36 protein-coding genes, 1 pseudogene and 1 CRISPR repeat array are annotated in these 41,229 nt (G+C 65.8%); of the genes and pseudogenes, 15 read left to right on the top strand and 22 right to left on the bottom strand.

From position 1 onward, the window contains the following. From ACE5C1_RS09305 to ACE5C1_RS09260, 10 genes are all read right to left on the bottom strand, one after another. Positions 1 to 542 (bottom strand): CHASE3 domain-containing protein (locus tag ACE5C1_RS09305; RefSeq protein ID WP_374943791.1); only part of this gene is annotated, 542 nt, incomplete at its 3' end. Between the two features lie 157 nt (positions 543 to 699). After that, positions 700 to 3,357, bottom strand: a complete 2,658-nt coding sequence (locus ACE5C1_RS09300) for a molybdopterin-dependent oxidoreductase (protein WP_374943790.1) — start codon at positions 3,355 to 3,357, stop codon at positions 700 to 702. Position 3,358: 1 nt separating this feature from the next. Continuing rightward, on the bottom strand, positions 3,359 to 3,697 hold the full coding sequence (nirD, locus tag ACE5C1_RS09295; RefSeq protein ID WP_374943789.1) for a nitrite reductase small subunit NirD: 339 nt from the start codon (positions 3,695 to 3,697) through the stop codon (positions 3,359 to 3,361). After that, positions 3,694 to 6,177: a nitrite reductase large subunit NirB gene (gene nirB, locus ACE5C1_RS09290; RefSeq protein WP_374943788.1), complete on the bottom strand. Its 2,484-nt coding sequence runs from the start codon at positions 6,175 to 6,177 to the stop codon at positions 3,694 to 3,696. Before nirB ends, nirD begins: the two co-directional genes overlap by 4 nt. Further along, positions 6,177 to 7,376 (bottom strand): hypothetical protein, encoded by a 1,200-nt coding sequence (locus ACE5C1_RS09285; RefSeq protein ID WP_374943787.1) that lies wholly within the window; start codon positions 7,374 to 7,376, stop codon positions 6,177 to 6,179. Before ACE5C1_RS09285 ends, nirB begins: the two co-directional genes overlap by 1 nt. A 4-nt stretch (positions 7,377 to 7,380) precedes the next feature. Beyond that, positions 7,381 to 8,619: a nitrate/nitrite transporter gene (locus tag ACE5C1_RS09280; protein WP_374943786.1), complete on the bottom strand. Its 1,239-nt coding sequence runs from the start codon at positions 8,617 to 8,619 to the stop codon at positions 7,381 to 7,383. A 247-nt stretch (positions 8,620 to 8,866) separates the two neighbouring features. After that, entirely contained in the window at positions 8,867 to 10,078 is a 1,212-nt protein-coding gene (locus ACE5C1_RS09275) for an ABC transporter substrate-binding protein (protein ID WP_374943785.1), read from the bottom strand. Beyond that, positions 10,075 to 10,656 (bottom strand): ANTAR domain-containing response regulator, encoded by a 582-nt coding sequence (locus ACE5C1_RS09270; RefSeq protein ID WP_374943784.1) that lies wholly within the window; start codon positions 10,654 to 10,656, stop codon positions 10,075 to 10,077. The genes ACE5C1_RS09275 and ACE5C1_RS09270 overlap by 4 nt, the downstream gene beginning before the upstream one ends. A gap of 87 nt (positions 10,657 to 10,743) precedes the next feature. Further along, positions 10,744 to 11,871 (bottom strand): 3,4-dihydroxy-2-butanone-4-phosphate synthase, encoded by a 1,128-nt coding sequence (gene ribB, locus ACE5C1_RS09265; protein WP_374943783.1) that lies wholly within the window; start codon positions 11,869 to 11,871, stop codon positions 10,744 to 10,746. Then, positions 11,868 to 13,601: a CocE/NonD family hydrolase gene (locus tag ACE5C1_RS09260; RefSeq protein ID WP_374943782.1), complete on the bottom strand. Its 1,734-nt coding sequence runs from the start codon at positions 13,599 to 13,601 to the stop codon at positions 11,868 to 11,870. Before ACE5C1_RS09260 ends, ribB begins: the two co-directional genes overlap by 4 nt. Before the next feature lie 190 nt (positions 13,602 to 13,791). Between ACE5C1_RS09260 and ACE5C1_RS09255 the strand changes: the two genes are divergently transcribed. Genes ACE5C1_RS09255 through ACE5C1_RS09235 form a run of 5 tightly spaced genes read left to right on the top strand, consistent with a single transcriptional unit; the run spans position 13,792 to position 19,251 of the window. Further along, positions 13,792 to 15,054, top strand: coding sequence for an acyl-CoA dehydrogenase family protein (locus ACE5C1_RS09255; RefSeq protein ID WP_374943781.1), 1,263 nt, complete (start codon positions 13,792 to 13,794; stop codon positions 15,052 to 15,054). A gap of 6 nt (positions 15,055 to 15,060) precedes the next feature. After that, the gene (locus tag ACE5C1_RS09250; RefSeq protein WP_374943780.1) at positions 15,061 to 15,945 is read left to right on the top strand and encodes an SDR family oxidoreductase; all 885 of its coding nucleotides are present in this window, start codon (positions 15,061 to 15,063) and stop codon (positions 15,943 to 15,945) included. 53 nt (positions 15,946 to 15,998) lie between these two features. Continuing rightward, positions 15,999 to 16,550 carry a nuclear transport factor 2 family protein gene (locus tag ACE5C1_RS09245; RefSeq protein WP_374943779.1) on the top strand — a complete coding sequence of 184 codons (552 nt, stop codon included), beginning with the start codon at positions 15,999 to 16,001 and terminating at the stop codon, positions 16,548 to 16,550. 32 nt (positions 16,551 to 16,582) lie between these two features. Then, on the top strand, positions 16,583 to 16,978 hold the full coding sequence (locus ACE5C1_RS09240; RefSeq protein ID WP_374943778.1) for a nuclear transport factor 2 family protein: 396 nt from the start codon (positions 16,583 to 16,585) through the stop codon (positions 16,976 to 16,978). 8 nt (positions 16,979 to 16,986) lie between these two features. Beyond that, entirely contained in the window at positions 16,987 to 19,251 is a 2,265-nt protein-coding gene (locus tag ACE5C1_RS09235; RefSeq protein ID WP_374943777.1) for a CocE/NonD family hydrolase, read from the top strand. Here the strand turns inward: ACE5C1_RS09235 and ACE5C1_RS09230 are convergent. Then, a complete protein-coding gene (locus ACE5C1_RS09230; RefSeq protein WP_374943776.1) occupies positions 19,248 to 19,925 on the bottom strand; it encodes a TetR/AcrR family transcriptional regulator in 678 nt (225 codons plus the stop codon). The two genes, ACE5C1_RS09235 and ACE5C1_RS09230, sit on opposite strands and share 4 nt — an antisense overlap. A gap of 149 nt (positions 19,926 to 20,074) precedes the next feature. Between ACE5C1_RS09230 and ACE5C1_RS09225 the strand changes: the two genes are divergently transcribed. The 6 genes from ACE5C1_RS09225 to ACE5C1_RS09200 all read left to right on the top strand — a co-directional run bounded on the left by ACE5C1_RS09225 (position 20,075) and on the right by ACE5C1_RS09200 (position 25,482). Next, the gene (locus tag ACE5C1_RS09225; protein ID WP_374943775.1) at positions 20,075 to 20,362 is read left to right on the top strand and encodes a Dabb family protein; all 288 of its coding nucleotides are present in this window, start codon (positions 20,075 to 20,077) and stop codon (positions 20,360 to 20,362) included. A gap of 16 nt (positions 20,363 to 20,378) precedes the next feature. Continuing rightward, positions 20,379 to 21,914, top strand: coding sequence for an AMP-binding protein (locus ACE5C1_RS09220; RefSeq protein WP_374943774.1), 1,536 nt, complete (start codon positions 20,379 to 20,381; stop codon positions 21,912 to 21,914). A gap of 24 nt (positions 21,915 to 21,938) precedes the next feature. Continuing rightward, a complete protein-coding gene (locus tag ACE5C1_RS09215; protein ID WP_374943773.1) occupies positions 21,939 to 22,928 on the top strand; it encodes a VOC family protein in 990 nt (329 codons plus the stop codon). Positions 22,929 to 22,930: 2 nt separating this feature from the next. After that, complete coding sequence (locus tag ACE5C1_RS09210) at positions 22,931 to 23,755, top strand: fumarylacetoacetate hydrolase family protein (RefSeq protein ID WP_374943772.1); 825 nt, start codon at positions 22,931 to 22,933, stop codon at positions 23,753 to 23,755. Beyond that, the gene (locus tag ACE5C1_RS09205) at positions 23,752 to 24,342 is read left to right on the top strand and encodes an NADPH-dependent FMN reductase (protein WP_374943771.1); all 591 of its coding nucleotides are present in this window, start codon (positions 23,752 to 23,754) and stop codon (positions 24,340 to 24,342) included. Before ACE5C1_RS09210 ends, ACE5C1_RS09205 begins: the two co-directional genes overlap by 4 nt. Positions 24,343 to 24,720: 378 nt before the next feature. Next, complete coding sequence (locus tag ACE5C1_RS09200; protein WP_374943770.1) at positions 24,721 to 25,482, top strand: FadR/GntR family transcriptional regulator; 762 nt, start codon at positions 24,721 to 24,723, stop codon at positions 25,480 to 25,482. Between the two features lie 60 nt (positions 25,483 to 25,542). Here ACE5C1_RS09200 and ACE5C1_RS09195 read toward each other — a convergent pair whose 3' ends face one another. Further along, on the bottom strand, positions 25,543 to 27,108 hold the full coding sequence (locus ACE5C1_RS09195) for a bifunctional 3-(3-hydroxy-phenyl)propionate/3-hydroxycinnamic acid hydroxylase (protein WP_374943769.1): 1,566 nt from the start codon (positions 27,106 to 27,108) through the stop codon (positions 25,543 to 25,545). Positions 27,109 to 27,199: 91 nt separating this feature from the next. Between ACE5C1_RS09195 and ACE5C1_RS09190 the strand changes: the two genes are divergently transcribed. The 3 genes from ACE5C1_RS09190 to ACE5C1_RS09180 all read left to right on the top strand — a co-directional run bounded on the left by ACE5C1_RS09190 (position 27,200) and on the right by ACE5C1_RS09180 (position 31,351). Then, on the top strand, positions 27,200 to 27,595 hold the full coding sequence (locus ACE5C1_RS09190) for a cupin domain-containing protein (RefSeq protein WP_374943768.1): 396 nt from the start codon (positions 27,200 to 27,202) through the stop codon (positions 27,593 to 27,595). A 305-nt stretch (positions 27,596 to 27,900) separates the two neighbouring features. Next, positions 27,901 to 30,327 carry a TonB-dependent receptor gene (locus ACE5C1_RS09185; protein WP_374943767.1) on the top strand — a complete coding sequence of 809 codons (2,427 nt, stop codon included), beginning with the start codon at positions 27,901 to 27,903 and terminating at the stop codon, positions 30,325 to 30,327. 64 nt (positions 30,328 to 30,391) lie between these two features. Beyond that, the gene (locus ACE5C1_RS09180; protein ID WP_374943766.1) at positions 30,392 to 31,351 is read left to right on the top strand and encodes an alpha/beta hydrolase; all 960 of its coding nucleotides are present in this window, start codon (positions 30,392 to 30,394) and stop codon (positions 31,349 to 31,351) included. A gap of 16 nt (positions 31,352 to 31,367) precedes the next feature. Here the strand turns inward: ACE5C1_RS09180 and ACE5C1_RS09175 are convergent, their stop codons facing one another. Beyond that, positions 31,368 to 32,582 carry an MFS transporter gene (locus ACE5C1_RS09175; RefSeq protein ID WP_374943765.1) on the bottom strand — a complete coding sequence of 405 codons (1,215 nt, stop codon included), beginning with the start codon at positions 32,580 to 32,582 and terminating at the stop codon, positions 31,368 to 31,370. A gap of 129 nt (positions 32,583 to 32,711) precedes the next feature. Between ACE5C1_RS09175 and ACE5C1_RS09170 the strand changes: the two genes are divergently transcribed. Beyond that, positions 32,712 to 33,233 carry a nuclear transport factor 2 family protein gene (locus ACE5C1_RS09170; protein ID WP_374943764.1) on the top strand — a complete coding sequence of 174 codons (522 nt, stop codon included), beginning with the start codon at positions 32,712 to 32,714 and terminating at the stop codon, positions 33,231 to 33,233. 53 nt (positions 33,234 to 33,286) lie between these two features. On the opposite strand, the gene ACE5C1_RS09165 is transcribed toward ACE5C1_RS09170, so the two are convergent. The 9 genes and pseudogenes from ACE5C1_RS09165 to ACE5C1_RS09125 all read right to left on the bottom strand — a co-directional run. Then, positions 33,287 to 33,415 (bottom strand): hypothetical protein, encoded by a 129-nt coding sequence (locus ACE5C1_RS09165; protein ID WP_374943763.1) that lies wholly within the window; start codon positions 33,413 to 33,415, stop codon positions 33,287 to 33,289. Between the two features lie 46 nt (positions 33,416 to 33,461). Then, positions 33,462 to 33,755 carry a hypothetical protein gene (locus ACE5C1_RS09160; protein ID WP_374943762.1) on the bottom strand — a complete coding sequence of 98 codons (294 nt, stop codon included), beginning with the start codon at positions 33,753 to 33,755 and terminating at the stop codon, positions 33,462 to 33,464. 42 nt (positions 33,756 to 33,797) lie between these two features. Continuing rightward, on the bottom strand, positions 33,798 to 34,673 hold the full coding sequence (locus ACE5C1_RS09155; RefSeq protein ID WP_374943761.1) for an IS1 family transposase: 876 nt from the start codon (positions 34,671 to 34,673) through the stop codon (positions 33,798 to 33,800). A gap of 39 nt (positions 34,674 to 34,712) precedes the next feature. Further along, complete coding sequence (locus ACE5C1_RS09150; RefSeq protein ID WP_374943760.1) at positions 34,713 to 35,258, bottom strand: hypothetical protein; 546 nt, start codon at positions 35,256 to 35,258, stop codon at positions 34,713 to 34,715. Between the two features lie 69 nt (positions 35,259 to 35,327). Continuing rightward, positions 35,328 to 35,663 carry a hypothetical protein gene (locus tag ACE5C1_RS09145; RefSeq protein ID WP_374943759.1) on the bottom strand — a complete coding sequence of 112 codons (336 nt, stop codon included), beginning with the start codon at positions 35,661 to 35,663 and terminating at the stop codon, positions 35,328 to 35,330. A gap of 419 nt (positions 35,664 to 36,082) precedes the next feature. Further along, the gene (locus ACE5C1_RS09140) at positions 36,083 to 36,595 is read right to left on the bottom strand and encodes a hypothetical protein (protein WP_374943758.1); all 513 of its coding nucleotides are present in this window, start codon (positions 36,593 to 36,595) and stop codon (positions 36,083 to 36,085) included. 11 nt (positions 36,596 to 36,606) lie between these two features. Beyond that, the gene (locus tag ACE5C1_RS09135) at positions 36,607 to 37,878 is read right to left on the bottom strand and encodes an acyl-CoA dehydrogenase family protein (RefSeq protein ID WP_374943757.1); all 1,272 of its coding nucleotides are present in this window, start codon (positions 37,876 to 37,878) and stop codon (positions 36,607 to 36,609) included. Positions 37,879 to 37,902: 24 nt separating this feature from the next. Next, positions 37,903 to 40,200: a CocE/NonD family hydrolase gene (locus ACE5C1_RS09130; RefSeq protein ID WP_374943756.1), complete on the bottom strand. Its 2,298-nt coding sequence runs from the start codon at positions 40,198 to 40,200 to the stop codon at positions 37,903 to 37,905. Positions 40,201 to 40,569: 369 nt separating this feature from the next. Next, positions 40,570 to 41,066: direct repeats of the CRISPR family, unit length 36 nt; unit sequence GTTGCCGTTGGACCGCGATCTCTGAGCGGCTATGGT. Between the two features lie 39 nt (positions 41,067 to 41,105). Further along, a pseudogene (locus ACE5C1_RS09125) lies at positions 41,106 to 41,229 on the bottom strand (IS5/IS1182 family transposase); the annotation flags it as partial.

The following is a 41,229-nucleotide window of genomic DNA, read 5'->3' as shown; positions in this document are numbered from 1 at the left end:
CGCAGGTCGGTCTGGCGACGGTCGACCACGGCGTCTTCGCGGGCGTCCATGACGGCGATGATCTCGCGGATCTGGTCCATGACCTGCTTGCCGGTTCCGCCGCGGACGAGCGCCAAGGCCTCGTTCACCTGGCCCGACCGGTAGAGGGTGATCGATTGCGCCAGCTCGGCCTGTTTCGCTGAGGTGAGCGCGCGCAGCGTCGCGAACGGGGCGGCAAGGTCCTCGATGCCGGCGATGAGGCCGCCGAGCTCGGTCATGTGCCGGGCGAGCCGCTCGCCGCCCCGGTTGTAGGGTTGCAGGAAGGCATCGTCGCCCGTCAGCAGATAGCCGCGCTGTCCGATCTCGGCATCCTGCAGCCCGGAAAACACATCCGCGAATGCGATCTCGATCTGCAGGGCGCGGCGCACGACCGCATCGCCTGCCTGCTGCTGGACGTAAAGGATCACCGATGCGGCGATGAAGACGCTCAGGGTGGCGAAACCCGCCGCCAGCACCCTGCCGGCGCGCATCCACCTGACCCAGCCTCGCTTGAAGGGTTGCACGCTTTGCCTCTGACCTGACCGGACAGCCGATGCGCCCCCACCCGCCGCGGTTGGGACTGACGGGCCGACCGTTACGGTGTCACGCGCAGTCGAGGCGGCGCAAGCCGTCATCGCGGCCACGGCCGTCAGCCGGAGCAACGTTCGACCGCTTGTCGCGTCAGCTTTCGGTTGAGGCCTTGCAGGCCTCGATGATCCGCTGGATCTCCGGGCGGCATGAGCCGCAATTGGTGCCTGCCTTGAGAACGGCGCCGACAGCCGCGACCGACCCGCCACCCCCCTGCGTCACGAGGCTTCGGATCTGGTTGCATCCCACCTGGAAGCAGGCGCAGACCGTCTCGCCCTTGTCGGGGCGGCCCGCGCCGGGACGGCCGGCGAGGAGCCGGTAGCCGTCGGCCCCTTCAACCGCGCCATCGAGAGCGGCGGTCACGAAGGCGCGTGAGATGTCGAGGGGAGCCGGAGCGATGAAGAGCGCAGCCTTGAGGGTTCCATCCCGCACGATGGCCAGGCGGTGCCGCCCGGCTGCCGCATCGTCATAGGCGATGAGCCGATCGGTCGGCTCGCTGCCGCCCAGGAGGTCGAGCGCGAAGTCGCGCCAGATCGCGGGGACATGCCGGCCTGCGAGCTCGATCCTCCATCCGCCTTCCACCCGGGCAAGGGCCCAGTAGTCGGCCCCGACCGGCCGCGGCCGCTGCCGTGCGACCGCGAACCCGTACCACCGCGCCGGAAAGCGCTTGAGCCGGACGGCCGTCATCTTCGAGGCGGGCTGGCCCGAGACGGGATCGGTGCGGCCGGCCACGAGGGCATCGACGCGGCCGGCGCTCGCGAAGCGGTCGGTCCAGTGCATCGGGGCGAAGACCGTGCCGCGCGCCTGCCCGGGGCCGAGCTGGGCGCGGGCGACCATGCCGCCGTGCGGGCTATCGCAATGGACGAGGTCGCCGGCCCCGATGCCGGCCACAGCCGCGTCCTCGGGATGAAGCGCGACGAACGGCTCGGGACTGTGCGCCGACAACCGCGCCGACTTCCCCGTGCGGGTCATCGTGTGCCAGTGGTCGCGGACGCGGCCCGTATTGAGCGTGAACGGATAGGCTGGATCGACGGGCCGGGATGGCGGCGCGGCAGTCGCGATGAACTGGCCGCGGCCATCCGGCGTGAAGAACCGTCCATCGCCGAAGAAGCGGCGCGGACCCGAGGGCTCGCCGGCCCGCACGGGCCATTGCACCGGGGCCAGGGCGTCGAAGGCCTCGTCGTCGAGAGCGGCCAGGCCGCCGAGGTCGAAGTCGCGCGTCCCTGCGTTACCGAGGCTCGACAGCCGTGCATGCTCGCGGAAGATGGCAGCGGGCAACGGATAGCCGAAGCCTGCCCCGAACCCCATGCGCTGTGCCACTTGGTCGACCATCCACCAATCGGGCCGCGCCTCGCCGGGCAGCGGCAGGAAGGCGCGCTGCCGCGTGATGCGGCGCTCGGAATTGGTGACGGTGCCGTCCTTCTCGCCCCAGGCGGCCGCGGGCAGCAGCACGTGGGCGAGCCGCGTCGTGTCCGTGTCGCGGATCACGTCGGAGCAGACGACGAGCGGGCAGCGGGCGAGCGCCTCCTTGACGCGATCGGCCTCGGGCAGGCTGTCGACCGGGTTGGTGGCCATGATCCACAGCGCCTTGACGCGCCCGTCCTCCACCGCGCGGAACAGGTCGACGGCCTTGAAGCCAGGCCGCGCCGCCACGCGCGGCGCGCCCCAGAAGCCGGCCACGAGATCGCGGTGCGCGGGATCGTCGAGGTCGAGGTGGGCGGCGAGCTGGTTCGCGAGGCCGCCGACCTCGCGGCCCCCCATGGCGTTGGGCTGGCCCGTGATCGAGAACGGCCCCATGCCGGGGCGGCCGATGCGCCCCGTCGCCAGGTGGCAGTTGATGATCGCATTCACCTTGTCGGTGCCGCAGACGGACTGGTTCACGCCCTGCGAATAGACTGTGACGACGCGCTCGGTCGCGGCGAAGAGGGCGTAGAAGCGGGCGAGGTCGGCCGGGGAGAGACCGGTGGCCTCCGCGATCGCGGACGGATCGGAGGGCGAGGCCGCGGCGAGCGCCTCCGTGAAGCCCGCGGTGTGCCTCTCGACGAAGCCGTGATCCATGGCCGGCGATCCGGCGAGGTGGCGCAAGAGGCCGTTGAAGAGCGCGACGTCACCGTCGGCCCGGACCGCGAGATGCAGGTCGGCCTGCTCGGCGGTCGGCGTGCGGCGCGGGTCGATCACTACCAGGGTCGTACCGCGCCGTTCCCGCGCGGCCATCATGCGCTGGAACAGCACCGGGTGGCACCAGGCGAGGTTGGAGCCCACCAGCACCACGAGGTCGGCTTCCTCGAGGTCGTCGTAGGTGCCCGGCACCGTGTCCGAGCCGAAAGCGCGCTTATGGCCCGCCACCGAGGACGACATGCAGAGCCGCGAATTGGTGTCGATGTTGGCCGAGCCGATGAAGCCCTTCATCAGCTTGTTGGCGACGTAATAATCCTCGGTGAGCAATTGCCCCGAGACGTAGAAAGCGACGCTGTTCGGCCCGTGTTCGGCGATCGTATCGCGGAAGCGTTTGGCGACGAGATCGAGCGCCTTGTCCCAAGTCGCGCGGCGCTTGTCGATCATCGGGTGCAGCAGCCGCCCCTCGAGCCCGACCGTCTCGCCGAGGTGCGTGCCCTTCGAGCAGAGCTTGCCCCGATTGGCGGGATGATCGGCGTCGCCAGCGATCGTCACCGCGCGCTCGCCGGTGCGGGTCGCGAGAATGCCGCAGCCGACACCGCAATAGGCGCAGGTGGTGCGGACCGCGTCCGCCATCTTACGCCGCCGCCTTCAGCGTCGAAGCGCGGCAGATCAGCACCCGGCCGCCGCTGATCTTCACCGGCACGACGGGGGTGCAGCCCTTGTCCTCGCCCAACGCCTCGCCGGTGGTCAGCGAGATGCGCCAATTGTGGAGCGGGCAGGCGACCGCGCCGCCGTGAACGATGCCCTGGCTGAGCCGTCCGTGCTTGTGCGGGCAGCGATCGCGCAGTGCGAACACCCGTCCGTCGCCGGTGCGGAACACCGCAATGTCGTCGCCGCCCGCGACCTGGACGGTGCGGCTGCCGCGGACCGGGATTTCGTCGGCCCAGCCGATATCGAGCCAATCGCCGGTCATGCCATCTCCTCTTGCGGCTGGAAGCGCGCCATCGGCGCATGCAGTTCGCGGTCCGCCCCCGCGGCGCGCGCCGCCCAGGGATCGTCCTGCGTAAAGCGCTGCGAAAAGCGGAATCGGGCGGCATAGGCGGCGACCGCGTCGGGATCGTCGAACAACCGCGCCTTGATGTGATCGAGCCCGACCCGCTCGATCCACGGCGCGGTGCGTTCCAGATAGCGTGCCTCCTCGCGGTAGAGCTGGATAAAGGCGGCACACATCTCCATCGCTTCGGTCTCGGTGCCGACCTTGCAGAGCAGGTCGGTCGCACGGACCTTGATGCCGCCGTTGCCGCCGACGTGGAGTTCGTAGCCGCTGTCGACGCACACCACGCCGAAGTCCTTGATCGTCGCCTCGGCGCAATTGCGCGGGCAGCCCGACACCGCGATCTTGAACTTGTGCGGCATCCAGCTGCCCCAGGTCGCCTGCTCGATCCTGACGCCCAATCCGGTCGAATCCTGCGTGCCGAAGCGGCACCAGTCGCTGCCGACGCAGGTCTTCACGGTACGCAGCGACTTGCCGTACGCATGGCCGCTCACCATCCCGGCGGCGTTCAGATCCGCCCAGACCGCGGGCAGGTCCTCTTTCCTGATGCCGAAGATATCGAGCCGCTGCCCGCCGGTCACCTTGACCAGTGGCGCGTTGAACTTTTCCACCACGTCGGCGATCGCGCGCAGCTCGCGCGGGTTGGTGAGGCCACCCCACATCCGCGGGACGACCGAATAGGTGCCGTCCTTCTGGATGTTGGCGTGCATCCGCTCGTTGACGAAGCGGCTCTGCTGGTCGTCGACATACTCGCCCGGCAGTGCGCACAGCAGGTAGTAATTGAGCGCGGGGCGGCACGACGGGCAGCCGTCCGGGGTCGACCAGTGCAGCTTGTGCATGACCTCCGGGATCGACCGCATGGCTTGCGCGACGATCTCGCGGCGGACGTCGTCGTGGCCGAAGCTGGTGCACTTGCACAGCGTCTTCACCGTCCGCTCGCCGCCGTAATCCGCGCCCAGCGTCAGCGATAGCAATTGCTCGACCACGCCGGTGCACGATCCGCAACTTGCCGACGCCTTGCACGTGGAGCGGACCGCATCGAGGCTGACCGCGCCGTCGACGATCGCCTGGCACACCTTTGCCTTGGATACGCCGTTGCAGCCGCAGATCTCCGCATCGTCGGAGAGCGCCGCAACGGCTGCCTTAGGGTCCGCCACGCCTCCTCCCGAGGCGAAGGCCTGGCCGAAGATCAGCATGTCGCGGAGCGGCGATATGTCCTCGCCGCGCTTGATCAGGTCGAAATACCAGCCGCCGTCGGCGGTATCGCCATAGAGCACCGCGCCGACGACGCGGTCCTGGCGGAGAACGACGCGCTTGTAGACGCCGCGGCTGGCGTCGCGCAGCACGATGTCCTCGGCGCCGTCCCCGCCCGAGAAATCGCCCGCCGAGAAGACGTCGAGCCCGGCCACCTTGAGCTTGGTCGAGGTCGCCGAAGCGCAATAGCCGGCGGGCCGCCCGACCAGGCCGTCGGCAAGTGCGCGGCACATGTCCCAGAGCGGCGCGACCAGGCCGTAGACCTGTCCGTCGTGCTCGACGCACTCGCCGACCGCCAGGATCCGCGGGTCGCTGGTGACCATATGGTCGTCGACCCGGATGCCGCGCCCGACGCCAAGCCCCGCTGCGCGTGCGAGCGCCACCGAAGGGCGGATGCCGACCGCCATGACGACGAGACTGGCGGGGATCAGCGTGTCGTCCTTCAGCCGGACGCCCCCGACGTGCGCGTCGCCGACGATCTCCGCGGTATCGGCGCCGGTCAGGATCGTCTGCCCGCGCGCTTCCAGCGCGGTCTTGAGCAACCAGCCTGCGGCTTCGTCGAGCTGCCGCTCCATCAGTGTCGGCATGATGTGGAGGACGGTGACCTTCATGCCGCGCAGCGTCAGCCCGTGCGCCGCCTCCAGTCCCAGCAGCCCGCCGCCGATCACTACCGCGTCGCCACCCAGTTCCGCGGCGGCGAGCATGTGGTCGACATCCTTCATGTCGCGAAAGCTGATGACCCCGGGCAGATCCTTGCCGGGGACCGGGATGATGAACGGGTCCGAACCCGTCGCGATCAGCAGCCGGTCGTACGTGACGACCCTGCCGCCGCGCGACGTGACGGTCCGCGCTTCGCGGTCGATCGCGACCACCGGATCCCCGCTGACCAGCGTGATGCCGTGACCGTCATACCAGTCGTGACCGTTGATGACGATCTCGTCGAACGTCTTCTCGCCCGCGAGGACCGGCGACAGCATGATGCGGTTGTAGTTGACCAGCGGTTCCGCGCCGAAGATCGTCACGCGGTAGCGCGCGGGGTCGCGCGCGATCAGTTCCTCGATCGCGCGGCAACCGGCCATGCCGTTGCCGATGAGGACGAGGTGTTCCCGGGCGTCCTCACCCGCGACGATGCGTCCATGTTCCATCAGATGGTCCAGTCCAGTTGGAGCCAGAATTTGTGGGTATCGGTGGCGAAGCGATCGGCATCGTATTCGGCGTAGCGGACGCTTGCGGTGGTGCGCCCGACCTTCGCGCTGGCGAGCAGGTCGATCTCGTTGCCGTAGTGCCGGACCGCGCGGTCGCTCTCGAACCGATGGTAGACCGCCTGCAGCGACACCCCCTTGAGCGGCCCCAGCGTCTTCCAGCCGTAGCCCCCGCTGGCGTAAAGGTCGCGGACGCCGTCGGGCGGCGTCGTCAGGAACGCGTCGGCCCAGCCCTGGAATTTGGAATTGGTGCCGAGCGGCGTCTGGAAGCTGGTCAGCGCCACGCCGCGATCGGCGCCGAGCACTTCGTATCCGGCGCCGAGCCGGGGGCCGTTCAGGTCGATCGCGGCGTCTGCGAGGTAATAATCCGCGGCGTAGGAATTGGGGTTGCGGTGATAGTCCGACTGGCGGGCGTAGCTCAGCTGGTACGTCAGCTTGGCCACGCCGACGCCGCGCGCACCCGCGAGGCGCACGCCGTACGTCTGGCTAGACAGGCGATAGCCCTGCACCGGTGCCTCGTTTTCGTCGACGAGGTACGCAAAGCCAGTCAGCGCGCCGATCGGCGTCGCAAGGGACGCGTTGCCGAGCAGGAAGTCGCCCGAGACCGCCTGCTGGCGCGCACCCCTGCCGTCGATCCCCCAGATCGTCCGCACGCTCCAGGCATAGGTCGCGTCGAGCTTGAGCCCTTTGAGCGGCATCACCTCGGTGCGCACCGCATCGAAGGTCTGGCCGTTCTGGCGAAAGTTGACCGCGCCGACGAAGCGCTCGTCGTCGAGCGCGATCCGCTGCCGCCCGGCGGTGATCGCCAAGGCTTGCGTGCGGTATTGCAGCTGCGCGCGGTACAGTGCGATGTTCTGCGGGTCGGCGACCAGCGGTCGGGTCGCGGCGCCGTGCAGGCCGTCGTAGACGTCGTCGACGACGGCCAGATTGCCTTGTGCCTCGGCCAGCGCCGACCAGGGCCCCGCCTTCGCCTCCACCCCGCTGCGGATGCGCAGGGTGAGGGCATCCGCCTTGCGGGCGAGACCATCCTGTTCGACACATTCGTAGCGGGCGCGGGCGTCGAGGAGCGGCTTGACCGTGATCGTCTGGGCGGTGGCGGGTGCGCCCGCCGTCAGCCCTGCGAGGAGGAGTGCGCGACGCACCGGCTCAGATCCGCACGCCGGCGACGGCGCCCCAATTTCTGCGCCACCGGCCCTTGACCAGCATCAGCCCGGCAAGCGCGACCAGCGCGAGGCCTGCGAAGATCAGGAAGCCCGGCGCAAAGCTGCCGGTCCATTGCCTGGCGAGCCCCAGCGAGGAAGCGAGATAGAAGCCGCCGATCCCGCCCGCCATGCCGACGAGCCCGGTCATCACCCCGATCTCCGCGGCGAAACGCTGCGGCACCAGATGAAACACCGCGCCGTTGCCCGCGCCCAGCGCCAGCATCGCGACGACGAACAGCGCCAGCGCCGCGGCGATCGTCCCCGCCATCGACACGCCCGCCAACGCCATCGCGCCGAGAACGAACACGCCGGTCAGCGTCTTCACCCCGCCGACCGCGTCGGCCAGCGCGCCGCCCATCGGCCGCACCAGCGAGCCTGCGAAGACGCACGCCGCGGTGCAATAGCCTGCCTGAATGGTGGTCAGTCCGAAGCGATCGGTGAAATAGATCGGCAGGCTCGCCGCAAGCCCGACGAAGCCGCCGAAGGTGACCGCGTAGAAACCCATCAACCACCACGCGTCCGCCGACTTGAGCGGGCTGAGATATTGCGCGAAACTCTTGGGCGCGGGCGCGTTCGGCGCGTCCTTGGCCATCACCATGTAGGCGACGAAAACGAGCGCGAGCGGGATGCACGCGAGGCCCAGCACCGCGTTCCAGCCGAACAGCTTGGCGAGCGCTGGCGCGAACAGCGCGGCGAGCACCGTGCCCGAATTGCCCATGCCGGCGAGCCCCATCGCCTTGCCCTGATGCTCGGGCGGATACCAGCGGCTGGCAAGCGGCAGCGCGATCGCGAAACTGGCGCCGGCAAAGCCGAGCACGACGCCGAGCGCCAGCGTTCCCGCAAAGCTCGACACGCCCAGCGCCCAGGCGGTGAACAGCCCGGCGATCACGACGATCTGGCTGATCGCGCCGGAACGCTTGGGGCCGATGCGATCGACCAGCAGCCCGTTGACGACGCGCAGCACCGCGCCCGCGAGCGTCGGGACCGCAACCATGAGGCCCTTTTCGGCCGGGGTCAGTGCCAGCGTCCGGGCGATCTCGGGCGCGAGCGGCCCGAGCAGCACCCAGACCATGAACGCGAGGTCGAAATAGAGAAAGGCGGCGAGCAGGGTCGGGCGGTGCCCGCTGTTCCAGAAGCCGTTCGGCTCCGCCCTGGTCTCGTCGGTCCAATATGCCGTGGCCATGTCATATCCCCCATCTGCGATGGACAAAGAAAAAGCCGCCAGGACGGCGACCATTGCTGGCGGCATCCTGGCGGCTTCGTTGCCGTTCGGCGGATCGGCTCGCGCCGGGGTCCGCCCGTCGCGAGGAAACCCCGTCGTTGGAGCAACACCCGCGTCTATCTCGTGCCCGACGCCATTGCCGGGACGATGCGAAGCTGCCCGATTCGCAGGTGCCGCGCAAGTTCTTTTCGCAGCCGCAGCATGGATGTCAGGGGAGGCTGGCCAGATACCCCGCGATGTCGTCGGGATCGAAGGCGCGACCGTCGAAGAAATGGTCGCCTTCGAGCAGCAGCCGCCCTTGGGTCGACCCGGCCGCGGTCGGGGCGGACACCGCGCCCTCCAGCTTGGAACTGGCGCCGGGCAATGTCGCCGCCGATCCGGCCAGTGCCGCGCGGTACACGTCGGGCCGGAACACATCCTGCGCGGCTTGCGCGTCGTGCGGAGTGACCGGCAGGTCGTCCCACCGCGCCATCTGCGAATACAGCCATGCTGCCTGGCTGCGCCACGGAAAGTTCGCGGCTTCCCGGTACTGGAACATGAAATCGGGCACGTGAAGCGTGTCGCCGCCCTGCGCGAGGCGAATGCGATCGGTGATCGCGCGCAGCACGGTATCGACCCGTCCGCCGAGGTATTCGGGCCGCGCGAGGATCGCCGCGCTCTCTTCGGCGGCATCGAGCCGGACGAAATGCTCGGCGGCGGCGTGGAGCGCGCGGAGCAGCGCATGGACTTCGTCCCGCCGCTCGGCGAGCATTTCGCTGCGCATCGCCAGCACCTTTTCGACGCCGCGGCGCCAGATCTGCGCGGTGACGAGCGCGATCCGGCCGACCCCGCGATCGACCGCGATGCTGTTCCACGGCTCGCCGACGCAAATGCCGTCGACCTCGCCCGCCGCCAGCGCGTCGGCGGCGAACGGCGGACTCGTGACGACGATCTCGACGTCGCGGTCCGGCCGGATGCCGACCGCGGCGAGCCAGTAGCGCAGCATGTAATTGTGGCTGGAATAGCGATGCACGACGCCGAACCTGAGCGGCTTGGCAGCAGCTACGCGAGCAAGCGCCACATCGCGCAGGCGGCTGCCGAGCGCCGCCGGATCGCCGAGCGCCGTCCCCAACCCGATCGCCTCGGCGAGCGCGGCGGACACGGTGACGGCGTTGCCGTTCAGTCCCAGCACGAAGGGCACCGACAAGGCGACCGGCGGACGTCCGCGCCCCAACGTCGTGGCGATCGCGAGCGGGGCGATCATGTGCGCAGCGTCGGTGTGACCGTAGAGCAGCCGGTCCCGGACGGTCGCCCAGGTCATGTCGCGGACGAGCGCGATCTCGATGCCCTCGCGTGCGGCGAACCCCTGTTCGCGCGCCAGGATCGGCAGCGCGGCGTCGACCAGCGGCAGGAAGCCGATGCGAAAGAGGGGGGTTGTCATGGCAGGTCCCCGATCAGCGCGTCGCTGGTGACGATCGCCTCGGCGATCTCGGCGATGCGGCGATTGCTCTGCATCGCGTGGCTCCGCAGCAGTGCGTAGGCGGCGGGCTCGTCGAGGTGACGGCGCTTCATCAGGATCGCCTTCGCCTTGTCGATCGTGGTGCGGTCTGCGAGCGCACTCCGGGCCTCCGCAAGCTCGTCCTGAAGGCGCGCGAACGCCTGGAAACGGCGGACCGCCAGGTCGAGGACGGGCTTGATCCGCTGCTTGGCGAGGCCGTCGACGATATAGGCCGACACCCCCGCGTCGACCGCGGCTGCGGTGGATTCGGTATCGCTCTGATCGACGAACATCGCGATCGGCCGCGCCAACGCGCGCGTCATCGTGAAGAAATCCTCGAGCACGTCGCGACTGGGGTTCTCCAGATTGACGAGCACCACCTCGGGGCGCGCGCTCTCCAATTGTGCGAGCAGCGGACCGGCAGGATCGACCACGATGAGATCGTCGAGCCCCGCTTCGCGCAGCCCATCGGAGATGATCGCGGCGCGGGTGGTGCTGGTATCGATGATGGCGATCCGCATGCCGCCATTATGCTGCTTTGCAACACGATGCCAACAGGTCGTGACGAGAGGAGCTTACGATATCGGCACGTCCGAACCGTTACGCTGTCAGTCTTCCAGCCCCGCCAATCGTCTCTGCGCAACGATGGACAAGCCGTAGCCTGCCAAGGCGACCGGTGTGCTGGGATTGTTGCCGATGAGGATCATGTCTTGGACGCCGAGTTCCGCCAGGATCTGTGCGCCGATCCCGTAATCGCGCAATCCCGCGTGTTCTGCGTCGTCCAGGCTCGATGCCGATCCGCGCATTTCCACCGTCCGGGTCAAGGCATCGGGCCGCGACGGGTTGATGAGCACGATCACGCCGTTTCCCGCTTCGCCGATCGTTCGCATCGCGCTCTGGAGCAGGCCGGTGTCCGCGCCGACTTCGCCCAACGTATCGCGGAACAGGTCGAGTTGATGCATTCGCACCAGCATCGGCTCGCCCGACGTGACCTCCCCTTTGACCAGGGCGACAGTTTTGCTGCCCACCGCCTTGTTGAGATAGCTGACCGCGCGCCAGCCGCCGCCGTAAAGGCTGGCAAAGCGTGTCTCCGCCACCTTGACGATGTCGTTGTCGTGGCGGCGGCGATACGCGATCAGGTCGCGGATGGCGCCGATCTTGAGCGCGTGGGTTCTAGCAAGCGCGACCAGATCGTCCAGCCGCGCCATCGATCCGTCCTCGTTCATGATCTCGCAGATCACGCCCGAAGGATTAAGGCCGGCCAGCCGCGCTATGTCGACCGCCGCCTCGGTGTGGCCGGCGCGGACCAGCGCGCCGCCGGGACGGGCGATCAGCGGGAAGACGTGGCCGGGCGTGACGATCTCGTCGGCGCTTTTGGAGGCGTCGATCGCGACCGAGATCGTCCGGGCGCGATCCGCGGCGGAGATGCCCGTGGTGACGCCCTCGCGCGCCTCGATCGACGTGGTGAAGGCGGTCTCGTGCCGCGAACGGTTGTTCGACGACATCAGTTCGAGGCCGAGCTGGTCCACCCGCTCCTTGGTCAGCGCCAGGCAGATCAGCCCTCGGCCGTGGCGGGCCATGAAGTTGATCTTCTCCGGGGTCGCCATCTGCGCGGGGATGACCAGGTCGCCCTCGTTCTCCCGGTCCTCGTCGTCGACGAGGATGAACATGCGCCCGTTGCGCCCTTCCTCGATGATCTCCTCGGTGCTCGACAATGCCGAGGCGCGGCCAGTCACGCCTTGACCGGCAGCTGGAGAAAGGAAGGGTAGCGGCCGCCGGTGTGGATCACGTGCCGTCCGCGATTGTCGGGCTCGACGTTCGCCATCCCAGGCATCGCGCCGCCCCAGGGGTGATGGCCGCTGACGACCAGCCGCAGCTGCTCTCCCGCAGCGAGCGACAGTCCGACGGGGAACATGGGAATGTCGACCCGGACGATCTCGCCGGCGCCGAGCTTTTCGACGCGGTCGAAGCTGTGGACCGGCACCGCGTCGGTCGATGTCTCGGAATCGAGATGCCGCATCGACACGCGCAAGCGACCGTTCGAGCCCTTGTACTTGAGGATCGACGCGCCGTCGCGAGTCAGCGCCTGCATCTGAGGGCCGTGATTGGGGATGTTGAACTGCTCGAGCGGCTCGCCATCGGCGTCAAGCTTCTGGAGAATGACGAACAGGTCCATGTCGTCCGCGCCGTCCGCCTCGACCCAGAGGCTGAGCTTGGGATAGCCGACGAACTCGGTCGGCCGGTCGACACGCAGGGTGAAGGCGACGCGGCCGCCTTGCGCTTGCGCGTCATAGCTGGCGGTTCCGGCCGGCCCCGATGAATCTGGGCTCAAGCGGCCGCCGGCGTCCAGGTGATAGCGGGTCTCGGCGAAATCCTCTGGCGGGAACGCGTCCGCCGGCCGGTCGACCATGTCACCGCCTTGCAGGTCGAGCACCGAATAGCGCACGCGCGGCGTCGTCTGCCAGCCGTTGTCGACGCCCTTTAGATAGCGATCGAAGAACCGTAGCAGGTCATTGGAATAGACCTCTTCGTAATAGTCCGGCCATTCCATGTTGTTGTGGATGCGCAGCCACTTTTCGTCCGAGGCGATGTTGCGCCAGCCGCGGAAGGTGCCGGGCGTGTGAATGGTGTTCGAATAGCTGGCCACGACGTACGCCGGCACCGAGATGTTCCCGAACTCAGGGGTCTTGGTTTTCCAGAACCCGTCCATCAGCGGATGGCGCTCAAGCTCGGCTACAAGGTCCTCGCGGCCGGCATTGCCGGTGAAACTGGTCGCGAGCAATCGCGGGAAGGCGAGGTCGGGGATGCCGCCGCGTGCAGCGAAGTCGCGGTACACGTCGCTCAGGCCCTCCCACGGCGCGATCGCCGCGAGGTGCGGCGGTTGCTCGGCGGCGGCAAACCATTGCGAAATGGCGAGATAGGAATTGCCGGTGGTTCCGACCTTGCCGTTGCACCAGTTCTGGACGCCGAGCCATTCGATCAGGTCGTGATAATCCTGCCCCTCCTCCCGGCTCCACCAGCGCGCGTCGCCTTGCGAATCGTAGGTGCCGCGCGGGTCGGGGTTGCAGACGGCGTAGCCGTGCGCGCACCAGAAGGCGGGGTCGGGACCCTCGAACTTCATGAGGCCCGACAGCGGTGCGGTGTCCATGCCGAGCAGCGCGAACAGATCGGTGTAGCGTGGCGCGTTGCCGCGGCTCTTGCCATAGGGGCTCCACGCGACGATCACCGGAACCTTGTCCGTCATGGCCGGGCGCAGGATGTCGGTGTAGATAATCGTTCCGTCACGCAGCGTGACGGGGACATCCTTGTCGAACACGATGTCGACCGGCAGCGGGGCGAAGCACGGCTGCACCTGGAAGCCTGCAGGGAGAGTGCGCGTGCCGGGCTCGAAGCGGCTGAACAGGCCCTGTTCCTTGCTCTCGTCATAAGGGTCGGCGGGGACGATAACGGGGCGATCTTGGGGCATGCGCGATCCTCTCGGCGTTCGAACCTGGCCCGGCTTGAATGCCGGCGCTTTAATAAAGACACCAGGTCTCTTGATCACATCCTAGCAGTCGGCTATGGGCCGTGCAACCGGCGTATCGTACCGGCATGAGATTCGGTGGGGAACTGTCCTAACCGGACGCTCGGCGACCGCGAAATCGGGAGAGTGGCGAATGAGCAAGCATCTGACGTTGGCCGTCGCCGAGCGCGACGCTGCCGAGACTTTTGCGCACGGCGCTGTCGAACCCGATACGATCATGGAGCGGATCGACGCGCTGCGCCCGTGGCTGCGGTCGATGCAGATGGAAGCGGAGCGGCAGCGCCGCGTGCCGCAGGAGACGGTGGAGCGTCTCGCCGAAACCGGCGCCTACGACCTGGCGATCCCGCCGCGGTTCGGCGGCGCGGACTTTTCGGCCCGCGACCTGTTCCGCATCTACGAGGCGCTGGGCCGGGGTTGCGGGGCGACCGCCTGGACCTTGTGGGCATCGACCGGCGGCAACATGTGGAGCGCGGCGTTCGCCGACGAGGTGGTCAGGCCGGTGTTCGATGCGCCCTGGACCGGCAACCGGACCTGCGCGGTCGGCGGCAGCACCCGCCGCCTGTCCGGGACCGCGCGGCGGGTCGACGGCGGCTGGATGGTCAAGGGCGCTTGGCCGTTCGCGACCGGGAGCGTCCACGCCAGCCACGCCTACCTCGCCACCTTCTACGACGAGACTGACGACACCAAGGTCGGCATGGTGCTGCTGCCCAGGGACTCGTACGAATTGCGCGAGGATTGGGACGCGATGGGGCTGGCGGCGACCGGCAGCGGCACGATCGTCGTGGCGGAAGATCTGTTCGTCCCCGACGAGCGGTTCAGCACGCCGCAGATGCTGATCGAGCGGCTCGCCCGGCTGAAGGAACGCGGGTTCGGGCTGCGGCCGGGTGGGCTGGGGCGGTCGATCATGGTCGGCACCGGCAACGCGCTCGGCATGGCGGAGCACGCGCTGGAGCTGTTCGTCGACGGCATCGGCAAGAAGGGGATCGCCTATTCGCCTTACTCCCGTCAGGCGGATGCGCCGATCACGCACCTGAACGTCGGCTATGCGACGATGCAGATCAAGGCGGCGCGGCGCGTCGCGGAGACGGCGCTGGACGATCTCGACCGGCTCCACGAGCTGGGCGAGGACGTCACCCCGGTGGAAACGGTGCGCTTGCACGCCGACGCCGGTTTCATCTGGGATACCTGCGCGACCGCGATCGAGGCGTTGTTCAAGGCTTCCGGCGCGTCGGGGATCGCCAAGAAGCAGCCGCTGCAGCTCGTCGCGCGCAACTGCCGCGCGGGCAGCATGCACGCGGTGCACAATATCCAGACGTGCATGGAGAATTACGGGCGGCAGCTGTGCGGCGTCGAGCTGGCCGTCACGTCGGCCAACGTGCTCGAACGCGTGGGCTGATGGCCGATGATCCTCGTCACCTCGGCGAACGGCAACCAGGGCAGCCGACTCGTCCCCAAGCTGCTGGCCGCGGGACACCGCGTGCGCGCCTGCGTGCGGACCGAAGCCTCGGCCGACCGGTTGCGCGCGCTCGGCGTCACGGAGGCGATGGTCGGCGACCTGGCGGACCGGAGCGTCATCGCGCGCGCGATGGAGGGGGTGCGCAGCGTCTATCACATCGGCCCGACGCTCCATCCCGCCGAGCGCGCGATCGGCTTCGCCATGGTGGACGCGGCGCGGGCTGCGGGGGGCGGCCATTTCGTCTTCAGCTCGGTGCTCCATGCGATCACCACCGACCTGATCCAGCACGAGATCAAGCGGGACATCGAGGAGCATCTGCTGTCGTCCGGGCTCGAATTCACGATCCTGCAACCTGCCAACTACATGATGCCGCACCGGCTGAAATCGGTGTTCGAGGAGGGCGTGTTCCGCCTGTCCTGGTCGCTGGACCGGCACCAGTCGATGGTCGACCTGGAGGACGTCACCGACGTCGCCGCGATGGTGCTGGGCGAGCCGGAGCGCCACGCCGCGGCGACCTATGAGCTGGTCGGACCCGGCCGCTTCACCGCGCATGATATCGGCGGCGTCCTGTCGCGGGTGATCGGGCGCGAGGTCGCGGTCGAGCGGATCGACGCGGCGGCGTTCACGCGCGCGCGAATGGGCGATGCCGACCCGGAATTGCTCGCCCACACGCTGAAGCTCGCGGGCGCGATCTCGGCGCGGTACAGCAGCCACGATTTCCTCGGCAATCCCAACGTCCTCGCCTGGCTGCTCGGTCGCGAGCCTACTGGCTTCGAGGCGTTCGCGCGGCGAGAATTCCAGGCATTCCGGGCCGGCCGGGGACAATCTTGACGTGTGATATTTGGTGACCTAGTGTCTACAGAAAGAAAATAAGGGAGAGCCGGATGACCCTGGAAGAGCTGAGCGCGCGTGCGCAGATCCACGACGTGCTGCTGCGCTATTGCCGCGGTCTCGACCGTGTCGACATGAGCCTGGTGCGCGGCGCGTTCCACAAGGATGCCTGGATCGACTTTCCCGAAAGCCTGCACATCGGCACCGTCGAAGGCTTCTTCGACTTCCTGGCGGAAGAGATGCCGCGGTTCGTCCGGACGATGCACTCTCTGAGCAACAGCCTGATCGAGTTCGACGGACCTGACACGGCGTATGTCGAGACCTATCTGCAAGCCGACCATCAGGGATCGGAGCGGCATCACTGGAAGAACCAGACGGTCAAGCTCTGGGCGCGCTATCTCGACCGCTTCGAGCAGCGCGACGGCGTGTGGCTGATCGCCCGCCGCCGGCTCGCGGTCGACTGGATGTATCGCTATCCCAAGGAGGGCTGGTTCGACGACCATCCCGACGCGTCGGTCGGCAAGCGCGACGGCACCGATCCGAGCCTGCGCCGGGTCGCTGGATTCGGCGGAACACCGATAGTGGAGCAAACGGCGGCTGCTTGATCGGCAGGGAAAACGAGGGAGCGCCCGATACCATGACGCGAGAAGAACAGGCGGACCTCGTCCGGCGGCATTATGCGTTGGGCGCAGCCGGTGACCACGCCGCGGCGCGCGAGCTGCTGACCGACGATTTCGTCATCACGATTCCGGATTTCATGCCCTTTGGCGGCACCTATCGCGGCAAGGACGCCTTTCTGGAGCTGATCCCCAAGGTCCGGGCGATGGCGGCCGTCGCTGCGATCAAGCCGATCGCGACGTCGTTCGGCAGCGATCATGCGGTCGAGATCGTCGAATTCACGCTGGTCGGGTATGACGGCCCCCCGCCGCAGGTCGCCGAATTGATCCGGTTCCGGGGCGACCGGATCTGCGAGATCCGTCCGTTCTACTCCGATCCCCATCCCTTCATGTCCGTCACCGCGCGGCGCGGCTAGGACCTTCCATGCTCACAGGCGTTCTCGCCGGCCCGGTCGCGGGCCTCAAATACCAAACCCCCAGCTGCGAGGGGCTGACCAACGGGCGCGGCGAGTTCCGCTATCGTGACGGCGAGCGGGTCGCCTTTCTCGTCGGCGAGACCGCGATCGGCTATGTGCTCGGCCGCCCCCGCGTCACGCTGGCGCATCTCGCCAGCAGGGTGGACGGTCGAATCGATCGGCTGCTCGACCCGGCGCTCACCAACATCGCGCGGTTCGTGTGCAGCCTGGACAGTGACGGAAACCTGGACGGCGGCATCGCCATTCCCCCCGAGGTACACGCAATCGTGGGCGCCCGTTCGCTCAACTTCCGCCACGACGTCGCCTTCTCGGGTCCGCAGCCGGACAATGTCCGCGATTTCGAAGCGGACCCGATCATCGCGGCTCTGTTGGATGAGCTCAGCCGCGCGGGCGTGTTCACCGACCGCACGCCGCGGCGGCTCTGCTCGGCGGCAACCGCGCGCAACGAGGTTCGGCGCCACATCCTCGGCATCCAGCGCTTCCGCGACGTGAAGGTCCCTCTGGCGAACGGCTCTTACGTCTACGCGGACGTGTTCCGTCCGGCGAAGGAAGGCCGGTTTCCGGTCATCATGAATTGCGGCGTGTACGGCCGTGCGTTCCATCACCATTCAATCTGCGGCGAAGCGGACGTCGAGGCGCACGAGCAGGAGGAAGAACGCTACTGCCAGGGCAATCCGGACGGGCTGATCTACGAGAACCACGAGACCGTGAACACCGCCGAGTGGGTGCCACAGGACTATGTCGTGATCCGGGTGGATGGGCCGGGCACGGGCAGGAGCCCGGGCAAGCTCGCGGTGTGGGGTCACGGCACCGCCGAGGCGTATCGCGACGCGATCGACTGGGCGGGCGAACAGCCATGGTCGAACGGCGCGGTCGGCTTGTGGGGCATGTCCTATTACGCGATGACCCAGCATCAGGCCGCGAGCCTCAAGCCCCGGCACCTCAAAGCGATGATCGCGATCGGCACCGACGTCGATCTGTACGAGGAGGTGCTCTACACCGGCGGCATCCTGAACGAGGAGTTCTTCGGCGTCTGGTACAAGGGCGGGGTGCTCCCCGCGGTGTGCGGCGAGCCCGATGCGGTCGATTTCCTCAGCGTCGCAAGGGCATCGCCGTTCAGGGACTCGAACCCCGATGCGATCTTCGGTCCGAAGGCTGAAGTGTTCATGAGCCCCGATATGCGCGGCGTCGACGTGCCGCTCTGGGCGGTGGCATGCACCACGCACCCCGCGCACTTCCACCAGCTCGGCAGCAGCGAGGCGTATCTGGTCACCCCGACCGCCAACAAGAAGATCGACTTTCAGGAGGACTGGTTCACCCGGTCGTACAGCAAGGAATCGGTCGCCGATTACATGGCGTTCTTCGACCATTGGCTCAAAGGCATCGAGAACGGGATCATGGAGCGGCCGCCCGTCCGGCTCGAGATTCGCACCGGCAACGGCGCGTCCTATGTCCAGGAAGAGAACGAATGGCCGGTCGCGCGGACCGACTATGTCCGATGGCATCTGGACGCGGCACTGTCGGACTGGAGCGGCGACGCGTTCCGGAAGGACTTCCTGCGCTTGTCGAGCGACGAGCCGAAGGCGGAGCGCCGGGCCGAATATGCCGCCGAAGTTCCTGTCGAGGGCCGCGTCGGACCGCCTCCCGCGATGGTGGCGGTCAAGCCGCCGTCGGCGGTGCTGGCCTGGACCAGCGGCGTGTCGTTCATCAGCGACGCGCTCGACGAGGACATGGTGTTCGCGGGCTACGGCTTGGCGCGGCTGTGGGTGTCGTCGACAGCCAGGGACATGGACATCTTTATCGGTGTGCGGATCATCGACGAACACGGGCGCGAGGTAAACTATACCGGGCCGACAACCATGAACATGCCCGTGACCAACTATCCGCTCGCGAAGGGCTGGCTCAAGGTCTCGCACCGCAAACGCGACGAGGCGCGCTCCACCGCGTACACGGTAAAGCACACGCATCTGCAAGCCGATCACGCGCCGTTGCAGCCCGGCGAGATCGTTGCCGTCGACATCGAGATCATCCCGAACACCGCGCTGATCCGCAAGGGGCATCGCATCCGGGTCGACGTGCAGCCGTTCGACGGCTTCGATCACGGCACGCGCCACGCCTACGACGCGTCGATCCACGACGGCGCGCGCAACACGATCTACACCGGCCCTGACCATGCGAGTTGGGTTCAGTTGCCGATCGTCCCGAACCGCTAGGCGCTGGGGAGGGCTTGTCGTTGCCGCGCATTGCTCTTCTTCGCGGGAGCACCGGACTTGCGCTCGTTCTCGGATCGGACCGCGTGCGCCTCCGCAACGCTCATGCCGAGGATGCGCAGCTGATATTCGGCCGCGCGTGCCGACACGTCGGGTCCCGCACCGGCAAGGCGGGCGAGGACGCCCGCGCGCAGGATCGCGAGGTGGGCGTCGATGACGAACTCGTCGAGCGGCTCGCCGAAGCGGCCCTGCTCGATCCCGAGCGCGACGTCGAGGCGCATGTAATGGGCGACATCCTCCTTGAATGCCTCGAATTCAGTGAATGCGGACGCGAGCAGGCGGCCCCAGACCGGCTCCGCCGCGGCGATCTCGATGAATTGCTGGGTGCCGAAGGCGACCCGTGCCGCCCCGTCCTCGAGCGACAGCCGCGTGCTGCTCATGTCGTCGTGCATGGCCTGCGTGACCGCCTGGCACACCGCCGCGACGATCTCGGCCTTGTCACGAAAGTAGAGATAGAATGTGCCGTTCGCGAGCTCCGCCTCTGCGGCGATCTCGCTGACCGAGGTCGCATTGATGCCGCGTTCGGACATCAGTCGCAGCGCGGCCTCGGTCAGTCGGGCTCGCGTGCGCGTGCGCTTGGCGTTGTTCGCAGACAGCCGGGGTGATCGATCGGTCATTCCGGCGAGGCTAGCCAATCTGTTCCTGTCAGGCAATGCATTGACGATATTCTCATAATGAGATACCCCTCACTTCAACGGCAGGTGTAAGGCGCCGCGATGTCCAAGCCGCACGTGCAGAACGGCTTGCAATACGCAGAGGGGTCGAGGTGGTCACGCATATCGTGATCTTCACATGGGTGGCGGGGACCACGGCGGACCGGGTGGAGAGCCTGGCGCGCGCGCTCGACCGGCTTGCCGCGGAACTGTCGGACCTGGTCGCGATCCGCCACGGGCGCGATCTCGGCATTCGCGAAGGCAATGGCGATTACGCGCTGGTCGCAACCTTTGCCGACCGGGCTGGCTGGGACGCCTATCAGGCCGACCCCCGGCACAAGGCTTTCGTACGCGATTTCGTTGCGCCGATCCAGGCCGCCCGTCTGACCATCCAATTCTAGGATCCGGAGCAATCCCATGATCAGCAGCACGAGTATCGAAGGCGACGGCAGTCGCGCAAACGCCAATGTCTTCGCTCTGTTCGAGGCCTCGGCCACAGCGAACATTGACCGGCCTTTCCTGATCGTCGACGGTGCGCCGCTGCTCACCTATGGCGCGATGCTGGCCGAGACCGCGCGCGCGGCCGCGTGGCTCCAGTCGATCGGCGTCGCGCGGGGCGGGCGCGCGCTGGTCCAGGTGCACAAGTCGCCCGCCGCCGTTATCCTCTATCTCGCGTGCCTTCGCGCGGGCGTCGTCTTCATCCCGCTGAACACCGCCTATCAGGAAAGCGAACTCGCCTACTTCCTCTCGGACGCGGAGCCTGCGCTGCTGACGGCGAGCCTCGGCCTGCCGGCCGAGACCGTCGCGTTCGCGGGCAAACGCGTGCTGATTTCGGGTGCGCTCGGCACCGCGCCCTGGGCATCGGTCGAGGGTGGATTGCTGACCGTCGAAGCCACCTCGGATGACGCCGCGGCGATCCTCTATACGTCCGGCACGACCGGCCGGCCGAAGGGTGCGGTGCTGACGCATGGCAATCTGGCGTCCAACGTCCTCACCTTGGGTCAGGCGTGGCGCTGGCGCGACGACGACGTGCTGTTGCATGCGCTTCCCATCTTCCACGCGCACGGCCTGTTCGTCGCGCTGCACTGCGCGCTCCTGGGCGCGTCGCCGATCCTCTTTCACGAACGCTTCGATGCGGGGGCGGTGATCCGTGCTCTGCCCGCTGCGAGCGTGTTCATGGGCGTGCCGACCTTCTACACCCGCCTGCTGGCGGAGCCGTCGTTCGACGCCGCGCTGTGCGAGCATATGCGGGTGTTCGTCAGTGGCTCCGCGCCGCTGCTCGACGCGACGTTCGACGCGTTTGCGGAGCGGACCGGACACACGATCCTCGAGCGCTACGGCATGACCGAGGCGCTGATGGTCACGTCCAACCCCTATGACGGGCCACGGATCGCCGGAAGCGTCGGACCCGCGCTGCCGGGCGTGTCCGTCCGCGTCGTCGCCGAGGGCGGCAGGCCCGCGCCGGCGAACGCGCCGGGCATCCTGGAGATCAAGGGGCCGAACCTGTTTGCGGGCTATTGGCGCAACCCCGAAAAGACCGCCGAGGACCGCACCGCCGACGGCTGGTTCATCAGCGGCGACATCGCGACCGAGGACGAGGCCGGCTTCATCCGCATCGTCGGGCGCGCCAAGGACCTGATCATCTCGGGCGGCTATAACGTCTACCCCAAGGAGATCGAGCTGGCGATCGACGCGCTGGACGGCGTCGCCGAGAGCGCGGTGATCGGCGTGCCCCATCCCGACTTCGGAGAGGGCGTCGTGGCCGTGGTCGCGCATACGCCGGGAAGCGCGCTGGAGCCGGTGGCAATAACGAGCGCGCTTGCGACGCAATTGGCCGCGTTCAAGCGCCCCAAGAAGGTGGTCGTCGTCGACGAGCTGCCCCGTAACGCGATGGGCAAGGTCCAGAAGGCCGAGCTGCGCAACCAACACAAGCATGCCTTCGCCGCCTCCTGAGGGCCGCGACTTCGGAGATCAACGATGCAATTGCCGACCCCCGTCTACAAACCGGCCTTCAACGTGACGCGCGCGAGCCACCTGGTGTCGCGCGTCAGCGACCTGGAGGCGAGCCGGGACTTCTATTGCAACACGCTCGGCCTGGTCGTGAGCGATGAGGACGGCTCGACGCTGTGGCTGCGCGGGATCGAGGAGGCATGCCACCACAGCCTGGTACTCAAGGTCGGCGATCCGTCGATCGAGCGGGTGGGCATGCGCGTGCTGACCGAGGAGGACCTCGACCAAGCCCAAGCGCATTTCGCGGCCGCTGGCTTCCCGACCGAGTGGGTCGAGATCGCGCACCAGGGCCGAACGCTGCACACGACCGACCCCGCCGGAACACCGCTGGAATTCTGCGCCACCATGGAGACGCGCCCGCGTCTGTTCGCCGACGCCAGCCGCTATCACGGCGCCTGCGCGCTGCGGCTCGACCATTTTCAGATCGTCACGCCCAAGGTCCGCGAGAGCCTCGACTTCTACAACGGCATGGGGTTTCGCCTGTCGGAATACGTCATGAACGGCGACACCCTGGAGATGATCTTCCTGCAGCGAAAGGGTAACCCGCACGACATCGTCTTCGCCAATCGCGAAGGGCCTCGGCTCCATCACGTCGCGTTCCAGGTGCCCGAGACGAGCCAGCTGATGCACGTGTGCGACCTGCTCACCGGCCAGGACCGCGAGAACCAGATCGAATTCGGGCCGGCGCGGCATTTCAGCCCCGGCCTGGCCCGCTTCCTCTACCTGCGCGATCCCGACGGGCACCGGGTGGAGCTGTTCCCGAGCCACTATCACACGATCGACATCGAGGACGAACCGCTCAAATGGGAAGTCCCGGGGTTCAAGGTGGGCGGCTGGGTCGTTCCGCCCGATCGCTGGTGGAACGATACTACCGCTTTCGCCGAGTTCGCCGAAGGCGCAACACCCTTCGCCCCGGCCTCATCCGCTGACTCGACCGCTGATCTCCTGGAGCCCTGACCATGCGCATCGTCACCTTTTCCCGGAACGGCCAAATCCATCACGGCGTGCGCGATGGCGACCGGGTGCGGATTCATCCGACCGCAACGTCCGCTGTGGACCTTGCGATGAACAGCGGCGAGCATCCGGTGGGCGAGGAGGTCGCGCTTGCCGAGGTCACGCTGCTCGCGCCGGTGCCGCGGCCGGGCAAGGTGATCTGCATCGGCCTCAACTACCGCGCGCACGCGGCGGAAGGCGGCAACGCGATTCCGGACTATCCGTCGGTGTTCCTGCGCGGCGCGACGTCGCTGATCGGTCCGGCGGACCCGATCATTCTGCCAGACTGTTCGGACAAGCTCGATTTCGAAGCCGAGCTGGCGATCGTCATCGGCAAGACGGCGACGAACGTGCAGCACGACCCGCTCGCGTACGTCGCCGGTTATTGCTGCTTCAACGACGGGACGATCCGGGACTATCAGCGTAAGACGAGCCAATGGACGGCAGGCAAGAATTTCGACGGCACGGGGGCGTTCAGCGTCGAACTGGTGACGCCGGACGAACTGCCCGTCGGTGCCGCGGGCCTCAGGATCACGGCGCGGCTCAACGGCGAGATCATGCAGGACAGCAACACCGCCGACATGGTCTTCGACGCCGCCACGCTGATCACGATCCTGTCCGAGGCGATGACGCTGGAGCCCGGGGACGTGATCGCGACGGGGACGCCCGCCGGCGTCGGCTATGCACGAACACCGCCCGTCTTCATGCGCGAGGGTGACCGCATCGAGATCGAGATCGAGGCGATCGGCAACGCGGCCAACGTCGTCGCGCGGCGGAATGGACAAGCATGAGCGCGCAGGTTCATCCGCGCCATCGGCTGCTCGGCATCCCCGGCAGCCTGCGCGCGCAGGCGTTCTCGACGGCGGTGCTCCGGGCGCTGGCTGCGGCGTCCGCGTCGACGGCCGAATATGATTATGCGGACATCGGCGCGATTCCGCACTTCAACCAGGACCTCTACGTCGAGCCGTTGCCATCGCCCGTGGAACGTTTTCGCCGGCAGATCGCCGAAGCCGATGGCCTGGTCATCTCTTCGTCGGAGTACAATCACGGCATTCCCGGCGTCCTGAAGAACGCGCTCGATTGGGCGTCGCGGCCGCACAACCACTCGCCGCTACGGGGCAAGCCGGTTCTGATCGTCACGTCTTCTTCAGCCGTCACGGGCGGGGTGCGTGCGCAGTATCAGATCCGCGAGACGTTGGTGTCGGCCTTGGCGCGACCGGTCGCCACGCCCGAAATCGTGATCGGGCAGGTCGGTGCGAAGATCGTCGACGGCCGTTTCGAAGACGCGTCGAGCATCGCGTTCGCGTTAGGTGGGCTCAAGGCCATGTTTGCCGAAATCGCGCTTGCGGGGGGGGCGACCGGAAGTGAGTCGGAATAACGTCGACTCCCGCTTCTACTACGGAAAAACTGTGTTAAGGTGACCCGTACAAGATAATAACGATGGAGGGATGGTGTGAATTGGCATGCCTGGCACGCGACCGAAGTGTCGGAGTGTAGCTTCGCGCACCTGTGCGGCATCAGCTTGGCCGCGATGATGCTCTGCGGGCTGATCATTCTGGCCATCGTCTGAGCAGCGGCACCGCTGGAACCACGGTGCCCGATCGCGCGCGAACGTGGTGCGGAGTACCTTGCGCCGATATGGTAAACGCGGCAACGTCGGCCGCGCGCCTATTGATTACGTGACATGGGGATCTGAGCCTTGCCGAACCCGCGGACTGCGTCCGAGCTGGACAGATCGCGGCGGCGACGCGTCAAGGTGGTCGACGAGATCATCGAAACCTTGCGGCAGGATATCGTCACCCGCCGGCTGCCGCACGGCGAACGCCTGCCGAGCGAAAAGGAGCTGTCCGACCGGTTCGGCGTCAGCCAGCCGACGGTGCGCGAGGCGATCCGTGCGCTCGAAACGATCGGCCTTGTGGAGGTATTCCACGGCAATGGGTCGTTCGTCCGAAGCCAGGGGGACTATGCCCTGGCGTCGGCGCTGCAGACGCTCCTGCAGCTCGAAAGCGTCGGCATCATGGAAGTGCTCGACGTGCGGCAATTGCTCGGCCGCCACTCGATCGAGGCCGCAGCCGTGCACGCGACCCCCGAGGATATCGCCGCCATTGAAGCGACCAGCGCACGCTTCGATCGACCGGGCGATCTGAAGGATGTCGATCAGGTGATCGCGGGTGTGATCGACTTCCAGCGCGCGGTCTCGGCGGCGGCGCACAAGCCTATCCTGCAATCTCTGGAAGCCTTTCTGCTGGCTTTGCTGAACGAGGTGCAATTCAAGTCGCTATCGGCGCGGGGTGTTCGTTTCTGGCGCGCGAGAGCGTTGGAGTTCCAGCCCCACCGCGTCGCGATCCTGGCAGGCATCCGTTCCGGCGACCCGGCGAAGGCGCGCGCAGCGATGGACCTCTATTTCGAAGCGCAGCGTGCACGGTTCGAGGAGGACGAATCGCTGCGCTCGCTGGACCTCTCCAGCCCTAAGCTCGTCGCCATCGTGTCGGACATGGTCCGGCAATCCAGGGACTGAGCTCGCGCGGCGCTGCCTTGTTCGGCAAAGGCTCGATCGAACCGATCGCGATTTCTGCCATCACACCCGTGATCCGCCTGTCTCGAGTACCTTCCGCGCCGACGCCACCAGCGTTGCGACGCTCGCCGGTGACGAGGTGCCGAAAACGTAGAAGTCGGGCCGCACCAGAACCGCGTCGGCGGCGAGCCGGTCGAACCAGGCCGCATAGCTGCCATCGAGATCGACTGTGTCCCCTTCGGGTCCGAATTCGGCGACGACGATCCCAAGCCGCCGGATCGTTTCCAGCGTCTCGCTGTCAAGAACGGCAGGATCGGCGTCGCTTCGCAGCAGCAACTGCCATCCCGTCCCCACGACATCGTCGAACAGCCCCTCCCGTCCGTCGCGGCGCACGCGGCCTTGCACCGACAGGTAGCCCGCATTCGGGTCGTTCGCCCGATAGGCGCCGCCGTCTCCCAGCCGCGGCTCGGGCGGCGGCTTCAGCGCCAACGCGGGATTCCTGATCGCCGCCTTCATGCGCTCGTCGCGCGCGGCGACCTCGCCCGCGTCGAGCATGCAGATGATGCGCCCCATCTCGACCGCCTGCCCGATAATCTCCTGCACGTGGTCGGTGCGCTCGGGCCCGTAGCTTGCGAGCAGCGCTTCCGGAGCGCCGCCGCGCAGCACCGCCGCCAGGCGCCAGCTGAGCGCCATTGCGTCGCGCATGCCCGAGCAGAGTCCCTGCCCAAGGAACGGCGGCATCAGATGCGCGGCGTCGCCCGCCAGGAATACGCGGTCCTTCTGCCACCGGTTCGCCCACGATCCGCGAAAGGTGTAGACCGCGTGGCGCTCCAGCGTCGCGTTCCCTGGCGTGATGTTCCAGGGCGCCAGCAGTCTCCACGCCGCCTCGGGCGTGTTGAGCGCCTCGATCGTCTCGCCGGGAAGCCGCATGAACTCCCAGCGCCTCCGGCCCGGCCCGCTGTTCACCAGCGTCGTCGGCCGTGCCGGATCGCAATGCTGGACGACATAGGGGTGCCATAGCCGTTCTTCGTGCGGTACGACGTCGACGACCAGCCATTCGTATGAGAAGCCGAGATCGGTCCGATCGATGCCGAGCAACGCGCGCACCTTGCTGCGTGCGCCGTCCGCGCCGACAACGTAACGCGCCTTGGCGGGTACGGGAGCACGCTCATCCTGCGCAGCCGCGAAGCGCAGGGCGACGCCGTCGGGCTGCTGATCCAGCGCGACCAATTCCTGTCCGCGAAAGATCTGCACGTTGGGGAGCGATTCCAGCCGGCGAACCAGCATCCGCTCGAGATCGGGCTGGAAGAACCCGTTCGCCTGCGCCCAGCCGGACGCGCCCGGCCGGTTCCAGTCGATCTGGAGCAAGGTCTCACCGGACCGATCGAGGAATCTGTACGGCCGATCGGGCCCGATCACCGGATCGATCAGCGGCCTGAATTCGTCCGCCAACCCGGCACCCTGCAGCAGGCGGATCGCCTCGTGGTCGATGGTGCAGGCGCGCGGTAGCGGGTAGAAACTGGGCCATCGCTCATAGAGTGCGACGGACAGCCCGCGTTGTCCGAGGAGCAGTGCGGCCAGTAATCCTACCGGCCCGGCACCGACGATAGCGATGTCGCTGGTCAACACGTCCTGCTCCCGATTTGCTGCGTCCGTCTTGACCGGTCCGGTACCAGCCTACTATGTCACCATGTGACCTTGTCAATAGAGAGGGAAGATCATGGACGTGGTGAGGTTTGCGGACGCGCCCTTCTACACCGCCCCCGACCACGACGACGTCGTGGCGCGGCGGCTGCAAGGTGGAGAGGCGAGCATGGCGGATTTCGCGATGGTCGGGCATTCGACGTTTCCCAACGGAGCCTTCGTGCCGATGGGGGCCGGACCGATCGGCAAGATATACGTGGTGACGGAGGGCACGATCACGATCGAGCAGGTCGATGGCGTTCGCCACATCCTGCCCGCGGGCGACAGCATCTTCATCGCCACGGGTGAAGCGCGCGCCGTTCTGAATGATAGCGGCGCACCGGCGGCGATGATCGTGATCACGCCGACCGCGATGTCACAGCGAGGCAGACCGGCGCCTCGCGCGCACGCGGCACATAGCGCGCGAAAATAGTGGCCGCACTCCTGTTCAAGCAACAGATTGACGACAATCTCATATTGAGGTAACTCTCAATTCTAAAAGTCGCTAGGTGACCAAAGCAGTCTGGAAACGGAACGGTTCGGCCGGGTGATGTGAAGGCGCAGTCCAGTCATCGAGCGACGCCGGCTACTGCGGTCGAGGTGCGGAGAGCCTGTGCGGCAATGACCGGGTCACCCGGCGTACGCCCACGCGCCACCGCATCGCAAGAACGAGAATGGTCCGCATGACAGGACCACGAAAACGCCTTTTTACGAACAATGACCCATAGGAGGGGATGCATGCGTACGACCGAGACAGGTGCGAATCGTTCACCGCGGCGCTTGCGGGCGGCATCGGGCTATCGGATCGCGCACGCCTCCACGCTGGCATTGGCGATCGGCTTTGCCACGCCTGCGTTCGCTCAGATTTCGGAAGGGCCTGCCGCGAACGCGCAGGCGCCCAACGGCCAGCCTGCGGATCAGGCCGATACCCCCGCACAAAACGCGATCCCTGCCAGCGACGATCAACTCGGCGATGTCGTGGTGACCGCGCGCCGCGTCGCGGAGCGGCTGCAGGACATTCCGGCCAGCGTCGCCGCCGTCACCGGCGATCAGGTTACCCGGATGAACTCGCTCGCCGACATTCAGTCCATGGTTTCGGGCGTGACCTTCCGGGCGATCGGCCCGATCCCGGCCGTCGGCATCCGCGGCTATGGCAATCGCCCGACGGCGGGCTTTTCCTCGAACACCACGGTCGGCATTTTCCAGGACGGCGTGTTTATCGCCCCGACGCTGGTGACGCAGATAAATCGGGTCGATTCGGGCCGTGTCGAGGTCGCCAAAGGCCCGCAGAGCATCCTTTACGGCCGCTCCTCGTTCACCGGCGCGATCAACATCGTGTCCAACGATCCAAGCAAGGATTTCTCCGGCTACGTCGACGCCGGCTATGGTGGCAGTTCCGTCTATGGCGAGGATCTCTGGCATGTGCGCGGGGCGGTGTCGGTGCCGCTCACCAATACGCTGGCTATCCGCGTCTTCGGCTTACGCGAAAAGCGCGACGGCTTCTCCTACGATCCCGTCACGAATTTCCGCGGGCTCGGCTACGATCGCAAGATCGGCCGCGTGCGGCTGCTCTGGGAGCCGAGCGACTCCGTCGCCATTCGCCTCACCGGCACGATCATCCGCGACAACAATCCGCAAGGGACCGTCCATTCGGGGCGGAACAACGCGCCGCTCGGCGCCCTGCCGCTGTTTGCGAACCCGACGAGTGCCGCTTCCCGAAATTCGCTTGTGTTCGGCAAGGACGTCTGGACCGGCACCTTCGCCACGCCCAACTCGAACAGGACGCGCGGCGAGCAGGTCACGCTGGACGCGCGGTTCCAGACCCCGATCGGCGAGCTCGCGTCGCTTACCGATTATCAGAAAAGCAAATCGGAGCTGCTTCTTTCGCTAGACCTCACCCGGCTGGGCTTTGCCCGCGGCGACACGCCGTATAATGAACGGCGCTTCTCGCAGGAACTCCGGCTATCCAATACCGACGGTCCTGTGAGTTACCTTCTGGGTGCCTATCTGCTGCACGTTACGTCCAATCAGAGTGGCGGCAAGATCCCCGATCTGACGACGCCGTTCGCGGCTTTCGGTCCCGGCGCGCTGCTCTACGATTTGCGCGGCATCCGCGCTATTTTTCAGCCGTCCTACACGAAAAACGAGGCCTATGCGTTTTTCGGCCAGGCCGGCTACGATTTCACCGACAAGCTTAACCTGACGGTGGGCTTGCGTCGCGGCCGCGACGAGATTTCCGGGACGACGGGCACCTTCTTCGGGCTTCTGTCGGGCGCGCTGATCCCGGCGACACCGACCACCTATCGTCGCGTCGCCTTCGACTCGACGACGGGCAGCGCCAATCTGAGCTACAAGGTCGCGCCGGACGTGATCGCCTACGCCAGCTTTGCGCGCGGCGATTCGCCAGCCGGCCTCAATGCCGGCGGCGCGGCGCTCATCACCTATGGCCAGCAGAAGGTCGATGCCTATGAGCTCGGATTGAAGTCGCAGCTGCTCAACCGGCACCTGCAACTGAACGTCGCCGTATTCGACAACGAGTACAAGAACCTGCAGATCGCGCAGAACATCTTCATCAACGGCGCGCTGACCACGTTGATCCAGAACGCGGGTGCTGCGCGGGGACGTGGCGTCGATCTGGATGCGGTCGGCGTCCTGTCGAGCAACTTTCGCGTCGGTGTGCAATACACCTATGTCGATTCAAAGCTGACGCGGTACACGGTGCCCGCGGCGCCCGCGCCGCAGGTTGATTTCACCGGTATTCCGTTGGTCCGCTCGCCCAAGCATACGCTCAACGGGTCGATCACCTACACGCAGCCGATCGGACCGGGCAGGTTCCAGTTCACCGCCGAAGAAAGCTACCAATCGAGCTACACCAACGATTACCAGGGATCCCCGGCCGGCTTCGCTTACCCAGGAATTCCCGGCCAGCTGGCGGCAGGGACCACCACGAGCCAGGTGCTGGCCCTGTTCCGGACGCCGGGCTATGCGGTCACCAATCTCAACGCCAGCTACACGTTCGGGCCTTGGGAACTGAGCGGTTTCGTCCGCAACGTGTTCAACAAGCAATATATCGGCAGCGTCGTGGCGTTCGACACCGTCACTTACCCCAACGAGTCTCCGGGCGAGCCGAGGACGTTCGAGGCTTCGCTGAAGTTCAGCTTCTAATCCGGCAGGTACGGGCGCCCCGACGGGCGCCCGTACCTTGTACTCGACTGTGCGCCGGATAATCATGAACCTGGATGTGCTGCCCCTCGACGCGGGGGAACTCCGGCCGCTGGTCCCGCAGCTGTTGGCGGTGACCGAAGCCGGGCCGCTGACCCGCGAAGCGCTGGCCACCATGCGGGCGACCGTTCCCGCCTTTCTGCCGCGACCCGCAGCGACGCCACCGTGGCGCTGGCGCGCGGTTCCGGGAAGCGATGGCGCGCCCGATGTACGGGTGATCGTCGTCGACCCGGGCGTCACGAACGGGGCGCTACGCCCGGCTATTCTCCATCTGCATGGCGGGGGGTTCGTTGCGGGAAGCGCGGAAGCCAGCCTCTGGCGTACGCAGGAGCTCGCGCGCGAGCTCGACTGCCTCGTGGTGTCGGTGGAGTACAGGCTGGCGCCCGAGACTCCATACCCCGGCGCACTCCAGGACAGTTACGCCGCGTTGAACTGGCTGTTCCGATCCGCGGACGAACTCGCCGTAGACCGTGATCGCATCGCGGTCGTGGGCGAGAGCGCGGGCGGCGGGCATGTGGCGTCCCTGGTGGTCGCCGCCCGCGATTCGGGCGATTTGCCCGTTCGATATCAGGCGCTGATCTATCCCATGCTGGACGACCGGACGGGCAGCACCGTGCGCAAGCCGGCGCATATGGGCGCGGTGCTGTGGAACGAGCAACGCAACCGGTTCGGCTGGAGCTGCCTGCTCGGGCATCCTGCGGGGTCGATCGAGGCTGCCGCAGGTGCCGTGCCGGCGCGAATGTTGGACCTCAGCGGGCTGCCGCCGACCTGGATCGGGGTGGGATCGATCGATCTGTTCCTCGACGAGGACATCGAATATGCCCGGCGGCTCGCCGACGCAGGGGTGCCGGTTCGATTGACCGTCGTTCCCGGTGCCTTCCACGTCTTCGACGCCTTCGGGCAGCTACAGATCGCGCAGCATTTCCGCGCGGACCTGATCGCATCGCTGCGCGAGGCGCTGAGGTGAGCGTCGGCGCGCGGCGTCAGCCGTTCGCGTCGGCGCTACCCTCAGCGCCTTCGGCGGACATTCGGGCGAACCAGAGCAAGCCTAACGCCATGATCGGAAGCAGCGGAAACAGCATCAGCCCCAGGTCATAAGACCCTGTCCGGTCATAGATGGACGCCATGACGAGCGGTCCGAGCACCGCACCGATCAAGGTGATGGCAAAGCAGGTGCCGAAGATCCGTGCGTAGGCCACGCGGCCGAACCGGCGCGCGATGACGAAGCCCAGAAAGTCGATCTCGGCTCCTTGTACCAGCCCCAGGAGGAAGGCGGCGGCAAGCGCCCACCGGGCATCGCCAAGGAGCAGGAGCAGTCCTATCGCCTGGCCGCCGAAGAAGATTGCCGCAACGACGAGCGCGGGCAAACGATCGAGCATGACCCCCGTGACCAGCCGGCCGAACAGCGAGCCCGCGGACCCGATCGCGACAACCGAAGCGATCCGGCTCGCAGTCGCGCCGCGATCGGAGAGCAGGGCAGGCAGGTTGAAGTTGGTTCCGACCACGGCCAGGATCACGAGCAGCGAAGACACCGCGAAAAGCCAGAAGTCTCGGGTGCGCAGCGCCTCCGCCAGCGAGTGGCCATCCTGGGCGACATCGATCGCACGGTCACGGCGTTCGTCCTCGGGAATTGGCCCGGGATTGTCGCGGACAAGCACAACCAAATTCGCCAGACCGACGACCAGCGCGGTGGCGCCGGCGATCTGGAAGGCGGATCGCCAGCCGTACCGGGCGATGCTGTCGGTGAGAAGGTAGGAGAAGCCGCCGACACCGACCGCGATGCCGGTGGAGGTTATCGCCAGGGCAAGCCCCAGGCGCTTGTCGAACCAGCGCTGCGCCAGCCCCATGAACGCCGGGTAACTCGCCAGATTGCCCGTGATGACGGCGAGCGCGATCAAGGCGAAGAAGCCGCCATAGCTATGCGCAAGCGACAGCGCCGCGTAGCTCGCGCAGCCGAGCGTGGTGCCGACCGCGGCGACCCGGCGCGCCCCGAACCGGTCCACCAGATAACCGGCGAGCGGCAGGATGAGCGCGTTGACCAGCGCCGCCCCGGACAGGATCACCGAGAAGGCGGTCCGCGACCAGCCGAACTCCGCCGTCACCGGCTTCACGAACAGGCCCATCGGCTGAAGAAGCAGGGCAGGGGTCGCCACGCCCATGCCGATGAAGCACCCCAAGAGTACGGACCAGCGCTTCACCCGGTTTGCTCCCCTCGACTCCGGTTACTCGCCCAGCAGGGCATGGCACCAGATTGACGCTACTCTCATAGTGATATATCTCTCAATTCAGCAACAAGAAACGGCAACGATCAGATAAGGAGAGCAATCATGGTCGAGCACGACAAGGCAGCGATCATCGAGGTCTTGAACCTGTACGCGTTCGCACTCGACTCCCATCAATGGGAGCTGTTCGACCGCGTCTTTACCGAGGACATCCGCGCGGAATTCGGTCCGGCCGGAGCGGTCTGGTCGGGTCTCGACAACTTCAAGCGCTCGTTCGACGAGTTCCACGACACGCTCGACAATCAACAGCATTCGATGTCGGGTCACCTGGTGCACGTCGATGGCGACACCGCCAACGCCTTTCACTACGGCAGCTGGCTGCTGGTGCGCGACGGCGCGGAGGGCGGCTCGTGGTGGCTGGGTTCGGGCTGGTACGACGATGTCCTCGTCCGCACCGAGGGTGGATGGCGCATCCGTGATCGCATCGCCAAGCTGGTGCACTGGACGGGCAATCCGTACGTCCCGGTGCCGGTCCCGGAGCATCACCCGGACATGGAGACGAACGCGTTGGCCGAGGCGGTCGCGGCGGGTCGGATCCGGTACTTCGAGGCGATCAAGGGCAAGTAGGCCGGGCATCCTCTCCCTGTTCGTCGAAGCGGCGGGCGGGGAGAGGACCTCTGCTAGGCGGTAGCCTGTTCCTTTCCGCCTCGTTCCGCCGCGATCAACCCGGAATATTTCGACAGCGATCCTTCGCTGGGGATATGCAGGCTGTCGTGCATCGTGTTGAAGAATTTCCACATCGCCACCACGCAACCGAGTTCGACGATCGGTAGTGTCTCAGTTTGAATTTAGGTGCTAGAACTGCCGCTCAGGTATGCCCGTGTAGTTGCCGGGCTTACAGGTTCCCTTGCTGGTCATTGCGAACCCGTCAGCGAGGAAGACGCTGACGTAAACACCAGTTAGGCGGTTTACCTGAAAAAAGTGGCCGTTATCGCCGCCAGAGAATGTGATGAGAGTCTCGTCAGCTTTCTGCACCTTTGCGACGTTGGCGCAGGAGTCGACGCACCATCGCATCGCGGTGAGGTCGACTTGATAAGTCCCCGAGTCCTGCTTCGGGTCGTCGGGAAGGTTGGCCGACAAGGTATTCATCAGTCCGGTGCATACCAGCGCGAATGTTGCACTAGGCATCACTTACTTCCCCCGCTTCTTGTACGGTCCACGCTTTGCAGGAGTGGGCGCGTCGGCGTCAATACGCGCCAGCACGTCCTCTAGCGACCAAAGCCGGTCCGTCACGCCAGCGGCCATAGCAGGCGACATGCGCAGCGTCTTATGAATGCGGCAGAAATTGTAGAACACGAAGTAGAGCGACAGCGCGTGAACGTGATTGTCAAACTTCTTTGAGAAGGCATTCGTCAGACGGGTGAACCGGCGCATCGACATGCGCATGGTGAGGTTCTGGCGCTCGACATAGCTTGTCGAGACGTGGGCGATATCTGGGTTGCCCTCACGACGAATTTTCTTGATGCCGGTGCATTCCGCAGGGCTGTAGCGGCCCGGTGCGCCGATCGTGGAGCCGTACAGCTTGACGAGCTGCGCATAGTCCACGTCGGCACCGAACGCGCCTTCTACGGCCTCTAGGTAGGCCCGGTGCCCATCCGTCGTGAGCTGGACGCGGTTAGCAAGCCGGGTGCGCAGATCGTCCATGATCATCATGGCGCTCTCCCCCGAACGATCACCAACAAAGTAGCTGACAATCAGCTTCGTATCGGCGTCGATCGCGGTCCAGGTCCACACGTCGCCAGCGCCCTCAGGCGCGGCCTTCGCGGTCGCCACGTTCTTTTCCTTGGCGTGGCAGAACGACCAAATCTCGTCGCACTGGATGCGGCTCGCCTTCACGTTGCGCACCGTCTCGTCGTGAAGCGCGAGGCAGGCTTCCCCGGCCTGCTCTAGCAGCTTCGTGACGGTGTTGATCGACACGTCCGCAACCCGGCTGATCGACCGCATGGACGATCCCTCGCACAGCATGGCGAGGATTTGGACGCGCTTCGAGAGGGGCAGCTTGTTCATGCCCCATATTCATACTGAACTTTTTGAACTATGCAAGCATCAATGCATAAGGCTTTTAAAGAGCATGAAAAGGGACTCGACACTCAATTTGTCGTTGTTCTTCAAGTATCTACAGACATCGTGCAAATACTTGAACGTGTACTCCTTCTTTGTCTGCTCGTACTGAGAGCAATAACCGAATGCTAAAAAGAATGCCATCATCTCGTTATGGTATTCGGCATAAAACTCAGCAAATCCAAACTCCGACTCTGCATCACTGTAATTAACTCCAATTGGAGTAATTAGAGTATCCACAGACGCGAGATCAGGATTGAACTTCAAATTTACAATCGGCTTGGACTTGTAAAGAGCGTGCAACAAAGCACCCGCGCGTTTGTGATGGTCCGGATCAGCAGATTTCAAAAGTACGCCAAACGTCTCTAGGTCCAGCATATATGTGCTATATGCTAAAGCCAATCGAGCATCATCAACGTCAAAAGTGCATTCAATCAACTCACCGAGCGAGCTCGGAGCTTGAGAATAAAACTCTCGGATACATGTTGTGAATTCGCCCTCGTCTTGGAAGAGCTGAAAAACGTGCTTCAATGCGTCCTCTCCATACGGGCACAAAAAAGCCCCCCACCAGCGGTGAGGGGCTTCTTTGGCTTATCGGGCTTACTTAGAAAAGCGCTTCTTCAGCAGCTCGTAACCCGAGAAGGTTTCTTCAAAGCCTCGAACAGGCTCCTTTAGGCTGTTGTTGGAGTACATGCGGACGGCCTCGTGGCCGTCAGCCCCGGTTCCTTTCGTCGTCTGCATATTATTCATATCACCCACCGTCTCTCTGTGTGACCAGCGAGCCTTTGCAGCCTTGCTGGCGATGTCTGCCCTTACGTTTGGCGCGAGCTTGGCGGCCCTCGCGTCACCTCCGGCGGTTTTACCTCCTGCCCGTCCGGAAATCCGAATATCGTCCTCAATCTCGCCCGTAGCGATCCGTCCGACATGTACAGCCAAGCCGATAGAGTCGGCTGGTCGCTTCTGTCCTTGCGGACCCGTAGGCATGACTCTAACTTCCCTCACTCTGGCGCAGAACTATTGACAAACCGGAAATTGGCCGATCCGCCTTTGTTCTATCTACCGATTATTACTTATATAGAGAGGCGTGCAACGCCCGCGCAACCCACCGGTCCCATTTTATGCGACGAGTGGTGCGTTTTTTGCGACGAGACTGCCGCTTAACGCTTGCTCTTCACGAAGATTCGTCTAAGGGCGCCGCCGCCCATGCGTGGGGAACGCAGCGTTGTCAAGCAGCCGATTCAACTTTTAGTTGACAGCCCTTCTAAGTTGATTCGGCTGAACTCGTTCTGAATATGTTCTAAGAACAGCGCATCGGCTTCAACCGCAAGATCGCGCACTAAATTCAAACTGAGACACTACCCGACGATCTGTGCGGGTGACAGGACGCTTTTCATGCGATCAAGGAGCGCAGCGTCGACCGCACCCGGATCCTGCGACGCGACGCGCGCGTATTCGAAACAGACCCGCTCGACATCGTCCTTCCCCTCGTCGAACCCGGAGATCAGCGCCAGCAGGTCGTCGTCGCCGAGACCCCAGTCGACACCTTTCGTGCTCTGCGCCACGTTGCACTGATGCGATGTGCAATAGACACAGCCGTTGGTCGAGCTGCAGATAACGCCGAGCTTGTTCTTGAGAGCGACATCCAGGTTCGAACGCTCGGTCAGCACGATCGTATGATAGAAGGCGTGTATCATCCTGGCGATGTCGGGACGGTGCAGGTAGGTTCGCGCAGCGTTGGGAACGACGCCCAACATCGCGGTCGTCTCACGCAGAACCGTCAGGCCTTCCTCGTCGAGGCTGCTCTCGTCGACATAGGGGACGGCGGGTTCTACCTCGTCGACGAACACGGGTGGGGGAAAGGATGTCACGTCGCTTCTCCTTACGCAGCCTGCTTGACCGGGGTGGGTGCGAACCGGTCCAGCGTGGTGATCCCGGCGAAATTGTGCGGCTGGATGCCAGCCATCAGCCTTCCGTAATTCTCCGACAGCGCCTCCAGGTTCAGCGCGCCGTGCAGGGTGATGACGCGTGCGTCGCGCCACGCGCGCTGGATCGGCTCGCTCTCCATGATCGCGGTCGAGCCGGAGTTCCGTTGGAGCAGCTCGATCGCCTCGGCGCACCATTTGGCCACATAGGCTGTCTCAACGAGCACCCGGGCGCTGAACTTCTGCATATACTCCGGATCGGCCGGGGTGCCGGCGGCCGTGAGCTCGCCGAGCCGGTCCGTCTCTTCGGCATTGGCGCGCGCCATCAGCGTGGCCGACTGGATCCTGGAATGGACTTCCGCAAGCATCAGGTGCGTGAGTGGCGCTTCGATCTGGTTCTTGTACGTCGTGCCGCGGATCGGGCGACCCGCAGACCGGTCCAGGAACCGTTCCAGCGCGCCTTGCGCGAGGCCGATCGACATGCCGCCCATCAGGCTGAACGCCCAGCCGAGCGAAGGCACCTTCCAGAGCGGTCCCTTCAGACCGGAATCGAGCTTCGCGCCGGTCACGTCACGGAAATCGACGACGCGGTAATCCGGAACGAACAGCTCGTCCTCCGCGAGCATCATCGACACGCTGCCCGTCGCCTTCATGCCCGCGACCTGCCAGTCGTCGATAAAGCGCAACTGGTCGCGCGCGACCTGTACGCCGACCAGATACTTGCCCGCGCCCTCATCCGCGATGCAGCCGAGATTGGTATACGGTGCCCAAAGCGCATCGCTACCGAACGTCCAGGGTCCGCCGGTGACGATCCAGCCATCCTCGACGCGCTTCACCCGGCCTTTCGATGCCGGGAAATGGCTGGATCCGGCGACCCGCGGCCCGACCCACTTGGGGGCGTAGACCTCTTCGGTTACCCGGGCGCCCATGCCGACGGGGATCCAGTTCGTCGAGGCATCGACCCACACGGTCCATGCGCACGAGCCGTCCCATTTGGCGACCTCGATGATGACGTCGAGCTGCTGGCGCACGGAGAGCTCGTCGCCGCCGAACTCGGCCGGATTCGCGATGTTGAACGCGCCCGCGGCGTCCAGGTCGGCGATGGTCTGGTCCGAGTGGCGCCCGGCGCGCTCGTTTTCGAGCGCGCGGTCGCGCAACGTGGGGCCGAGCGCGCGAAGGTTGTCGAGCACCGCCGCCAATTTCGCGGACTTGTCTTGGACACTAGCCATGGGAATCTCCTGTATCATTCGCGCTCAGCGCGCCGGTACGATCGGCAGCTGGATGAAGCTGGGATGGTCGGGGCCGGTGTAGAGCGTGTTGGTCGCCCCGACGTGATAGCTCTCGTCATAGGCGCGGACGGGGACGCCCGCAGGCGAGTAGGGCTGGATATCGACGCGAAGCCGGCAGCCCTTGCGGATCAGCGCGCTGCTCGGGTTCAGCCCCAGCTCGACCGCGACGATCTCGCCGTCTTGTAGAGGCGCGCAGTCCACCTCGCGATGCGTGTGGACCGGCCAGTATTCGGTCGACCTTGCCTTATCGAGCTTGCGGCGCGACACCTTCAGCAGCCCGTGCCCGACGGGATGGGGATGCACGGGGTCGATCGGGTGGACCATCGTCTCGTAGCGGATTTCCCGATCCTGCTCGTCGATGATGCGCAACGACGCGAACACATCCATGTCGCTGCTCGTGGACGACACCCACAAGCCGACCTTCATGTAGCCGGCGAGCACCATATCCTCGGACACGGGATCGCTGACGAACGACACGCCCGTCGACCAGCGCGGGGTTCCATCGAGCGAACCCGTTGGCACGATCGTCGGAGTGCCCACATCGAGATGGGCGTCGTAGCTGACGCTGCTTTCCGCACTCGGCACGTTCTCGGTGATCCGCATGAGGTCGTCGCGGCGCGTATCGCCTTTCCAGCCCGAGGACGTGGCGTCGAGATACCAGCGGCGATAGGTGGTATCCGGCAGGGGCCAGTCGCTGTCTTCGATAACGAAGCGCGCGCCGTTGCCCGTCCTGACCTGGACGCGAACCGGCGCGTCGTCGGTCACGCCATTGTCGATGCCTTTGAGCCAATGGTCGAACCAGCGCATGTGGTCGGCCATGGTCGCGCCCTTGTACGAGTCCGGGAACCAGGCATCGACGAAGTCGAACCGTTTCGCCTTTGCCCCGGTCGACCGGACGAAGGTCTCGCTGCTGCCGAGCTGGTGGATGATCGCGCCGGTCTGCGGCCCCACGATCCAGACAGGCGCGATCGCTTTCTCGATCTCGGGAATCATGAAGATGGAACCGCGAGGGCCATAGGCGGCCGGATCGTTGAACGGGGTCGCGAGAACGCGGGCCATCCAGTCGGTCTCCCGGCGCTCGCCGCAGAAATTGTTGCCCGACCACGCCTTCCACCACCAGTTCCAGAAGCCCGCGCCGAAGATGCCGCCGCCGTAGAGCGCCTCGTTATAGATGTCGGCGTCGGTGCCCTGCGCGATCATCGCCTTCAGGTGCGGCGGCTGCAGGCTCGCGACATTGTGCTGCGTCATTGCCAGGTAGGACATGCCCCACAGGCCGACGCTGCCGTTGGACCAGCGCTGCGTTCCCGCCCATTCGATCGCGTCGTAATAGTCCTCTGCTTCCTGGACGCTGAAGGGCGCCTGGACCCCGGGGCTCTTGCAGACGCCGCGCGCGTCGACGCGGATGCAGACATAGCCGTTCGGCACCCAGACCGATGCGTCGACCGTCTCGTGGTTCTCGTACTGGAGACCGTCCGGGTTGCCCGAGAAGAACCGATCCTCCAGCATCTCCTTGTGCAGCGCCTCTTCCTCGCTGCAGATGCATTCATGGTAAAATGCCTTGCCGTAGAACCCGTTGGCCATGACCACCGGATACTGTCCGTCGTCGGCCGGGCGGAACACGTCGGCGTAGACGAACGACCCATCGCGTAGAGGCACCTCGACGTCGGTCATCTTGACGATGCCGCGGATGTTGCGACGCAGCTCGTTGCGCGCAGCCGCCGCGCTGCGCAATCGCCGGGGCGTGTTGGCGGCGAAGACGCCCGGGGTGGCGTTCAGGTCGGCCAGAAGAGCGGTGACGGTCGGATCGCGATCGAAGCTGCCCGAGCCCGGCACATTGTCGAGCGCATCGGCCGCGTCGAGACCATCGGCAGCGCGCTGCGCGAAGTTGAGGACAATCGGCCCGATGACATCGTGCACGGCCGGCGCGATCGTGATGCCGTCCTCGACGACGCCGTCCCGATCCAATGCCTGCACCAGGCGGGCCAGATTGGTCACGAGCGGATCGTGAAGCTTGTCGATGTCGCCGGCCACGCGATTGACCAGCTGCGCCAAATTCACGCGCGATGCGCCCGCCGCGGTACCCAGCACAAGGCCGCCGACAAGAAAGGTGACTGCCTCGCCCTCCCGGTACTGGAACCCCCCATATTCGTTGGTGATGCCCGCCAGCGTCGGCGTTTGATATTTCAGGCCGCGGATCGGGCCCGCGAGCACGCCCGTGACGATTTCATCCGCTTTCTCGATCACGCCGTCGTCTTGCATCATGATCTCACCGAAACCGACAAGGCATTTCGACCTCCTGAAGATGCGGTGAGCCGCGTGCGCAAGGACGACCGAAGACATTGCTTCGAGGCAAGCGGATTTGCCTGGCCGCTTCGCTGCCGATCCTGCTCCCGCATCTGCTCTCGATCTTTATATGGACGATCCTCCATGCGAGTTAGCCGGTCGCAGGTTCCGGGTCAATGCAAAACTCACCCAGTCACCAGGTGATATAATATCTGTCTTGGCTGTGGCGGTCGTTGGGTCGCATGCCTGCTTTCCTGTTGCGATCTCCGGAGTGTGAAGCGGTATAGAAATCGCATTCTTCGGACCACAGTGGAACGCCGATCTCAGCGGGAATCCGCCAGTCGAGAATGTGCCGTTGGACCGCGATCTCTGAGCGGCTATGGTGAACCTGTCCACACTTCGGCGTCTACACGGGTTGCCGTTGGACCGCGATCTCTGAGCGGCTATGGTATTTCGACTACAACATCCGGGCGTTCCGCTGTTGCCGTTGGACCGCGATCTCTGAGCGGCTATGGTCGTACAAGGCGGGAACGACGGTCAACGTCCGTTGCCGTTGGACCGCGATCTCTGAGCGGCTATGGTTTCATCAACCCTCGCCCCGCTTCGCCAGCGGTTGCCGTTGGACCGCGATCTCTGAGCGGCTATGGTCGCGTTCGCCGCGGCCATCGCGCGCGGGCGGTTGCCGTTGGACCGCGATCTCTGAGCGGCTATGGTGCTGTTGGCCGTCTCTGCCCACGGTGTTGCGTTGCCGTTGGACCGCGATCTCTGAGCGGCTATGGTGACGCGGTGCTCGACCAAGTCGGCTTCGCGTTGCCGTTGGACCGCGATCTCTGAGCGGCTATGGTCTGTGGGATTACGGATATCACCCTAGGCTGCGTCTGCATTTAACGTAGCCAGATCATGGCGCAGGCGAGATGGACGAAGCCCATGAAGGCGGGGAGCGTCTTTTCGCATCGCAAGGCGATGCGTCTGAAGCGCTTGAGCTTGTTGAAGAAGCACTCGACCTGG

The organism is Sphingomonas sp. (assembly GCF_964263785.1).
Lineage (GTDB): Bacteria > Pseudomonadota > Alphaproteobacteria > Sphingomonadales > Sphingomonadaceae > Sphingomonas.
This window is presented reverse-complemented; position numbering and strand designations above follow the sequence as displayed.

What these genes read in the sequence shown, in the direction of transcription:
- ACE5C1_RS09185 (WP_374943767.1), top strand. Translation starts at nt 27,901, where the DNA reads ATGCGTACGACCGAGACAGGTGCGAATCGTTCACCGCGGCGCTTGCGG.
- ACE5C1_RS09235 (WP_374943777.1), top strand. Translation starts at nt 16,987, where the DNA reads ATGCTCACAGGCGTTCTCGCCGGCCCGGTCGCGGGCCTCAAATACCAA.
- ACE5C1_RS09270 (WP_374943784.1), bottom strand. Translation starts at nt 10,656, where the DNA reads ATGCGGATCGCCATCATCGATACCAGCACCACCCGCGCCGCGATCATC.
- nirD (WP_374943789.1), bottom strand. Translation starts at nt 3,697, where the DNA reads ATGACCGGCGATTGGCTCGATATCGGCTGGGCCGACGAAATCCCGGTC.
- ACE5C1_RS09245 (WP_374943779.1), top strand. Translation starts at nt 15,999, where the DNA reads ATGACCCTGGAAGAGCTGAGCGCGCGTGCGCAGATCCACGACGTGCTG.
- ACE5C1_RS09260 (WP_374943782.1), bottom strand. Translation starts at nt 13,601, where the DNA reads ATGCCCCAAGATCGCCCCGTTATCGTCCCCGCCGACCCTTATGACGAG.
- ACE5C1_RS09300 (WP_374943790.1), bottom strand. Translation starts at nt 3,357, where the DNA reads ATGGCGGACGCGGTCCGCACCACCTGCGCCTATTGCGGTGTCGGCTGC.
- ACE5C1_RS09215 (WP_374943773.1), top strand. Translation starts at nt 21,939, where the DNA reads ATGCAATTGCCGACCCCCGTCTACAAACCGGCCTTCAACGTGACGCGC.
- ACE5C1_RS09155 (WP_374943761.1), bottom strand. Translation starts at nt 34,673, where the DNA reads ATGAACAAGCTGCCCCTCTCGAAGCGCGTCCAAATCCTCGCCATGCTG.
- ACE5C1_RS09210 (WP_374943772.1), top strand. Translation starts at nt 22,931, where the DNA reads ATGCGCATCGTCACCTTTTCCCGGAACGGCCAAATCCATCACGGCGTG.
- ACE5C1_RS09275 (WP_374943785.1), bottom strand. Translation starts at nt 10,078, where the DNA reads ATGACAACCCCCCTCTTTCGCATCGGCTTCCTGCCGCTGGTCGACGCC.
- ACE5C1_RS09130 (WP_374943756.1), bottom strand. Translation starts at nt 40,200, where the DNA reads ATGATGCAAGACGACGGCGTGATCGAGAAAGCGGATGAAATCGTCACG.
- ACE5C1_RS09230 (WP_374943776.1), bottom strand. Translation starts at nt 19,925, where the DNA reads ATGACCGATCGATCACCCCGGCTGTCTGCGAACAACGCCAAGCGCACG.
- ACE5C1_RS09220 (WP_374943774.1), top strand. Translation starts at nt 20,379, where the DNA reads ATGATCAGCAGCACGAGTATCGAAGGCGACGGCAGTCGCGCAAACGCC.
- ACE5C1_RS09180 (WP_374943766.1), top strand. Translation starts at nt 30,392, where the DNA reads ATGAACCTGGATGTGCTGCCCCTCGACGCGGGGGAACTCCGGCCGCTG.
- ACE5C1_RS09205 (WP_374943771.1), top strand. Translation starts at nt 23,752, where the DNA reads ATGAGCGCGCAGGTTCATCCGCGCCATCGGCTGCTCGGCATCCCCGGC.
- ACE5C1_RS09160 (WP_374943762.1), bottom strand. Translation starts at nt 33,755, where the DNA reads ATGAATACCTTGTCGGCCAACCTTCCCGACGACCCGAAGCAGGACTCG.
- ACE5C1_RS09135 (WP_374943757.1), bottom strand. Translation starts at nt 37,878, where the DNA reads ATGGCTAGTGTCCAAGACAAGTCCGCGAAATTGGCGGCGGTGCTCGAC.
- nirB (WP_374943788.1), bottom strand. Translation starts at nt 6,177, where the DNA reads ATGGAACATGGACGCATCGTCGCGGGTGAGGACGCCCGGGAACACCTC.
- ACE5C1_RS09280 (WP_374943786.1), bottom strand. Translation starts at nt 8,619, where the DNA reads ATGGCCACGGCATATTGGACCGACGAGACCAGGGCGGAGCCGAACGGC.
- ACE5C1_RS09170 (WP_374943764.1), top strand. Translation starts at nt 32,712, where the DNA reads ATGGTCGAGCACGACAAGGCAGCGATCATCGAGGTCTTGAACCTGTAC.
- ACE5C1_RS09240 (WP_374943778.1), top strand. Translation starts at nt 16,583, where the DNA reads ATGACGCGAGAAGAACAGGCGGACCTCGTCCGGCGGCATTATGCGTTG.
- ACE5C1_RS09250 (WP_374943780.1), top strand. Translation starts at nt 15,061, where the DNA reads ATGATCCTCGTCACCTCGGCGAACGGCAACCAGGGCAGCCGACTCGTC.
- ACE5C1_RS09190 (WP_374943768.1), top strand. Translation starts at nt 27,200, where the DNA reads ATGGACGTGGTGAGGTTTGCGGACGCGCCCTTCTACACCGCCCCCGAC.
- ACE5C1_RS09255 (WP_374943781.1), top strand. Translation starts at nt 13,792, where the DNA reads ATGAGCAAGCATCTGACGTTGGCCGTCGCCGAGCGCGACGCTGCCGAG.